We start from the raw sequence: 57,282 nt of genomic DNA on the forward strand, positions 1-57,282 counted from the left end.
AGCATTGGAACCACCTGATCCCATCCCGAACTCAGTAGTGAAACGATGTATCGCCGATGGTAGTGTGGGGTTTCCCCATGTGAGAGTAGGTCATCGTCAAGATTAAATTCCAGAACCCCTGATCGCTCACGCGTTCAGGGGTTTTGTTTTAGTAGAAGCCATAGAATTTCGCCGATGCGTTACTTCAGTAACGGATCAGCTACAGAATTTCTTGACGACCATAGAACATTGGAACCACCTGATCCCATCCCGAACTCAGCAGTGAAACGATGTATCGCCGATGGTAGTGTGGGGTTTCCCCATGTGAGAGTAGGTCATCGTCAAGATTAATTTCCGAAACCCCCGATCGCTAACGCGATCGGGGGTTTTGTCTTTTAGGCCTGCCAAAAGCAGCCTTAGCAGTCGAATAGCTTACGTACGTTCTTCATGGCGTCGTCAGCAAAGGCCTGAAGGAATGCCTCGAAGTCAGTCAAGGTTTCAGGCCCTCCACTGGCGGGCTCGCCGATGATTGTCCAGGTAGCAACGCATTGAGCGGGTCCTTTCTCTTCAACGTTCATGGCAGCCCACAAGTTGCCAATGTTGAGACTGGTATAGATCAGCGACCAGGTCATGCTCATCTCTTCGTTGTTACGAGAATTGAGCTGCTCAATGACGATGTTTCCATCCTTGAAAAGCTTCTTGCGTACTGAGCGTATGCCTGTGCCGTAAACCTCACACGCTTCCAATGCAGGGATGAAAACCGGGAAGCCCGAAAAGTTACCCACGATGCTCCAAACGCTTTGAGCATCACTGGCCACTTCAACCGAGGACACCACACGCTGTCCTTCAGGGTTTCTGATCAAGGTATCGGGTTCTAGCTGTTTAGTAAGTGTCATGTCGTTCTCCTGAGTTTTGGGGAGTCAAATGAAGGCAATTTCTTTCAGGTACAGGCAGCCCCTGCGGAGTAGTGCCGGGTCTTTGCGGGGATAGCGCTCGCCCATCTGCTCTACGCCTGCCTTGGCATTGCTGAACTCGATCATCGAGATATCGCCAATGTCTTCCTCGAAGCCGCTCAGATAAAAACCCAGCACCCCGAATAACGCGTTCTGGCTATCGACACGGCCGAGCTGGGCTTGCCACTGCGGGATGCTGACCATCTGGAAATCGCGGCCCGCCTCGCGAAACGAATCGACGTAGTCGGCCCATGTCAGTGGTTCAGGGTTATGCAGATTGAACACGGCCTGTCCGGCTTGATAACGGCTTGCGTGAAAACCCACGAAGCGCGCCAGGAAGTCCACGGGCATCAGATCGAAGTTCATGACTAACTGTGGAACCTGTCCCAACTGCAGTGACCCCTTCAACATCAGCAGCAAGCGGTTTTTTTGGGGTTGGCAGACGCCGCTGATACTGTTGAAGCCGATGTTTCCAGGGCGATAGATGTTTACCTGTACGCCCTCGTTAACCGCGTGCTGCAGAATGCGTTCCGCGACCCATTTCGAGAGGTTGTAACCGTTCTTGATGTAAATGGGCGGGGTCGCTGCGGCAGGCTGCTCCAGAACTCGCCCCTGATCGTCGACGGTGCTGCACGCCGACAGCGTGGAGATGAAATTGAAGATCTTCTTGCTGCGTCCTTCACACAAACGCAGGCATTCGAAGATAGGGGCAACATTGTCGCGAGCCAGTGTTTCGTAATCCTGCACATGGTTTACGTTGGCTGCGTTGTGTATGAGCGCCCCAAAGTCTCGATCCAGGCGCTCATAAACCGTATTACTCAGGCCAAGCTGTGGCTGGCTGACATCTGCTGGGTAGACGGTTACCCGACTCAGGTCCAGATGCTCAAGCCGATTTTCCCGCAGCGCCTCCATAAAGCGCTGCTGCGCACTTTGCCCGGTAGACTCACGCACGAGGCAGGCAACCTCGCTCGCCCCCCATGCGACCAATGCTTCAACGATGTGCACCCCAAGAAAACCATTGGCTCCGGTGACGATCACTTTACGAACATCACCTGATTGGCTGACCGGCAACACTAGCAACTCAAACGCTTTATCCGCATCGCTCAGCGCCTGCTTGCTGACAGTGCCCGCAGTTGCGTTATGACATTGGAGCAGGCCAGCCAGGGTTAGCAGTGTTGGAGCTTCGATGAAGCGATTGATCGGGACGCTATGACCAAAACGTTCGCGAATGCCTAACAACAATCGGGACAGCAGTATCGAATGCCCGCCGAGGTTGAAAAAGCTTTCATCGGTGGAAATCTCCGTGCTCTGTATACCCAGCAACTCTGCCCAAAGGTCGAGCAACTGCTCTTCCAGCTCCGTCTCCGGTAGGCGCCGTTGTTGCGGGTCAGCCTGCGGAACGGGCATCTCAAGCAGAGCTTTACGATCCACTTTGCCGTTACTGGCGTACGGCATGTTCGGCAGTAATGTGTAGGCTGTTGGCCGCATATAACTCGGCAACGCCGTTTCGACATGCTTGCGTAAACGGGTGACCAGCGTAGACGTATCGTGATCCGCCGCCGGAGTAACAAAGGCCAGGATCTGTCGCCGGTCATTAATGACCACTGCGACTTGGCGACACCAACGGCTGTCGCGCAAACAGTGTTCTATCTCTTCTGGCTCGACGCGAAAGCCTCGGATCTTCACCTGATTGTCGAGCCGACCGCAGAGCTCGATACCCTGTTCGGTCCATTTGCCGATATCACCCGTGCGGTATGCGCGCACCTGCTCGCCCGTTGGTAGTGATAGCAGCACATAGCGCTCAGCGGTCAGCGTTGGGTTAGCGATATAACCCAGGCACACACCCGGGCCAACGATGTAAAGCTCACCCTGGGTGTGGTCCGGGACCGGCTGCAATTGCTCGTCCAGGATCAGCACCTTGCTGTTGGCAATGGGGCGTCCTAAATGACGATTGCTGCTGTCGGGCCGAAACTGGCCCGCAGTAATTAGCACCGTGGCTTCAGTTGGACCGTAGAGATTGTGGAAGGAGCAGGTCGCAGCCAGGCGATTGATAACCTCTGGCTCGCAGACATCCCCACCGGTCATCACGTATTCAATGCCTGATGGCATGTCTGTTGGCAGAACGCTCAGCAATGCAGGAGGCAGAAAGGCGTGACTGATACCCCGCTGAATCAGCCCCAGCAATTGCAGTGGATCGCGTCGTTGATCTTCAGTGGCTACCACTAATTCGCCACCACAGAGCAAAGTCGGAAATATATCGATGACCGACGAATCAAAGCTCAGTGTCGAAAACTGCAACACTCGACTCTGCCGTGACAGCCTGACGTAATCGATGTACCACGCCGTGAAGTGACTGAGATTACCCTGACTCAGCAACACACCTTTGGGTTTCCCGGTAGTGCCAGACGTATAAAGCGCCATGCACGGCGCATTGATTTCTGCGGGCCCACTCACCGGAAGCTGAGTGGTGCTGCCGATCTCGATACCGCTGATGTCCAGCGCGGAAAACTCGGCAGTTGCCAGCGGGTGCGAGCCGTCGTGCAGCAGGACAATGGCGTCCGCGTTTTCCAGAATGTACTGCTGACGTGTCAGAGGCTGTTCCGGATCAAGGGGCAGATAAACGGCTCCGCAGCCCAGAATCGCCAATATCCCGGCAAACAACGCAGGTGACTTGGCCATACAAATACCAATCACCGGCGTTGTATCGAGCTGTTCGGCGAGCATCGGCAGCAGCAATTTCTGAATCGCAACGCTGTGAGCGTGCAACTCACGGTAGCTGATGTGCTGATCGCCGAAGGTTAGTGCAGTACGCTCGGCATGCTCTCGCAGGCTTTGCTCCAGACGGTCGATGAGCGACGTTTCTGCCAGTCTTGAAAGGTGCGGTTGGGCCGTCTGATTGAAACGGTGCTCGAAGAGCAGTTGATCAACCCTGAGCAGCGTGTGCTGATTTTCGCATTGGGGTGGTTCGACAGTCGCTGCCGAGTTTAAATACGTTGAGTCCCGGGACAGGCGACTGACCTGTAATGAGGCCATGTCGACCAGCAAGGTCAGCGCTGCATCCCGCAGCATTCGACCATTACCTGAGTGTTCAATACGTAGCCACTGGCGAGCGATCAGGCGCTGGGCGGCAACCGATCCACACCAGCACAGCAGCTCCAGGCGCACCAGGCCGGTTTCTGCATCCGGGCTGGTCCCGACGCGTAACGCCAAATGGTCACCCCGGAAAACCTGACCGACAGATACAGGTAACTCCAGGCTACCGTCATCTATCAGCAAAGACGCCGTATGAGCGATGCAGACGTCCAGCTCCGGCGCAGCCTTCAGGTGGTCAACGAGATGACCCTGGCTTCGCAGCTCCTGAGTCAATTCACTCAGGGTCAGGCTTTGGCCGATGAGCACAATCTCAAGACGTCTCATTGCAGTGCTCCCGGTACCGGCAGGTAATCTGTCAGCGCGGTTCTGACGCAATGTGAGTCGAGCATCGAGCTGATTTTGAAGAAGCGCAGGATATTGCCAACCAGTGGGTGATGGCTGTTGATCGGAAAGCTCAGAGCGACGACATCTTCCTTGAGGGCCTGCTTGATGGCGGGCACGACGTTCAGGTTTTCGATCAGGTTGAAATCAAAGCTCTTCTGAATGTCGTTAGTCAGGTACTGCGCAATAAACACCGGCAGGATGCGCGCGATACACTCGCGATCCTCCTGTGCTGCGCTTTGCCAATAAATACACACCAACCGCGCCCAGAACCCGGAGTGCCTGCCTTCATCCAGCAGATGGTCAGCCATCAGCCCTTTGATGGATTGTTTGACCGAATCGTCCTTGGCGAAGGCAGCCACATCATTCGTTACCGTGTTTTCCGCGATGGCTACGCAGATCAGTTCTACAGCACTCTGCAAGTGCTCCGGGGCCAGCTTGACTGCAGCAGGGATAGCGCGACTCAGTTCGATCTCTTGCGGCAAAGCGATAGGCTCGATGCCCGTCATCGCGATGGTTTGCTGCATGAAATCCATGGCCACCAGCGCGTGGTAATCCTCATCAATCACGACAGTCATCGCGTCATAGCGGCAAGCGAACGGGAAGGGGATGGCGAAGCGGTTCTTGGCGATGCTGCGGGCGGTCTTGTCGACGATTTCCGTTTCGAAAATCACCACATCGTTGATGAACTTGTAGAGGGTCTGCACCAGCACGTAATCACGCAGTTGCGCGCATTCATGGGTGAAGGTATCGCTCAGCACCAAAGGTTGACGGCTGAGTGGGTAGATCAGCTTTTCATCGTTTTCGAGCATGCGCCTTGGGCGCGTACGAATCGTAGCGCGACCTTCCCAGGCATCGACGAACGACAGATAGTCTTCGGCTTTCATGATGGGCTTCCTTGTCTGCTCAGATCAGAGAAGGGGCAGATGTGCATGCTGATTCGCAGCCTGTCCCAGAGCGCGATGCGGCTCTCGATGGCTGCAATGGCGGCCTGATACACCTCAAGCTGCCGTTGCTCATCGCCTGCTATCAGGCGCGCCAGAAATGCTTCGGCTGCCGGCCCGTGATCCTCGGAGTCGACCTCGATATGGCGTTCCAGGTAATAACGAAAGGTGGGTGCTTGCTCGACGGTGATGCCCCTGTCATCGAGGATGCTCTGAAACATCTGTGGGATGACGCTTTCGCGACCATGCAGAAAGGCCGCTGCGACGCTGTGCGCCGGTGCATGCAGCGCCACTTCAAGGGTGTGGCTGACAAACTTGCAGGCGGCTTCGCTTGCTTCCACGTGCTGCAAGGCCGTCGCGTAGTGCATGCCCTTTTTCTGTAGTTCGACAAAGCGCTCGACCTGCAGGGTGTTTGCTCCGACTTCACGCATGGCGTCCAGATACAGCTCGAAGTGGCTGTAATGTCCGTGCTCCGGTCTGTCGTCGGACTCTTCACCCAGCACGATTTCATTGATCAGTCGTGCGGCTTTTGCATCACCGGGCGGCAGCCAGGGCAATTGCGTGCAGGTCAACTCCTGTTGCAGGCGCTTGGTCAGTGACATGAAGTCCCATACGGCGAAAACATGGGTTTCCATGAAGCGCCTGAGCACTTCAATTGAGTTGATTTCGGAAAATATCGGGTGTTGACCCAGTTCCGATTTCAAGCGGGTTAGTTGCAGTTCCTGTTGGTACATGACGATCCCTCGAATTAATAACATCAGGCGGTAATGCTCTGGTGTATCAGTGTGTGGCTAACCGTATTAGTGCGTGTGGGTGAAGGCGTTAATAACGATTTATGAAGCGTGAACAGAGTTCGCTTACGTGCATCTCGCGATGGTGCGCCCGCTTGTTCCGGCGCTTGTAAGCGCTTGCGCTGGAAAAGGGCATCTGCACATCGCTCGGTTTTCAGCAGGTATGTCCGACGCTTCGTATAAAACTTAGAACATGAATAAGTTTAAGGGCAAATATTATTTTAATTATTTGTGTGGTGAATAACTTGGGCGCGAGCGGGTACTTATAAAACGTTTGAATAAGTTTTATAAGCGCGAAAGCAACCCTTTCGACTCACTAGAGCCAAAATTAATAATAATGAGCGCGTGCTCCGCTCAGCGTTGCTTGAGTTGCAATGATTCAACTTATTTAATAGTGATGGGCGTTATTGGCGTGAGCCTTCAATAATGCTGCGCCCAGCGGCAGAACTCCTTTCCCGGTGACTGTTTTCATGCCCGTCACTTCTTGGGCGATCAACCAGAATCAGGTGGTGCTGCGCTGGCCCGCCCGACCGTGGTCATGGCGAGTTTGACTCATTCGGCTGGGAGGCTGGTCCTGCAGGGATAGGACAAACAGCGATAAGGAACGCGAGGAACGGCTGAAAATGCAGTAAGCCTTCAGACAGGCAAACGCGACCAAGCATCTGCAATGCTCAATCACGCGTGAAAGAAGGGAGAGGGTCTAACTGGTGCGGTTTTTCGCTTTGCGTGCTGGCAATGGCTGAGCATTTGCCTGGCTACGTAAATACTGAGTGACAGCTTTCACACCTCGGTTGAGGTGCAGTTGCAGGGCCTGCACGGCTTCTTCGACATTTCTGTCCTGGGCAAGGTTGAGTAATTCCCAGTGGTCATCCTGTGCCAGCTTGCCCAGACCCATGGCTTCGAGATTGAAGCGCAGAAAGCGCTCTTCTTCATTCAAGCCTTGCTCGACCACTTTCATCAGCCGCTTATTGGAAGCTTTGGCGTAAAGCGCCATATGAAACATACGGTTAAGCCTGCCTATCTCGGCATAGTCGGTTACGACTTCAAGCTCTTCAATACAACGTCGCGCCAAGGCCAGGTCGTCGGCATCGAGCAGCGGGATCGATAGGCGAATAGCCTCGGACTCAAGCAGAATCCGCAGCGCATATGCGTCAACTGCGTCTTCGCCAATCAACGGGGCCACGACGCCACCTTTGTGTAGCTCAACGGTCAGCAATGACTGGGCTTCCAACTGACGAAGTGCTTCGCGCACAGGCATGCGGCTCACGCCAAACAACGTTGCAAGCTCCTGCTGACGCAGTGCGGTCCCGGCCGGTAAACGCCCGTCCAGAATAGCGCTGCGCAGTTTTTCCTCGATCACGGCCCTGGCTAAATGCGCAGGCGGATGTTCATCGCCTATGATCGCGCGCAATAGGCTTTCTCTAGCGGTGTTGGGCATCGAGGCTTATCTTCATGAGTGCTGTTATTGGATCCAATTGACCCTAGGTCCTGCTCTATAGGTTGTCAAACCGCCAGCACGTAAGTCAGCGATCCATGGTCATGACTGCCGTTCCTTTGCGGGCGCTCATGAAGCATAGCGTGCCGCCAGCCATCGTTAGTGCGGCCAGGACATAAAACATCGTCGCGGGCGGTGTGTTGATCAGCAGATAGCCGCAAATCACCGGGCTCAGTGCGCCGCCGAAGGCAGCGAGGTTCTGCGCGCCGTAATAGCTGCCGCGCAAGGCCTCGGGCGCTATTGTATCGACGAATAAATATTCGGCGGGGTATATGATCATTTCCCCGAGCGTAAAAATGAACATCGCGATGCACCACGTCAGCATGCTGTTCGAGAAACTGAAACCGATCAGGCCAAACACGAACAGTCCGATGCCGACACAAATCCACCCGGCGAGCCTTTCACGCTTTAGCCAGCGGCCGATCTGATATTGCAGAAGGATCACGGTGACGGCATTGCAGGCCAATATGGCAGACAGAATGTGCAGCGCATCTTTCTGCGCATGAGTTACCAGCAGAAACTGTGACAGGTAAAGCGTGAACCTTCCGTGAACGATGGTGCTGAGCAGGCTGCCGCAGGTGAACAGAATCAGTGTGCGGTCGCTTTTCAGAATACGGAGCGTGTTGATGAAGTTCTGGGGTTTAACGTTGTCGGCAGGCGTTACTGGCGCGATTCCCACCATCAGAAACACGCTACCCAACGCAATTGCCCCGGCAATCAGAAACGGCGCGAGGGGGAGGTATCCGGCGATGAGTACCCCCAGCATCGGCCCGGTCGCATAGCCGATATTGGTCAGGGTGTAGCGCAACGAGAACACCTTGGCGCGCAGGCCGATGGGCAGGTTTTCGCTGATGATCGCTTTGGAACCGATGAGAAACAGCGCTGACGCGGCTTCGGTGATCACCAATGTCAGGGTGGTCAGGTAAACGTTGTGGGCAAAGGTCAGCAAGGTGAAACCGATGGCGCTTGAAAGCATTGCCACGATCAGCAGCCGGCGTTTGTCCAGACGGTCGATGATGTACCCGCCATAGAGCCCAAGCAGCGTGGCGAGAAAGACCGCGATGCCCATCAGCAACCCGACATCTTGCTGGTTCAGCCCTAGTCGATTACTCAGGAACAACGTCAGCAAAGGGCTGGTGATCGCACGGCTGACAACGATGGTCAGTGAGCAGATCAGCAGGCGACGGATGACAAGGGAATACGTGGCCACGCGGTGTTTACGTCCTGAAGGAATAATGCCCGGCAAGCTTATAGTCAAAGCAGGCTGGCGTCAGTGTCGGCGACTATCATGCTCGTGGAACCGGCTTTAGCCGGGAAAACGATATTTGCTGAAGACTCATTTTCAGCGTCTGTCCCGGCCTCTTCCCGGCTACAGCCGGTGCCACGACATCGCACATGATTTGTGAGAGTTCTATGTTGGCCTGCAAGCGATGTACACCAGATCAAGGCCAATCTGTGGGAGCCGAGCTTGCTCGCGATAAGGCTAGCGCGGTAGGCAGATATACCGCGCTATCGTTTATCGCGAGCAAGCCCGGCTCCCACAGGAGGGTGACCATCTTGAGGTTCCTTAACCCTTCATCCCCGGTAATCCCCAGTTCTGCAAGGGGAAGTCAGCCAGCGACTTCAGGATCAGGTCTGCATGCTCATACTGCTCCAGCGGCATGTGCGAATCGGGTACCGCAACGGCGTACATGCCGGCAGCCTTGGCGGCAGTCACACCGAATGGCGAGTCTTCGAACACCAGGCAATCAGCAGGCGCGATGCCCAGGCGGCGAGCGGCGACCAGGAAAATGTCCGGCGCAGGTTTGGCTGCGCCGACTTCCGGATCGTCTGCCGTCACCACCGTCTCGAACAGTTCGAACCAGGCGCGGTGCATCTGGATTTTGGCTTTGAAATAGTGGACCGATGAGCTGGTGCCCACGGCGATGGGAATATTGTTAGCCGCAAGATGCCGCACCAAGGCCTCAGCCCCGTGCATTGCGGGCGCTTTCGGGAAACGCTCATCCAGCATCGGCGCGCGAATTTCAAGGAACTCATCCACTGAAAGTGGCAGTTCCAGCGCCTCGATCACATAACTCGCGAAGTCCTGCGCGCCGCGGCCAATCGTGTGCTGCTTGACGGCCCAGTCAAATGTGCGGCCATACCGGCTGGCGATCAGATGCGTGACTTCGGTGTAGACCCCTTCGGTGTCCAGCAACAAGCCGTCCATGTCGAAAATCACGGCCTTGATGGGGCCTCGCTCACTTTGCTGTTCAGTCATCGTCTCGGATCCTGTTATTTCAAACCGGGCCTCAGCCTAACGTCTGGAGCAAGACGATTGCTACCCCACAACTGAATGAAGGCAGTTTGCAACCAAACGGCCGAATCGCTGCCCAACAGCGGTAGAAAAGGATCATTCGTACACACAAAAGAGCGACAACGCTGGGCCACTAGAAGGGCACGATGATAATCTCTCGCCACTTTTCGCCCTTGCGTTGTGCTGCTTTGGTTGGCCTGGAATCAGGCTGCCGAAAAACCGGCAGAGGGTTCAGGGAAGAATTTTTCCAATTACTAGAAACGGATCTCTTCGAGTCAAAACATGAATAAATCAGTAGGCATCGCAGCTGGCGTTATCGTTGTCGTCGGGGCGCTGGCCACCGCCGGAGCATGGTACACGGGCACCCGAATCGAAGGTGTACTGCGTGATTCGATCGAGCAGGGCAACCAGGAACTGGTGAAATCCCTCAAAGGTTCCGGCAGTGCTATCACGCTGGAAATGCTGTCGATTGATCGGCACCTGTTTAGCAGCACAGCGCACTACCGTGTACGCATTCACGACGAGAGCCTCACCACTGAGGATAAAAACGCCGAGTTCCTGTTCGTCGACAACATCGAACACGGCCCACTGCCTTTTTCTCGTTTGAAGAGCTTCAAGCTGCTGCCTGTCATGGCGCAGAGCAACTTCGAAATGGAACAAAGCCCCAGTGCTGCCAAGTGGTTTGCCATGAGCAAGGGCGTGAGTCCGGTTACCGGCCACGCCAGCATCGGCTATGACCGCTCTACCAGTGGCGCGCTGCTGTTGGCGCCGCTTGAGTTGAAAGACACGGACGGTACGTTCACCTTCTCGGGTCTGCGACTGGATACTGAAGCCAGCGCTGATGCCGAAAAAATCAAAGTGCTTGGCAAGATGGATGATTTCCAGCTGAACGTCACCTCGCCAGAAGGTGAGGATGTCGCGCTGGTTGCCAAAGGGCTAACCCTGGACATGGGGGGCACCAAAGGCAAATCCGGCTTCTATCTGGGCCATAACACTTTGAAAGTCGATAGCTTCGTGGGGCAGATTGCGGGGCTGGCACCTGTCGCGGTCAAAGACTTGACCGGTACCAGTCTGATTCAGGAAGAGGGCGGTACTCTTGCTGGGCAGGCGAGCTACAACCTCGGCATGATCAGCTACGACGGCAAGGACGTGGGCGCTTTGCAGTCGGCGTTCAAGTTCAGCAACTTTGACGTCGCCGCCTCAAAAGCGTTGTACGATTTTTATCAAACTAAAATCATGCCGCAGCAACAGGCCGCTTACGCTGCCGGTGAGCTGTATTTCCTGCAACTCAGCCCGGAGGACCAGCAGTTGATGGATGCGCAACTCATCAAACTGCTAGCCGCCAAGCCACACGTCGAGCTTGAAAGGCTTGCCGTCAAAACGGCTAATGGTGAAAGTCATCTGCGTGTTGCTGTGGATTTGACCGACACCGGTACCGAACAGCCATCGCCTGAGCGTTTCCGCAACGCCATCGCTCAGATGGACGCGCGACTGGTTCTGTCCAAACCGATGATCGGCGACTTGGCGGCCCTGCAAGCAAATCTCGCCGGGCAAACCGATCCAGCTGCAATTGCTGAACAGGCCAAAGCCGCTGGCGATATGGTGGGTGCTATGGCAGTCATGATGCAAGTGGCCAAGGTCGATGGCGATAACATCGTCTCAAACATGCAGTACGCCAATAACATCGTCGATTTCAACGGCCAGAAGATGCCCCCGGCTCAATTTATGGCTCTTATCATGGGCAAGGTCATGGGGATGGATATAGCACAGCCTCTTGGCGAGTAAGCATTTTGTAGGAGTTGGCTTGCCGCTTCGCTAGCAAGTCAGCCCCTACAGGTATTAGCGCAATGTCGTGGGACCGGCTTCAGCCGGGAAAAGGCCTGTACAGTCACTGAAAATGTGTCTTCAGAGATATCGCTTTCCCGGCTAAAGCCGGTCCCACGTCTGCTTGCAGGTGAACATGGAATCTCCTGCACAGGCCACTCTTCGTGGCACCGCTACTGCGTCAGTCCCACCAATGTATCCGCCAGCTTGCGGGTACGCTGCGATGTTCCTGCGGTCATCTCGCTTGAGCCTTCCAGCTCGGCCAGTAAACCGTTCAGCGTTCCCACTTCTGAAGATTGCTGTTCGATGTGCTGCGCTACCTTGCGGATCTCGTCGGCGAGCCGATCAATGTCGGTGCCTATCTCGCTGGCATTCTGCGACGTCTTTTGCGCCAGTTGACGAACTTCGTCGGCGACTACCGCAAAGCCTCGTCCCATTTCCCCTGCTCGTGCAGCCTCGATAGCCGCGTTGAGTGCCAGCAGATTGGTTTGCCCTGCGATTTGCTGAATCACCTGCACAATCGACTGAATCTTCAGGCTCGATTTAGCCAGTTCGCGCGAGCTAAGCACCACTTCGTCAGCCTGGCTCGTGAGGTTCTTGACCGTGTGACTGGCTCTGTCCATGGCCTTTTCCTGAGTGGAAATGGTCTGGCCCAGTTCGTCCATTGATACATGCAGCTCGCCGGAGTAGTGCCGCAGCTGGGTCGAGATTTCCTCCTGGTCGTGATGCGCCTTGACCAGCACTTCACCCAGATCGCTCAAGCCGTTGAACACTGGCTGTATGTGTTCATCCAGGCCATTGGCATCAATCGCACTTTTGAAATTGCGAACCTTGAACTGGTCGATCTGCTTGACGACCACCTGGCTCAAGCCCGCAAGCTTCTTGATTTGTCGACGCAGGAAAAACGCCTTGAACTCGCCGTAGTAGGCAATGAAGTTATCAATGTAATCGTCGCGAAAGACCTGATTGTCCGCGACCCGAAAGAAGAACACGGCGGTCAGTGTCTGGTTGAGGTTCAAGCCGAGAATTTCCCCAAAGGTGGAGAAACCCACCACAGGGGTATCGCCAAACACACCATTCATGCGGCTCAACTCGTTGCCGTTATTCAAGCGTCGCAGGATGCAGTCGCTGAGCAGGCCCACCAAGGGCTTCCCTGATTTGCCCTGCAGAAAACGGTCAAAGTCCTTGCGCGTGGCATCCACCATGGAGGTACGCCGAACCATGACCAACTCTTCGCCTGGCGCAACGTCACAGAACAGGTGCACTCGCTCGTTTGTATAGTCGATTTGCGCGATTGAACGAACGAACAGCTCTTCGCCCACGCGTATGGCGAATGAGTACTGGGCAAGCTGAGCTTCCAGTTGGCCCGGTTCGCATTTCAGGATTTCGCACAGCGCCGACACCATGCTGGTGATCTGTCCGCTGGAGGTCACCACCTGGCTGATGTAACGCTCTTCCAGCGAGGCCGTCAGTACGCTCATGCTGAACGGCGTCGGCTCAAAGTTCTGGCTTTTGAATACCCCGAAACGCACGTTTCTGGCGCTTTTGAGAAACACCACCTGGGCGTGATTCACATAACTGCGCTTGCCGTCATGAATGACCGTTTTCTTGAAGTCGCCTTTACCGCCTGCGGAGCCGCCGACGAACAGACACGGAAAGCGGCCTGATTCATACAGCGCTTCCATGAAGAACGATTCAGAGGCTGATAACCCGTCAAAGGTGGCGTACGCGAGCGTGTCGCGGTGGTCGATAGGCGTATTGATCGTCGTGCGCTTGATTGAGTCCGTCAGCCGTGCAATACGCTCGCGCATCGACATGCGCTTGCCAGGCGAGCGGATGTCTTCGCTGTGCAGGGGGATGTGCACGATTTCGGCTGACTGAATAACACTTGAGTCAAACAACGCCAGCACTACGCGATCCCACTGATCACCGGTTGCGCAATACAGCGCGTCATTCTTTGACGACAACTCGCCAGAGGTGGTGCACAAGCTGATGGCTGTGTTGGGAAAGCGCGCGCTGATGCTACGGGCAATTTGATCAATATCGATGTGTGGTGAAACGAATCCCGTCAGGTAAACAGGCTCGAAACTCACGGATGCAAGTTGTTCACTCAGGCTTCTGGCCGAAGTGATCAGGTTTAGAACACCGCCGGATCTGGCAGATGTGCCCCGGAGTCGAGAAAAAAAGCTCATGGCAGAACACTCAAGATTTAAAGGACAAAGTCTGGTCACGGGACATCGGCGCTGTATCGATTCAGCGTAGGGTTGTAATCATTGTTTTTTTGCATCGACACACGTGGGTACGTCATCGGTCTGACTGCCGATTCCAGGCAGAAACAGACATGGCGTTTTGCCTTAACGTTACCGAGGAAACGATAGCTTGCTTCGGGGGTTCTGCTGATTTACCCGACGAACCTCACCTGCTGGCAGACAAGGTTCGTGATGAGGGCTCTAGACTGGTGGTTGGCGGGGAATGTCGACCGGCGTCTCGTGCACATCGATCTCCGGTCGTACATTGCGCGACGAAATTTCCGTGCGCAGTTGTGGCAGGCTTTGGGGATATTGCTTGGCGATGAACGCAATCAAGCGTTCGCGCATGTGGCAGCGCGCATCCCAACTGCGTGACGAGTCGGCTGAACTCAACAGCACCCGCAGTTGCATGGCCTTGGCGTTGGTGTCGGCGACTTGCAGCACGCAAACACGGCCGTCCCACAAGTGCGGGATGTCTTCACAGATGCGCTGCACTTCCGCACGCAACTCTTCGACCGGCAGTGAGTAGTCCACCCAGACAAATACTGAACCGATCAGGCTTGAAGTGGCGCGGGTCCAGTTCTGGAACGGCTTTTCGATGAAGTACTGCAGCGGCACCACCATGCGCCGCTCATCCCAGATTTTGATGACCACGTAAGTGCCGCTGATTTCCTCCACGCGACCCCATTCACCTTCGACAATCACCACGTCGTCGAGGCGAATCGGCTGAGAAATGGCGATTTGCAGACCTGCAATCAAATTACCCAGCACCGGCTTGGCCGCAAAACCTGCCGCCAGACCGGCCAGGCCTGCCGATGCCAGCAGGCTGGTGCCAATCTTGGCCACGGGTGGGAAGCTCATGAGAATCAGACCGGTGCCGAACAGCAACACCAGCGCATTCAAGCAACGCACCAGCACCCGAACCTGAGTCTGTATTCGCCGCGCATGAAGGTTGTCTTCGATATCCAGCGGATTACGGATCGCGACCGTGTCGCCCACGGCTTTGACGCACCGGAGCACCAACCAGGTAAAACCGGCGGTGACCAACAGCCCGTTGACGTGACGCACAGTGCCGATCAGCACCAGATCGTCAGGTGCCGAGGTCCAGACTGTTTGCAAGGCCAGTAACGGCAGCAACCATAAGGTTGGACTGGCGGCGCGGTAGACCAGTTGTTGTGGCAGCACGAATGAGTTGGCGACACGGCGCATAACACTGAGCGCAATCCAGCGGATCAGCAACGCCAGTAACACCGCAACGCACGCGGCGATCAGGGTCTTCAGCCAAGGCAGAGGCACTGCCTCCAGCCAGCTCTGGGGCAACAAGTATTCCATCGACGGTATCCCGATCAGATATGACTTTGAGCCGAGCGGACCCTCTCGGATTCGGCCCGTCGGCCTCGATGGCGATAGTTGCCTGAAAAGTGTGAACCCCGCAAAGGCGCAAATGTTCCCCTGCGGTCGAATGGCTCTAGTTCAGCTCCTGGGTTATAGCACCCGAGCTAGAGACGTCGTGGTGTGACAGACGACTTTTTGACCGGCAACAAAAAACCCGCCGAAGCGGGTTTTCTTCAAGACCATTCCAACATCCTGTCGGTAAGCCCTCCGGGCCATGGTCGATCATCCTTGATCCTGTGCGCGTCCTGCGCATCAGTCGTTGGATCCAATCTTACTCAGGAACCCGCAGGCGCAATAGGGCGAATTGCCTCCTCTTCGTGTAAGCCTTTCGCTATAGATGCTAGTCGTTCTCATTAAGCCTGGGTTGAATGACTGCAATCTGAGGCGATATCGAGAGTTTGCGTAATATTTAGCAACAAACCTCCGGCTGAGCCTTGAGTCAGGGCGTAGCCACGTGAACAATGCGATACCTAATCATTACGCTGAGATCCACTGATGTCCATGCGTTCCCGTTTTCTGGCCTGGTTGATGCTGCCGTTGTTGGCGTTATGCAGTTCCAGCCTGTTGGCCGACACCGCCGATGGCGCAGCGCAAGCCCTGCATTTGCTTGATTACATTGGCGCGGACTACCCGTCGACGGTGGCGGAAAGCAAGGTGGTTGCAGAAGACGAATACCAGAAGCAGGTAGATGCACTGGGGGTTTTGCAGGGGCTGGTCGCAGCGCTGCCTGCGCGAGCAGAACGCGCCGAACTTGAAAAGGGCGTGTCCAGTCTCTCCGAAGCTGTGGCCAAAAAGCAGGATGGTGCTCTGATCACCCGTCAGGCTCGCCAATTGGGCGCGCGGTTGGCGGTGGCGTATGAAGTGAGTCAGGCACCGGTGATCACGCCGGACCCGACGCGGGGTGCGCCGCTGTACGCCCAGCATTGCTCGGTGTGCCATGGCGACGCTGGCGCGGGGGATGGCCCGGCCGGTATTGGTCTGGAGCCGCCGCCTTCGAATCTGCGCGACGCGGCCCGTCTGGATCGACTCAGCCTTTATGACCTTTATAACGCTGTAGGTCTGGGAATTTCCGGAACTGACATGCCGGCGTTCGCCGATCAACTGGATGACCGCCAGCGTTGGGATATCGCCACTTATATCGCGAGCTTCAGTGCGCAGCCGGTGGCAATACCCTTCAAAACTTACAACCTCGCGGACCTGGCGCGGCAAACCCCGCTGGAAGTCAGCGCCGCCGAGGGTGAACAGGCTGTTGCGACGTTCCGCGCTCAACGCGCCCAGCCTCCTCAGGTCCAGCGCGGCCCTGCGCAGTTGCTCGATTACACCAGCCAGACGCTGGATAAAAGCCTGGCGGCGTATCGTGCGGGCGATCACGAGCAGGCTTACGACTTGTCCGTCGCGGCCTACCTGGAAGGCTTTGAGCTGGTTGAAAGTTCGCTGGATAACGTCGACGCCAATGTTCGCAAAGACACCGAAAAGGCGTTGATGGCTTACCGTCAGTCCTTGCAGGACGGTTTGCCGCTGGAGCAGGCCGCACAGAAACTGGATTTCGCCAAAGCCAAACTTAAAGAGTCGGCGGGCCTGCTGGGCAGTGATGGCTTAAGCACGTCGCTGAGCTACATTTCTGGTCTGCTGATTCTGCTGCGTGAAGGCCTTGAGGCCATTCTGGTACTGGCGGCGATCCTTGCGTTCCTGCGTAACACGGGGCAGGAGTCAGCGGTCCGTAGCGTGAACATCGGCTGGGCGCTGGCATTGTTGGCGGGGCTTGGGACCTGGGCGCTGGCAGCGTACGTGATCGACGTCAGCGGCGCGCAACGGGAATTGCTTGAGGGCGCGACGGCGTTGTTTGCCAGTGTGATGGTCTTGTGGCTGGGTGTCTGGATGCACGACCGTCGTCATGCGGCAGCCTGGCAGGACTACATCAAGAGCAGCCTGGTGGGCGGCGGTGGTCGTTTCGGGTTCGCGATCCTGGCGTTCTTCTCGGTTTATCGCGAGTTGTTCGAAGTCATCCTGTTTTACGAAACCCTTTGGCTACAGGCTGGCCCGGCCGGGCACAACGCTGTTTTGGCGGGTGGCGCCACGGCATTGGTGTTGCTGATCGGTTTGGCTTGGATCATCCTGCGCGGCTCGGCCAAACTACCGTTGACTTTGTTCTTCGGTATCAACGCAGCACTGTTGTGTGCATTGTCGGTGGTGTTTGCCGGGCATGGCGTAAAAGCCCTGCAAGAAGCCGGCATTTTTGGAACGCGCCCTGTGCCGTTCTTCGAGTTCGACTGGCTGGGTATTCATGCCGACGCATACTCCCTGAGTGCGCAGTTGATAGCCTTGCTGGCGATTGCAGTGCTGTATGGTCGCAGCTGGTTGGCGGAGAAGCGCAGGGCGCAGACCGTGTAAGTTGCGAATTCCCGGTAGGAGCGAACTTGTTCGCGAGTCGTTGGCACAGACGATAGATAGCGTCTACCAGCCGAGGCGCTTCGCGAACAAGTTCGCTCCTACCCAGACTGTGAGTCACTAGAAAGGACACCTCCCATGCGCGTCTGGATCGATGCCGACGCTTGCCCCAAGGCAGCAAAAGAGCAGGTCATCAAGTTCGCGCTCAAGCGTCAATTCGAGGTGGTGCTGGTTGCCGGGCAGAGTCAGATCAAGCCCACGTACACCCTGGTCAAACTGATCGTCGTGCCCAGCGGCCCTGACGCTGCGGACGACTATCTGGTTGAACATGCCGTACCCGGCGAGTTGGTGATTTGCAGCGATGTGCCGCTCGCTGATCGTCTGGTCAAGAAGGGCGTCGCTGCGCTGGATCCCCGTGGCAAAGAGTTCGACACACAAAACATGGGCGACCGGCTCGCCGTGCGCAACCTGTTCACTGACCTGCGCGACCAAGGGCAGATGGGCGGCGGTCAGCCGCCTTATGGCGATCGCGAAAAACAGGCTTTCGCCAATTCCCTGGACCGTATTCTTACGCGGCTTACTCGCTAAGCATCCCGCTAGGCGTCGCAGCCTAAAACGGTGCGTTCGCGCCTCAGAATGAATCACTCTGCACAGTCTGATCCTGCATAGTCAGCTTAAAGTGTGCAGAGTGAACATCGCTCGATATTGCCTCTGCCCACTTTTCTCCACTTCGCAACGTTGTCCGGAAACGGCCTGGTTATTGCTCTTGCACCAGCCTGCCGTTGAGTCCGAACCCCAACCTTGTCGATGTGGAGAAAAACGATATGAGTTCACCCAGCGAATTTCCCTTGAGCGAAGCCCCGCGTGAAGGACGCAAGGGGCTGCTGTCGATTTCCATGGTGTTGTTCAGTTTCACTTTCTTCACCGGCACCATGTTTGCGGGCGGCAAGCTGGGCATGGCGTTCAACTTCACCGACATGCTGTGGATCGCCGCCATCGGCAACAGCCTGTTGGCAATTTATGCCGCAGCGCTGGCCTTCATCGCCTCGCGCAGCGGTCTGAACACTGTATTGATGGGGCGCTTCTGTTTTGGCGAAGCGGGCAGCCGGCTGTCCGATGTGCTGCTCGGTTTCGCCGAGCTGGGCTGGTACGCGTGGGGCACCGCGACGGTGGCCATCGTGTTGGTGAAAATGCTCGGTCTGGCCGAAGGCTTCACCTCGCCATTGATGATCTTGTTCGGTCTGGGCTTCAGCATCACGGCAATCATCGGCTACAAAGGGCTGGACGTACTGTCGCGTGTGTCGGTGCCGCTCATGTTCGTGCTGCTGGTCATCTCCATGTACATCGCCACCCGTGATATTGGCGGCTTCCAGGGCTTGGCGGCAGTCATCCCTCACGAGACCATGACGCTTTCAGCCGCCATCACCATGGTCTTCGGGACGTTCGCCAGTGGCGCAACTCAGGCCACCAACTGGACACGTCTGTCACGCAGCGGACGCGTGGCCGTGACCGCCAGCGTCGTTGCCTTTCTGTTGGGCAACGGTTTGATGGTCGTCGCTGGCGCGTGGTGTGCGATGGTTTATCAGCAGGCCGATATCGTAGAAGTGATGATGCTTCAGGGCCTGTCGTTCGCCGCAGTGGTCATGCTTTGTCTGAACCTGTGGACCATTCAGGGGCCGACCATCTACAACGTTTCGGCGGCGGCCTGCCACCTGTTGCGCAGCGAGCGGCGCCGGACCATGACGTTGATTGCTGCGGCGCTCGGTATCGTGCTGGCCATCGGTGGCATGTACGAGATGCTGATTCCCTTTCTGGTGCTGCTGGGTTCGATCATCCCGCCGATTGGCGGCGTGATCATGGCGGACTTCTGGTACCGCCATCACGGCAAATACCCGGCGTTGGCCAGCGTTACGCTGCCACGCTACAACCTGCTCGGTCTGTCGGCTTATGCCGTTGGTGCGGCATTGGCGTACTTCTCGCCCTGGATTGCGCCGTTGGTGGGCATTGCTGCTTCGGCCATCTGCTACATCGTGCTGCTTGAGGTGACCGGCAAGCGCAGCATGGTCGCTGGCGTACAGGAGGAGCTTTGAGCCTGACCGTTGAAGAAATTCTCCAGCTCCCGGGGCTTGAGGAAATGGTCGTACGTGCAGGTTCAGCCAACCTGCATCGTAGCGTGCGCTGGTCGTACGTTGCCGAGAACGAAGGTATTGCCGACTGGATCATGGGCGGCGAGCTGGTTTTCATCACCGGCATCAATTGCCTGCGCGATGAGGCCAATCTCCTGCGCATGGTGCAGGAGGGCGATGCCAGCGGTATTGCCGGGCTGGTGATTCTGACCGGGGATGCCTACATCCAGCAGATCCCTGAGTCCGTGATCATGCTGGCGGAGCAATGCGGTTTGCCGCTGATCGAACAACCGTATCTATTGAAGATGGTCATCGTTACCCACCTGATCGGCACGGCGTTGGTGCAAATGGCGCAGACCAAGCGTTCGCGCCACGACATCCTCGGCCAGTTACTCAGCGGTGATTACCCAAGCCTGAGCATCGCCCGACAAAGGGCCGCGCATTTGCGCCTGCCGCTGGAGGTGCCCCGGCGTCTGGTTGCGCTGCGCCTGTCGGCGGTGAGCGTGTTGTTCGACAGCCATGCCCCGGAGGCTGCGGAACGGTTGCTGCAACAAACCCGGCAGGCAGTGCTCGACCATCTCGACGCCTGGAATCGAGCTTTGCCGGACGCTTTGCCGGTCATCGTCCAGGGCGACTTGTTCATTTTGCTGTTGCCCAGGCTTGAAGCGATTCGCAGTGAGCTGGAGCGGCTGTATCGCGAGCTCGCGTCGGTGCTGGGCGGCATGGCGTTGTTCATGGGGCTGGCCAATCCAGTCGACGACTGCGGGCAATACCGTCAGGCGCTGAATGAGGCTCGCCAGGCGCTGGATGTTGCCGAACACTTGCGACCCGCCAGCGGCCTTTGCGATTTCAGCGAACTGGGTGTGTTACGGCTGCTGCAGGCGGTTACTGATCGCTCGATCATCGACAGCTTCGTCAAACAGATCCTCGGTCCGCTGATCGAGACCAACCGCAAGCAGCCCCACAGCCTGATCGAAACACTGGACGCCTTGCTCCAGGAAAACGGCAACGGACTTAGGGCCGCCCAGCGCCTTGGCATCCATCGCAACACCCTCAACCAACGTATTCAGCGTATCGAGCAGCTCAGCGGGCAAGCCCTCGACGACGCTAATTTTCGAATGAACGCTTCGGTTGCGCTGCTGGTATGGCGCATGTCCGAGGCTCAGCGACAGGAATAGTCATGAACATCATCAATGCCACGTTGCGTAAAACCCAGGGGCTGCACACCATCACCTGGGAAAACGGCTGCATCACAGCCATCACCGCTCAGGCAGAAAGCGTGCTGCCTGCGTCAAATGACATCGACGCCTGCGGCCAGCTAGTCATTGCGCCATTGGTGGAGCCGCACATTCACCTGGACGCAACGCTGACCGCCGGTGAGCCTGAGTGGAACATGAGCGGGACCCTGTTCGAAGGCATAGAGCGCTGGGGTCAACGCAAGGAAACCATTACCCACGAAGACACCAAGCAACGCGCCCACACCACCATCCGCATGTTGGCCGAGCATGGCATCCAGCATGTTCGAACCCATATCGATGTCACCGACCCGACGTTGGGCGCACTCAAGGCAATGCTTGAAGTGCGTGAAGAAGCCCGCCATCTGATTGATCTGCAGATCGTTGCCTTTCCTCAGGAGGGCATCGAATCCTACGAGAGTGGGCGTGAATTGATGACCCGTGCCGTGGAAATGGGAGCCGATGTGGTGGGCGGTATCCCGCATTTCGAAAACACCCGCGAGCAGGGCGTCAGCTCTATCAGGTTCCTGATGGATCTGGCTGAGCGAACCGGTTGTCTGGTGGACGTGCATTGCGACGAAACCGATGACCCCAACTCACGCTTTCTCGAAGTGCTGGCTGAAGAAGCACGGGTACGTGGCATGGGCAGCCGAGTAACGGCCAGCCACACCACGGCGATGGGTTCTTATGACAATGCGTATTGCTCGAAGCTGTTCCGGCTACTGAAAAGGTCGGGCATCAACTTCGTTTCCTGCCCGACCGAGAGTATTCACCTGCAAGGTCGTTTCGACACGTACCCCAAGCGCCGCGGCCTGACCCGCGTCGCAGAGCTGGACCGTGCCGGGATGAACGTGTGCTTTGGTCAGGATTCGATCAAGGACCCGTGGTATCCACTGGGCAATGGCAACATCCTGCGCATACTGGATGCCGGTTTGCACATCTGCCACATGATGGGCTTCGAGGATTTGGCACGCAGTCTGGATCTGGTTACTGACAACAGCGCCAGAACTCTTAATCTGGGCGAGCGTTATGGCATTGCGGTGGGCCGTCCGGCGAACCTGGTGATCCTGGATGCCGAAAGTGATTACGAAGCGGTGCGCCGTCAGGCCAAGGCGCGAGTGTCGATCAGAGGCGGGAAAGTGCTGATGACGCGTGTGCCGGAGCGAGTGGAGTTTAGTTAGGCCCTATCGCGAACACTGTTTTGTAGGAGCTGCCGAAGGCTGCGAATAGCGGAGTGTCATCATTACTGTTTCGCAGCCTTCGGCAGCTCCTACAAAGGAGTAGTCCAAACTTATTATTCGTGCGTCAACTCCAGCACCCGGTCCACCAGCTTGTTGATCCCGGCGGCCGCCTCGCCGATGGTTTTAGCAACCATATAGGCAGGCGTACTGACCAGTTTGCGGGCTTTGTCTTCTACGATATCGGTCACTTCGCACTCTTGGTGTTCACCCTTCATCAGCGTGATGGCCTGTGCGGTTTCAGCATCGTTGCCGATGGTGCAGGTCACGCCCGGTCCGTAGATTTTGGCCGCCAGCGCAGGACTGATGCAGATCAGCCCGACCGGCTTGCCCGCTTCAGCGAATGCTTCGGCCAATGCCAGGACCTCAGCCTGTACCTTGCAGTCAGCGCCGGCGGTGGCAAAGTCAGAAAGGTTCTTGGCAGCGCCGAATCCGCCAGGGATGATCAGTGCATCGAACTCTGTGACGTCTGCTTCGCGGATGTCCTCGATGGCACCGCGGGCGATACGCGCCGACTCCACCAGCACATTGCGAGTCTCCGGCATTTCTTCGCCGGTCAGGTGGTTGACCACATGGTGCTGCGTGATGTTGGGCGCAAAGCATTGCACCGCTGCGCCGCGTTGATCAAGGCGCAGCAGCGTCAGCACGCTTTCATGAATTTCTGCGCCGTCATAGACACCACAGCCGGACAAAATCACGGCGACTTTCTTTTGCATGATCATTCTCCCTATCGAGCGCAGCGGTCCGCTCAAGACTTTTACCTGATCTTGGGACAAGCGTCTGGGGCGGGGATTCAATCCAATGCACTGCGTCCTGAAACTAAGCAGAAAACGATTTACTTGTAGGAGCTGCCGAAGGCTGCGATGGCGGTGTGTCAGGCTGAATGCTTTCGCAGCCTTCGGCAGCTACAGAAAAGCATTCCAAGTCAGGTAGCTGTATTTTTTATAGAAGGTGGGGCATGAGGAGGGGACTTGCTGACGAGCGCAATGCCGGGGCATTGCGCTCGTGGTGGACTTAGCGGTCGCCGTGTTTCTTGCTTTCGGCGGGCACTTCAACGGTGACTTCAGCCGGCACGTGGTTCACGACACCAGCGTCGGCTTCTGCGGCTGCTGCCATGGAAGCAGCTGCGGCTTCTTCTCTGGCAATACGCGCGTTCTTGAAACGACGACGCAGCCAAAGGGCCAACCCGAGCACCAGCAATGTGCCGAGTACCCACAGCTCATACTTCTTGATATTGCCCAGCATGCCTTCGAGCACTGCGCCGAAATGATAAGCCGCATACCCGAGCGCCGTGGCCCAGACAGCCGCGCCGATACCGTTAAGGATCAGGTAACGCAGTGGCGGGTAGCCCGACAGGCCGATGGCCACTGGCATGACGGTACGCAGCCCGTAAACAAAACGAAAGCTCAATACCCAGAGGTCCGGGTGCCTGCGTATATGCGCCAGCGCCTTGTCGCCCATGAGCTGCCATCGCGGTTTGCGCGCCAGGATTTTGCGGCCGTGCCTGCGCCCCATGTAGTACCAGAGCTGGTCGCCTGCATAGCTTCCGAAGAACGCCACGACCACGACCAGTTTGATGTCCATGTATTCACGGAACGCCAGAAATCCAGCGAGAACCAGAATGGTCTCGCCTTCAAAGAAGGTGCCGATGAAGAGGGCGAAGTAGCCAAATTCGTGCAAGAAATTCTGGAGCATTGTCTGGATGCTGGCGAAATGAACGCGCAGCCTAACTCGGCCAAGGCATTCAGGAAAGTGTGTAAATGTGTCTCGACGTTAATCTTTCCTACAAGGACAATGGCAAACACCTCAACTGCGGCCCCGAGTCGCATGCTGGCCCACGACTGTCACACATTAGTCATAATGGCCGCTTATAACTGTCACGCTTGCCCGTGTACGCGGGCTCAGGAGTCTCGCCGTGAGCTTTACCCCCGCCAATCGCCTCTTTCCTCTAACCCGCCTGCGTCGCAATCGTCGCGATGATTTCTCTCGTCGTCTGGTCCGTGAAAACGTTTTGACTGTCGATGACCTGATTCTTCCCGTATTTGTACTCGATGGTGAAAACCGTCGTGAAGAAGTGGCTTCGATGCCTGGCGTGGAGCGCCTGAGTATCGATCTGCTGCTGGAAGAGGCGCAGAAGTGGGTCGCACTGGGCATTCCAGCGCTGGCGTTGTTCCCTGTGACGCCGGTCGAGAAGAAAACCCTGGATGGCGCCGAAGCCTGGAATCCGGACGGTATTGCCCAGCGCGCCACCCGAGCGCTGCGTGACCGCTTCCCGGAGCTGGGCGTCATCACTGACGTGGCACTGGATCCGTTCACGACCCACGGTCAGGACGGGATTCTCGACGAAGAAGGCTACGTGCAGAACGACATCACTGTCGACGCGCTGGTCAAGCAAGCGTTGTCCCATGCCGATGCAGGTGCGCAGGTTGTAGCGCCTTCCGACATGATGGACGGTCGAATTCAGGCCATTCGCGAAGCACTGGAACTGGCCGGGCACGTCAACGTGCGGATCATGGCTTACTCTGCCAAGTATGCCAGCGCCTATTACGGGCCATTCCGCGATGCGGTCGGCTCAGCATTGAATCTGGGCAAGGCCAACAAGGCGTCTTACCAAATGGATCCGGCCAACAGCGATGAAGCGCTGCATGAAGTGGCCGCGGATCTGGCTGAAGGCGCGGACATGGTCATGGTCAAACCGGGCATGCCTTATCTGGACATCCTTCATCGGGTCAAGGATGAGTTCAAAGTGCCGACATTTGTTTATCAGGTCAGCGGCGAGTACGCGATGCACATGGCCGCCATCCAGAATGGCTGGCTGAGTGAAGGCGTTATTCTTGAATCGCTCACCGCTTTCAAACGCGCAGGGGCTGACGGCATCCTCACTTATTTCGCCGTCCGCGCTGCAGAATTGTTAAAAGGGCAATAGCCGTACAGGAACATTCATGAATACCGAAGGACTCACCGAAGCTGCTGTTGAAGTCAACGATCAGGAAGTTCTGACTGTGGTCGAGCCAAGCATTGAGGTTTTACCCGCAATCGTCGAGACGCCACCGGTTCCGGCCCTTGTCGTGCCGAATCTGGATGACAGCAGTCTGTACATCCATCGTGAACTGTCGCAGCTCAAGTTCAACATTCGCGTGTTGGAACAGGCACTGGATGAGTCCTATCCGCTGCTGGAGCGGCTCAAGTTTCTGCTGATCTTCTCCAGCAACCTCGATGAGTTCTTCGAAATTCGTGTCGCCGGTCTGAAGAAACAGATCACTTTCGCCCGCGAACAAGCTGGCGCCGATGGTCTGCAACCGCATCAGGCCCTGGCCCGCATCAGTGAGCTGGTGCACGGCCACGTTGATCGCCAATACGCGATCCTCAATGACATCCTGCTGCCTGAGCTTGAAAAGCATCAGGTACGCTTCATCCGTCGTCGTCACTGGACGGCCAAGCTCAAGGCGTGGGTTCGTCGTTATTTCCGTGACGAAATCGCGCCGATCATCACGCCCATCGGCCTGGATCCTACTCACCCGTTCCCGCTGCTGGTTAACAAGAGCCTGAACTTCATCGTCGAACTGGAAGGCATCGATGCTTTCGGTCGTGACTCCGGTCTGGCGATCATTCCAGCTCCGCGCCTGTTGCCGCGTGTGATCAAGGTGCCGGAAGACGTCGGCGGCGCTGGGGATAACTTCGTATTCCTGTCATCGATGATCCACGCTCATGCGGACGATCTGTTTCAGGGCATGAAGGTCAAGGGCTGTTACCAGTTCCGTCTGACCCGTAACGCCGACTTGGCGCTGGACTCCGAAGATGTGGAAGACCTTGCCCGTGCGCTGCGTGGCGAGTTGTTCTCCCGTCGTTATGGTGATGCGGTCCGTCTGGAAGTGGCCGATACCTGTCCAAAGCATCTGTCCGACTATCTGCTCAAACAGTTCAACCTGTCCGAGTCCGAGTTGTATCAGGTCAACGGCCCGGTCAACCTGACGCGTCTGTTCAGCATTACCGGTCTGGACAGCCATCCGGAACTGCAATACCAGCCGTTTACCCCGGCCATTCCAAAGCTGCTGCAAAACAGCGAGAACATTTTCAACGTGATCGGCAAGCAGGACATTCTGCTGCTGCATCCTTACGAATCCTTCACGCCGGTGGTCGATCTGCTGCGTCAGGCCGCCAAAGACCCGCACGTCCTGGCTGTCCGCCAGACCCTGTATCGCAGCGGTGCCAACTCGGAAATCGTTGATGCATTGGTAGACGCGGCCCGCAACGGTAAAGAGGTCACTGCGGTGATCGAGTTGCGTGCGCGATTTGACGAAGAGTCCAACCTGCAACTGGCCAGCCGTTTACAAGCTGCCGGTGCGGTAGTGATCTACGGCGTTGTCGGCTTCAAGACCCACGCCAAAATGATGCTGATCCTGCGTCGCGAGGCGGGGGAAATTGTTCGCTATGCGCATTTGGGCACCGGTAACTACCACGCGGGCAACGCCCGTCTGTACACCGACTACAGCCTGCTGACATCCGACGACGCGTTGTGCGAAGACGTTGGCAAAATGTTCAGTCAGTTGATCGGTATGGGTAAAACCCTGCGCATGAAGAAACTGCTGCATGCGCCGTTCACGCTGAAGAAGGGCATGCTCGACATGATTGCCCGGGAAACCCAGTTCGCCGTGGACGGCAAGCCGGCGCACATCATTGCCAAGTTCAACTCGCTGACCGATCCGAAGATCATCCGCGCGTTGTACAAGGCCAGTCAGTCTGGCGTGCGTATTGATCTGGTGGTGCGCGGTATGTGCTGTCTGCGGCCGGGTATTCCGGGCGTGTCTCACAACATCCATGTGCGCTCCATCATTGGTCGCTTCCTGGAGCACACCCGGGTGTTCTACTTCCTCAATGGCGGCGACGAGCAGATGTATCTGTCGAGTGCCGACTGGATGGAGCGCAACCTCGACAAGCGCGTCGAGACTTGCTTCCCGGTAGAGGGCAGGAAGCTAATCCTGCGCGTGAAGAAAGAGCTCGAGCTTTATCTGACCGACAACACCCACAGCTGGCTCCTGCAGCCGGATGGCACCTACGTGCGAAGCACCCCGACTGGCAATCAGAATGCCCGCAACGTTCAGGCGACCCTGCTGGAGCGCCTGAGCAACCCGGTCCTCAGCGTACGCTGAGGACGATACCGACCCGGGTCAGCCACTCCGCTTCCAGCGCGAAGTCGGCCTGGGTCAGTTGGTTGTTTTCCAGCCAGCCTTCCGGGAATACCACATCAAGATTGTTGCCGCTGGCGGTGAGCTCCGGCTGGGGCATTTCCTGTACGCCACGAATGTGGTGAAACAGGATCGCGAAGCGCAACAGCACGCATAGACGAATCAGTTTTTCGCCCTCTGCGCCGAAGTCGGCAAACTTGTCCTTGGGAATATTACGGCGGTGGCCGCGCACCAGCAGTGCAAGCATTTGCTGATCTTCCCGTGAGAATCCCGACAGGTCGGAATGCTCGATCAGGTAAGCGCCATGCTTGTGGTAGTGATAGTGGGCGATGTCGAGGCCGACTTCATGGACCTTGGCTGCCCAACTGAGCAGTTCCCGGTAACTGTCATCTTCCAGCCCCCAGGCATGAGCGACCTGCTCAAGGGCGTGCAGAGCCTTTCGCTCCACACGAGCGGCCTGTTCAAGGTCAACATGGTAACGCTCCATCAGCGAGCTTAGCGTGCGCTCACGGACGTCTTCATGGTGATGACGGCCCATCAGGTCGTACAGCACACCTTCACGCAGCGCGCCTTCGCAGTGATCCATGCGCTGCAGTTCCAGTGCGTCGAAGATCGCTTCGAGGATCGCCAGGCCTGCCGGGAAGATCGAGCGGCGATCCGGCTTGATGCCGTCGAAATCGATCTTCTCCACATCACCCAGTTTGAACAGCTTGCGCTTGAGCCATGCGAGGCCGTCGGCATTCACTTCACCTGAGCCCTGACCGTTGGCCTTGAGCGCCAGACCGATCGCACGAATGGTGCCCGACGAACCGATCGCCTCATCCCACTTCAGGCGATGCAGGGCGTGTTCGATGCTCATGATTTCCAGGCGCGCAGCGGTGTAGGCCTGTGCATAGCGTGCCGGGGTGATCTTGCCGTCCTTGAAATAGCGCTGGGTGAAACTCACGCAACCCATCTGCAGGCTTTCACGCAGCAGCGGTTCAAAGCGCTGACCGATGATGAATTCGGTACTGCCACCGCCGATATCCGCCACCAGGCGTTTGCCGGGGGTGTCAGCCAAGGTATGGGACACCCCGAGATAAATCAGGCGGGCTTCTTCACGGCCGGAAATCACTTCCACCGGATGGCCGAGAATTTCCTCGGCGCGAACGATGAATTCATTACGGTTACGTGCTTCGCGCAGGGCGTTGGTACCCACGATGCGGACCGCACCCAACGGCAGACCGTTGATCAGTTGAGCAAAACGCTTGAGGCAGTCGAGCCCGCGCTGCATGGATTCTTCGTTGAGTTGTCGCTCTTCGTTGATGCCAGCCGCCAGTTGAACCTTCTCTCCAAGGCGCTCCAGGATGCGGATATCCCCGGAGTTGGCTTGAGCTACCACCATGTGGAAGCTGTTCGAGCCCAGGTCAATGGCAGCGATCAGGGAAAGATTCTTGGCTTTGGATTGCGGCATGATCAGAAAATCTCGGTCGATAACCGCGCCATCGTGCCACGATCCATGGCTGCCGCCAACGCGAAGCTTTCAAGCTGGCGCTTGGCCTGCAATATCCATAACCCGGATCGATTAGTTGGTAGCGGCATTGTTGAATCAAAACCCGCCTTGTAGGAGCTGCCGAAGGCTGCGAAGCGGTGTGTCAGGGAAAATGCTTTCGCAGCCTTCGGCAGCTCCTACTAAAAGGGGCGTGCAAGTTTTAAGTGACCGGCAAGCTGGTCGTCGATTTGATCTCCGACAGGGCAACCGTCGAATTCACTTCCTGAATGCCCGGCACCAGCGAAAGTTTTTCAAAGAAGAACCGCTCGTACGCCTCAATGTCTGGCGTCACGATGCGCAGCAGGAAATCCACCGAGCCCATCAGCACATAGCACTCCAGCACTTCGGGGAAGCCGCGAATGGCTTCGGTGAACTCGGTGAAGTTCGAGCGTCCGTGAGCATTGAGCTTCACCTCGGCAAAGATCTGCGTATTGAGGCCGATCTTTTTGCGGTCCAGCAGCGATACCTGACGACGAATGACCCCTTCATCCTTGAGCCGCTGAATCCTGCGCCAGCAAGGCGATTGGGATAATCCCACCTGCTCGGCGATTTGCGCGCTGGATAGCGACGCGTCCTCCTGAAGCAGTGCAAGAATCTTGCGATCATAAGAATCCAGCTCAATGTGCATAACTATTTCTCTCTATGAAGCTATCGCGCATTAACAAGTCGTAACAAGACTAAATCATTCAATGATGGACCAGATATTTCTTTTTTGGCATGCAAGAATTTCTTCCAGTCATTAACCCTCTACAGCGCAGAGGTCAGCATGCCCACTCTCGAAGCCGTTACTTCACTGTCGCACCGCCCGGATACCTGGGCGGCGGATAACGCTCATTGCTGCGCCCGCTATCAGATTCTGATCGAAGCCGAGGCCGATTCACTGTGCCGAGTGCTGAACCTGTTTGCGATGCAGTACCTGATTCCTCATCAGGTCAACGTTCTGCAACAGGACGACGTATTGGGTATCGACGTTGAGATCGCCAATCTGACCTGGCACCGGGCGCAAGTCATTGCGGAGAAAATGCGCAGCCTGATCAATGTCTGCTCGGTGGAGTTGGAACAACTGGCCCAGCCGCACGTCTCAAACTCAACGGTTTCCCTCGCCGTCGGTTAGGCCTGGCAGAAAAAAAACGTAACTCATGTATACGCATATGCCGAAATAACTGACACGCTGGGGGCTACGCTTGGTTCGTTCGAGCCGAATTGTCCAAAGGAATCCGCATGTCAGTTCACGCCTCATCACAGGATCGTTGGCTGGATCTGAATGATCTGCTGCGCGATCTGGTCGCCGAAGGGTTTATCGATCAGAACAGTGCCGAAAACGCGCTGACCCACCGGCGCAGTGCCGCGAACCTGCAACTGCATCCGCTTGAGTTCATCGCCACGCAACAGCTCGACGATCTCAAACGACCAGGGCGCAAGCTGGATCTCGAAACCCTTACCGCCTGGCTTGCCGCGCAAAGCGGGCAGCCCTATTTGCGCATCGACCCGCTGAAGATCAAGGTCGCCTCGGTCACGCCATTGATGTCTTATGCCTTTGCCCAACGCCACAAGATTCTGGCGGTGGAGGTAGATCGCGACTCAGTGACCATCGCCAGCGCGCAGCCCTATGTGCATGGCTGGGAAGCTGACCTGACCCACGTGCTGAAACTGCCAATACGGCGTGTGGTGGCCAACCCGGTCGATATTCAGCGGCTGGCAGTTGAGTTTTATCGGCTGGCCAAGTCCGTCAGCGGTGCTGCCGCGACGGATCAGAAAATCAGCGGTATGGGCAACTTCGAACAGTTGCTCAAGCTGGGTGCCAGTGACCAGGAACCCGATGCGAACGACGCGCACATCGTCAATATTGTCGACTGGTTGTTCCAGTATGCGTTTCAGCAGCGGGCCAGTGATATTCATATCGAGCCGCGTCGGGAGCAGGGCACGGTGCGTTTTCGCATCGACGGCGTGCTGCACAACGTCTATCAATTTCCGGCGCAAGTGACCATGGCCATCGTCAGCCGCCTGAAAAGCCTTGGGCGCATGAACGTTGCCGAAAAGCGCAAGCCGCAGGACGGCCGGGTCAAGACCAGTACCCCTGATGGTGGCGAGGTTGAGCTGCGGCTTTCAACACTGCCGACAGCTTTCGGGGAAAAAATGGTCATGCGGATCTTCGATCCGGATGTACTGCTGAAAAACTTCGACCAGCTCGGTTTTTCCAGCGACGACCTGCGCCGCTGGGAAGGCATGACCCGTCAGCCCAACGGCATCATCCTGGTCACCGGGCCTACGGGTTCCGGCAAGACCACGACGCTTTACACCACGCTCAAGATGCTCGCGACGTCCGAAGTCAACCTGTGCACCATCGAAGACCCTATCGAGATGGTCGAGCCCGCGTTCAACCAGATGCAGGTCCAGCACAACATCGACCTGTCGTTCGCCAGCGGTGTGCGTGCACTGATGCGGCAAGACCCGGACATCATCATGATCGGCGAGATTCGTGACCTCGAGACTGCGGAAATGGCGATCCAGGCCGCGCTTACCGGTCACCTTGTGCTCTCGACATTGCATACCAACGACGCGCCAAGTGCTATCAGCCGGATGCTCGAACTTGGCGTGCCGCATTACCTGCTCAAAGCGACCATTCTCGGGGTCATGGCGCAGCGACTTGTGCGAACGTTGTGTCCGCACTGCAAAGCGCCCGTGCAACTGGATGAGGGCGACTGGCAGAGCCTGACCCGACCGTGGCAAGCGCCTGTGCCAGCCGGAGCGCATCGTGCGGTCGGTTGTGTCGAGTGTCGCGATACCGGCTACCGCGGCCGCGCCGGGGTATACGAGATCATGCTGATGTCCGAGGGCGTGCAAGGTTTGATCAGCGCCGACCTTGACCTCAGCGCGATGCGTCGCCAGGCATTCAAGGAGGGCATGCGCAGCTTGCGCTTGTCCGGCGCACAGAAAGTGTCGGCGGGGCTGACTACACTTGAGGAAGTGCTACGCGTGACGCCGCAGAGCGAGCAACGCTGAGGTTGGCTGGAATGCGCTTCCATTGGGCGGATCTCCGACGTGGGACCGGCTTTAGCCGGGAATAGGCCGATACTGCCGCTGCATCTATGTCGCCTGGCAGATAGCTTTCCCGGCTAAAGCCGGTCCCACGTCAGCGATTCGCATGCAGGCAAACATAAATCCCGCTCAGAAGATCACTCACATCCTGAACCAATATTTCGTTGAATCATTGGCTTTATGTGGCCGAAGTCTGACTAAATAGCGCCCTGATAAACGTTCGTAACCAACAGGGAAATGTTATGCAACTGGGCAGTGTGGTTTTACTCTTCGTTGCGCTGGCGATCGCCATCGTATTCATGGGCTTCAAGGTTGTGCCGCAGGGCTACCAGTGGACGGTTGAGCGCTTTGGCCGTTACACCACCACCCTCAAGCCGGGCCTGAACATCATTGTGCCGGTGATGGATCGCATCGGGCGCAAGATCAATGTCATGGAAAGCGTCCTCGACATCCCGCCTCAGGAAGTCATCACGGCTGACAACGCCACAGTACAAATCGATGCGGTGTGTTTCTTTCAGGTCGTGAACACTGCGCAGGCAGCTTACGAGGTAAACAACCTCGAACATGCCATTCGCAATCTCCTGCAAACCAACATCCGCACCGTGCTGGGCTCCATGGAGCTGGACGCGATGCTCAGCCAGCGTGACAACATCAACGAGCGGCTGCTGCGTACCGTGGATGAAGCGACTGCGCCATGGGGAATCAAGATCACCCGTATCGAAATCAAGGACATCAGCCCGCCTGACGACCTGATGGCTGCGATGTCCGGTCAGATGAAAGCCGAGCGGATCAAGCGCGCGCAAATTCTTGAGGCCGAGGGCCTGCGAGCGGCCGCGATTCTCACTGCTGAAGGCAAGAAACAGGCGCAGATTCTTGAGGCTGAAGGTGGCCGCCAGGCGGCGTTCCTGGAGTCTGAAGCTCGTGAGCGTCAGGCCGAAGCAGAAGCGCGGGCTACTCAGGTGGTGTCCGAGGCCATTGCCAGCGGTAACGTCCAGGCGGTCAATTACTTCGTGGCGCAAAAATATATCGATGCGCTGGGCAAACTGGCTTCAGCCAACAACAGCAAAGTCATCCTCATGCCTCTTGAGGCCAGTCAGGTCATCGGCGCTGTCGGCGGCATCGGCGAAATCGTCAAAGCCACCTTCGACAGCAAGAAGTCCTGAGGCGAGCCCCATGGAATACCTGCAAAACCTGTCGTTCTGGGACTGGCTGGGGTTAGGCACCGTGTTGCTGATTCTTGAGGTGTTCGGCGCGGGCGGCTATCTGCTGTGGATGGGCGTTGCGGCGGCAGCGGTCGGCGTGCTGACGTTCATCATCCCGGGCATGCTCTGGACCCTGCAGTTCTTGCTGTTTGCCGTCATGTCGGTGCTGACGGCCGTGTATTGGTGGCGCCGCCAGCGAACCGTTAACCGGCCTTCGGATCAGCCCGGTCTGAATATGCGCGGTCAGGAATTGATCGGTCGTGTGTTTGTTGTCCAGAACGCGATTGTCGATGGTCGGGGCAAGATCAAGGTTGGCGACAGCGTCTGGCTGGTGAATGGGCCTGATACCCCGGTCGGTAGCCAGGTCCGAGTAATCGGCCAGGATGGGGCCATATTGCGGGTTGAGGCGCTTTAAGTAACACCTGCCCCCTGTAGGAGCGCGCTTGCCCGCGATAGCGTTGAGTCAGGCACCGGTGTGCTATCTGGAAGACTGCTATCGCGGGCAAGCGCGCTCCTACAGGTGTCGTCGCCTCCACCACGGAACTACCACATCACTCCCGCTATCCAACAGTTTCAGAACAATCATTGTTGGAGTACCCCATCATGCGTCTCAAGCTCGCTGTCGCCACGTTTGCTCTGCTTTCTCTCCCGGTTGGTTCAGCAATGGCTGACGCTGGGTTCTGGCGTGATGTTATTTCCTCTGGCGCCACTACCGGCTCCACTTACCTGACCTTCAAGGATCACAAACTGATCGTTGCTGCTCAAGACGATGCAGGCAGCTTTGTTGCCAGCGACGGTGGTATCCGTGGTCCGTTCCTGGAAGCAGCTATCCAGCAGGTTCGCAGTGAGAACCCTGGCCTGAATGCTTCGGACATGGATCTGGCCAACGCCATCCTGGCCAAGAATCTGGTTGCTGAAAACCAGTAATTCCGGGATAAAAAAATGCCGCTCAATGAGCGGCATTTTTTATGGCTGGCTGTTCGGCTTACTCGCCGATAGCAGCCTTGTAGCCTGCAGCGTCCAGCAGTTTCGCCAGATCAGCATCGGCAGCACTGGGTTTGATCTTGAAGATCCACGCGCCGTAAGAATCGTTGTTCAGTGATTCCGGAGCGTCGCCCAGCGCTTCATTGACTTCAACCACTTCGCCAGCAATCGGCGAATAGATATCGGAAGCGGCTTTCACCGATTCAACGACACCCGCAGCATCACCAGCGGCGAAGACCTTGCCAATTTCCGGCAGCTCGACGAACACCACGTCGCCCAGTGCTTCCTGAGCGTGGTCAGAAATACCCACGACAATCAGGTCACCTTCTTTCTTTGCCCATTCGTGGCTTTCAGCAAAACGCAGTTCGGCGGGGATATTGCTCATTTAGTCATCCTCAACATCGGGTCAGCGGTAAACCCGCCAGGAAAATTCAGATCAGGGCTTTGCCATGACGTACAAACGCGGGCTTTACCACGCGAACCGGGTACCATTTGCCGCGAATTTCGACTTCGGCACGGTCAGCAGTGGCCATTGGCACGCGTGCCAAGGCAATCGACTTGCTTAGCGTAGGAGAGAAACTACCACTGGTGATCTCTCCTTCGCCAATTTCTGCGATGCGCACCACTTGATGAGCGCGCAAAACGCCGCGCTCTTCCAGCACCAGACCAACCAGTTTGGAGCCGATACCCCGCGCGCGTTCGGCTTCCAGAGCGGCACGGCCAATGAACTTGCGGGAGGCAGGCTCCCAGGCGATGGTCCAGGCCATGTTGGCTACCAGCGGCGTGACTTGCTCGTCAATGTCCTGGCCGTAGAGGTTCATGCCCGCTTCAAGGCGCAGGGTATCTCGTGCGCCCAGACCGATTGGCGAAATACCAGCGCCCACCAGATCGTTGAAGAAGCCGGGCGCCTGTTCAGACGGCAGAATAATTTCCAGACCGTCTTCGCCGGTATAGCCGGTCCGTGCGATAAACCAGTTGGCGTCTGTGCGCCCTTCAAAGGGCTTGAGCTGGCGGATCAGTTCGGCTCGGGATGCCGTGACCAGTTCGGCAATTCTGACACGGGCTTGTGGGCCCTGAATGGCCAGCATCGACAGATCATTACGTTTGTTCAGTTGCACATCGAAGTCATTCAGATGCACAAACATCCAGGCGAGGTCTTTGTCGCCGGTGGCCGCGTTGACCACCAGACGGTAACCGTTGTCAGTGAGGTAGACGATCATGTCGTCGATGACCCCGCCGTCGTTGTCGAGCATCGCGCTGTACAACGCGTGCCCCACATCCTTTAACCGGTCGACATCATTGGCGAGCAAATACTGCAGCCAGGTTTTTGCCTGACTGCCGGTTACATCAATCACATGCATGTGTGAGACGTCGAACACACCGCAATCCCGGCGCACCTGATGGTGCTCCTCGACCTGCGATCCATAATGCAACGGCATGTCCCACCCACCAAAATCGACCATCTTCGCGCCCAGGGCGAGATGCAGGTCAAAAAGCGGCGTGCGCTGTCCCATGGGTTTCTCCTTCCGGGCGTGGCGGAGGTGCGGACAGGCAAAAACGCTGACATGCCCCTGTGTATTGGGTTAGGAGCAGATAGCAACATGTCGAACAGTCTGACAGACCACACCGATTGCGGCGCATTGTAGCCGTACGGAGGTAGACCCGCATCTAACTAAGTTGACGTGCGGAACGTCTGATCAAACCGATGACTGGCAACAGGCCAACCAGGACCAGCGTAAGGGCGGGCAGGGCGGCGCGGGCCCATTCGCCTTCGCTGGTCATCTCGAAGATGCGTACGGCCAGGGTGTCCCAGCCGAACGGGCGCATCAGGAGGGTGGCGGGCATTTCCTTGAGCACATCGACGAAGACCAGCAAAGCTGCGCTCAAAGCGCCAGGGACCAGCAGAGGTAGATACACCTTGAAAAACAATCGTGGCCCACTGACCCCCAGACTGCGTGCTGCTTCCGGGAGGGAGGGGCGGATGCGTGACAGGCTGTTTTCCAGCGGCCCGTAGGCGACGGCAATGAAACGCACCAGATAGGCCAACAGCAGCGCTGCCAGACTGCCCAGCAGCAAAGGCCTGCCTGCGCCGCCCAGCCAGCTGGAAACCGGTATCACCAACACGCGATCCAGATAACTGAACGCCAGCATGATCGAAACGGCCAACACTGAACCTGGCAGTGCATAGCCCAGATTAGCCAGCCCAACCCCGGAGTTGATCGCTGGAGTAGGGGCCAGACGACGGGCGAACGCCAACACCAATGCCACGCTCACAGTAATCAGCGCGGCTATGCCGCCCAGATACAAAGTGTGCAGGATCAGCCCGGTATAACGCTCATCCAGATCAAAGCGCCCGCGTTGCCAGACCCAGACAATAAGTTGCAACAGCGGGACTGCGAAGGCGCAGATGAATACCAGCCCACACCAACAAGTGGCCGCCGCCGCTTTGACGCCTCGCAGATGGTAAAGCGCCTTGACCCGAGGCCTTTCGTTGGTCGCCCGGCTCGCACCTCTGGCTCGGCGCTCGCCGTAGAGCACGATCATCACTGCCAACAGCAGCAGGCTGGCCAGTTGTGCTGCGCTGGAAAGGCTGAAGAAGCCGTACCAGGTTTTATAAATGGCAGTGGTAAAGGTATCGAAGTTGAACACCGAAACTGCGCCGAAGTCGGCGAGGGTTTCCATCAGCGCCAATGCCACACCCGCTCCAATGGCCGGACGTGCCATTGGCAATGCGACGCGCCAGAACGCTTGCCAGGGTGTTTGGCCAAGCACTCTGGCGGCTTCCATCAAGCCTTTACCCTGGGCAAGAAACGCTGTGCGCGCGAGCAGATAGACGTAAGGGTAAAACACCAACACCAGCACGATGATCACGCCGCCGGTGGAGCGTACGCGTGGCAGTCGCAGCCCGGTACCGAACCACTCGCGAAGTAACGTCTGCACGGGACCCGCAAAATCCAGCAGCCCTACGAATACAAACGCCAGCACATAGGCGGGAATCGCAAACGGCAGCATCAACGCCCAATCCAGCCAGCGTCGACCGGGGAATTCACACAGGCTGGTGAGCCAGGCCAGACTGACGCCCAGCAGCGTGACTCCAACGCCCACGCCCAGAACCAGTGTCAGCGTATTGCCCAGCAGGCGTGGCATCTGGGTTTCCCAGAGGTGGGACCAGATCTGCATGTCGATGGTCTGCCAGGACAGCAGCAAAACACTGAGCGGCAGCAGCACCAGTGCAGCGATGGCGAAGACCAGCGGGTACCAGCGGCGTTGGGCGGGATGGGCCAAGGTGGCTCTCTACAGGTGCTGGATTACTGTGGGAGCGGTGCTTGCCCGCGATAAGGCTGAACGCTTTAGATCGCATCCAGCCTTATCGCGGGCAAGCACCGCTCCCACAGGAAGCCCATTTCAATTCAAATAATGTGCTTGAGTGACAGAGTCAGTTCCAGCCAACCCGATCCATCATACGGATCGCTTCGGCCTGGCGCTTGCCTGCAACTTCGACCGGGATGGTATCAGCCTTGAACTGACCCCAGCTTGCGACCTCCTGGGAGGGGGCGACTTTCGGGTTGGCCGGGAACTCCTGATTCGTGCCCGCGAATATTGCTTGTGCTTCCGGACCTGTCATCCACTCGACCATGGCCTTGGCGGCTTCCGGGTGGGGAGCGTACTTGGTCAGGCCAATTCCGGACAAATTGACGTGTACGCCGCGGTCCGACTGGTTCGGCCAGAACAGCTTCACTGCCAGATCAGGATTGTCCTTGTGCAGACGGCCATAGTAGTAAGTGTTGACGATGCCGACATCGCACTGCCCGGCATTGATCGCTTCCAGGACGGCTATGTCGTCGGAGAACACGTCGGTGGACAGGTTGTTCACCCAGCCCTTGAGGATCTTCTCGGAGGCCTCGGCACCATGGGTTTCAATCAACGTGGCAGTCAGCGACTGGTTGTAAACCTTTTTTGCCGTGCGCAGGCACAGGCGACCTTCCCAGTCCTTGCCTGCCAATGCTTCGTAGGTTGTTAGCTCTTCGGGCTTAACACGATCAGTCGAATAGGCGATGGTCCGGGCCCGCAGGCTCAGGCCGGTCCAGCTGTGGGTCGACGAGCGATACTGCGCAGGAATATTGGCGTCGATCACCGGCGAAGTGAACGGCTGCAGAATACCCATCTGCTCGGCCTGCCAGAGGTTACCCGCATCGACGGTGAGCAGCAGATCGGCAGTGGCGTTCTCGCCTTCGGCCTTGATGCGCTGCATCAGCGGCGCTTCCTTGTCAGTGATGAATTTGACCTTCACGCCGGTCTTGGCCGTATACGCATCGAACACCGGCTTGATCAGTTCATCAATTCGGGAGGAATAAACCACTACCTCGTCGGCAGCCTGGGCGGTGCTGCCAAGCACTGCCAGTGTCAAAGCAGCCAGAAGACGCTTGCTTGTCTGCATGGAGAGGTCTCGCGTTCGCAAAATGAGGCGAAATGGTAGTGAATCCCATTTGCCGCGTCTGGATAGACGAGTAACAGAATGTTGCGGCTGGCGAGCAATGTGCACTACTTGTGGGAGAGTTATGTTGGCCTGCAAGCCCAATCTCTGTGGGAGCGGTGCTTGCCCGCGATAAGGGCAATGCGGTCTAAAGTGAATCGCATCCAGCCTTATCGCGGGCAAGCACCGCTCCCACAGGAATCAGTGCTAGCTTTACAACCGCGCCAACTCTGGCAAGTCCCCACTCAATCCCAGCGCTTGCCGCACGAAGGTGGCCTTGGCTTCCGGTATCTGGTTAACCATTTTCAGCCCGGTATTACGCAGCCAGCGAATCGGCAACTGGTCGGCCTGGAACAACCGCTCAAAACCTTCCATCGCCGCCATCAGCGCCAGATTGTGGGGCATACGGCGGCGTTCGAAACGGCTGAGCACGCGGACATCGGCCAGTCGTTCGCCACGCTCATTACCGTGCAAGAGCACTTCAGCAAGCACTGCCGCGTCGAGAAATCCGAGATTCACCCCTTGCCCGGCCAGCGGGTGGATGGTGTGGGCGGCGTCGCCGATCAAGGCCAGACCTTCAGCGACATAGCGTTTGGCGTGGCGCTGACGCAACGGCACGCACACCCGAGGGTCAACGGCCAGTACAGGGCCCAAACGGCCTTCGAAGGCCTGTTCAAGCTCGCGACAGAACGCATCATCTTCCAGAGCCGTCAGCCGCTCGGCTTCTTTTGGGGTGACCGACCAGACGATGGAGCACCAATGCTCCCCCTCACGCTGCAGCGGCAAGAACGCCAGCGGGCCATTGTCGGTAAAACGCTGCCAGGCAGTCTTGCGGTGCGGGTTGCTGGTACGCACGCTGGTCACGATAGCGTGATGCTGGTAATCCCATTCACGGGTTTGAGTCCCGGTCAGGCGCCGAACCGCAGAGTTGGCACCGTCAGCGGCAATGACCAGAGGCGCACGCAGCAGACGACCGTCAGCCAGTGTCAGCAGCCAGTCATCCCCGGAGCGCCGCATTTGCTCCAGTCGCGCGTTGGCCAGCAGACCGATATCGCAATCATGCAGACGGTCCAGCAGAGCGTCCTGCACGACCCGGTTTTCCACGATATGTCCGAGCACGTCGGCATGCACGCTGGCCGCCGAGAAGTGAATCTGCCCCGTGCCGCTGCCATCCCAAACCTGCATTTCGCCGTACGGGCTGGTGCGCCGATTGGCAATGCCTTCCCACGCGCCCAGGCGCTGCAGAATCCGTTGGCTGGCGGCAGACAACGCGCTGACCCGGGGTTCGAACATCGCCTGGGCGTCGAACGGCTTGACACTCAGCGGGCCACCATCGACCACGATAACGTTCAAGCCGCTGCCCTGTAGGGCCAGCGCCAAGGCGCTGCCGACCATTCCGGCTCCGACAATCAGCAGATCTGCGCGGATTTCCATGCTTTAAATCGTTCCCGCTGAAGGCGTGAGCCGGTGAGTAATAAGACGTAAATCAAACATTGGGACGAGTCCCCAGGCCCATGGCCTGACGGGCGAACCAGCGCTTGGCCGGAGGCAGTAGATCAAGCCCCAGCAGACCGATGTTGCGACCGGCGGCGATAAGAGGCTCGTTACTGCCAAACAGGCGCGTGACCTGATCGGAAAAGCCGACCGTAAGTTGTTGATCCAGTCGCTGTTGCTCGCGATACAGCTGCAACGTCGGCAGATCGCCCGGCAGCTTATCGCTGGCCAGCAGCGTTTGCGCCAATGCGTTTGCATCCCGCAGCGACAGATTGAAACCCTGACCGGCAATCGGGTGCAGGCTGTGCGCTGCGTTACCCAGTACGACCAGATGTGAGCGGACTTGTTCTTCGGCTTCGATAAGGTACAGCGGATACACATGCCGCACGCCGACCTGCTGCAGCGTGCCGAGGCGATAACCGAACACGGTTTGCAGTTCGCTGAGGAAGCTGCGGTCGTCCAGTTCCAGCAAGCGCTGAGTGTCCGACCCCGTGCGCGTCCAGACCAGTGCACAACGGTTTTCCGGCAGCGGCAACAGGGCCATTGGCCCTTCATCGGTGAAGCGTTCAAACGCCTGACCGCAATGGGCTTCACTCGGAGTGATGTTGGCGATCAGTGCGCTCTGGTTGTAAGGGCGCTGACGAACACTGATGCCCAGTTGTTCGCGCAGGCTCGAACGGCCACCGTCGGCCAATATCGCCAAATCGCATTCCAGCTCGGTTTCGTCGTCAAGCAACAGGCGATAGCCATCCGGCAGCGCTTGCATACGTTTGACTTCGGCCGGGACGCGCCAACTGACTACGTCTTTGTCCAGCCCCTGCCAAAGGCATTGGCCCAGCCAGGCGTTCTCCACTACATAACCTAGCGCGGGCACGCCTTCTTCCATGGCCGACAGGCGCGCAGACCCGAACCGGCCGCGGTCCGACACGTGAATCTGCAGAATCGGCTCGGCGCGGCGGGCGATGGCTTGCCAGAGGCCAAGGCGCTCATAAATTTGTCGTGCACCGAACGACAGCGCCGAAGAGCGGGCATCGTAGCTCGGCTGATAAGTGTCACCAGGGGCGAACTGTTCGATCAGCACGATCTTCCAGCCGCGCTCCTTCGCGCCAGCCTGTAAAGCCATTGCGAGGCTGGCGCCGACCAGTCCGCCGCCAACGATTGCCAGATTGAAACGGCTCATGCAGCAAATTCCGGTTGATTACGGGCTGCGGCCATCAATGCCTCGATTTCCGTGACGGTTTTGGGTACGTCACCGGTAAGAATTTCACAGCCTTTTTTGGTCACCACGACGTCATCCTCGATTCGTACACCGATACCGCGCCATTTCTTCGCGACCTGCTGATTGTCCGGCGCAACATAGATACCCGGCTCGACCGTCAGAGTCATGCCGACTTCCAGTACCCGCCATTCGCCGCCGACCTTGTAGTCGCCGACGTCATGTACATCCATCCCCAGCCAATGCCCGGCGCGGTGCATGTAAAACGCCTTATAAGCTTCGTTGGCGATCAGCTCATCCACATCGCCCTGGAGCAAACCCAGCTCCACGAGGCCTGCGGTAATCACCTGAACAGTCGCTTCGTGGGCCTGATTCCAGTGTTTGTCAGGGCCAATCGCCGCAAACGCAGCTTCCTGAGATTTGAGCACCAGCTCATAAATCGCTTTCTGCTCAGGGGAAAATCTGCCGCTGACCGGAAAGGTCCGAGAGATATCACTGGCGTAACAGTCAATCTCGCAACCTGCATCGATCATTACCAGGTCGCCGTCCTTGAGCAGCGCATCGTTTTCCTGATAGTGCAGGATGCAAGCGTTGCGGCCCGACGCGACGATGGATCCATACGCGGGCATCTTCGCGCCGCCCTTACGGAATTCATAGTCCAGCTCGGCTTCGAGGCTGAACTCATGCAGCCCTGGGCGACAGGCCTGCATCGCTCGGACATGGGCGCGGGCGGAAATCCTTGCGGCTTCGCGCATCACTTTGATTTCCGCCGCCGATTTATACAGGCGCATGTCGTGGAGCAGGTGATCCAGGGCAACGAATTCGTTCGGCGGCTGCGCCCCCAGATGAGCCTTGGAGCGGATCACATTGATCCACTCCATCAAGTGCCGATCAAACTCCGCGTTGCTGCCCATCGCCGAGTAAACCCGGTCACGGCCTTCAATCAGGCCGGGCAGAATGTCGTCGATATCGTTGATCGGGAACGCGTCGTCAGCGCCGAAGTCGCGGATAGCGCCTTCCTGCCCCGCGCGCAGCCCGTCCCACAGTTCACGCTGAGGATTGCGCTCACGACAGAACAGCACGTACTCGCCATGTTCACGGCCGGGTATCAGTACCACCACCGCTTCAGGTTCCGGGAAGCCGCTCAGGTACTGGAAGTCGCTGTCCTGACGATACACATGTTCGACGTCGCGATTACGTATCGCCACGGCGGCAGCGGGCAGAATGGCGATGCTGTTGGGTTCCATCTGCGCCATCAAGGCCTTGCGTCGACGAGCGTATTCCGACTTCGGGATATGGATCATGGGCAGGCAGGTTCCCTTTTTAAGCGCCGCGACCAGCGTCCAGATGGGCGATGGTCGCGAAAGCGGCGATGAAGGATCAATGCAACGAAGGTTTTGGCTCGGCAGCAGCCTTGGTAGCTTTGTTTAACTCGGTAAACAGCAGCAGCGGCGCGACGCGCAGGTATTCCATGACTTCCATGTAATCGCTTTCGCCGTCGTCTGACTCTTCCAGCGCGTCCTGCACCTGAGCGATGGCCGCCAGATCCTGCAACACTTCCATGGCTTCTGCGCTCAGCGCAGTGTCGCCGGCAGTCAGACCAAAACCGGTCAGGAAGCCCTGACACCACTGGCCCAGCGCAATGGCGCGCTCGGCAAGCGGCTCGTCGTCACTCGGGAGCAGCAAAACAACGGTCATGTCGTCGCTGGTGAGTTCGCCTTTGACCATTTCCTGCAAGCCGATCAGGGCCTGGCGGACATTGTCTTCAGGCACGGACTCAAGCAGTTCTGCCGCGTCGTTCAACCAGTCACCGGAATCGAAGCCGGAACCGGCGCAACTGCGGCCCAGCAACAAACCGTGCAGTTCAGCGGGAGAGACAGGATGACCGCTGCTGCTGAGCAGGGTGGCGAATGCTTTATACGGGGAATTCTGAATGGGCATGGGTAGCTAGTCGCCAATCGGCTCAGTGTCTAGAATGAAGGCTTGTATCCTAGACTATCCGGGCCACAAGATCATCTACACGGCCGTAGGCGGCGCTTCAGAGGCCGTGGCTTAAAGCCAGCTCCTGTGCCACTCATCAGAAAGTATTCAGTGGGAACCAATGGAAGACACCGACCTGCAAGCGCTGATGGCCCGACTGGAATTACTGATCACTCGAGTCGAGCAACTAAAACGCCAAAACGGACTCCTATTAGCTCAGGAAAAGTCGTGGCGCGAAGAACGCGCTCATTTGATTGAAAAAAACGAAATCGCCCGGCAGAAGGTCGAGACAATGATTTCGCGCCTCAAGGCCCTGGAGCAAGACTCATGAGCAATGGCAACAGCGTCACCGTACAGATTCTCGACAAAGAATATTCGATCATCTGCCCTCAGGAAGAGCGCACCAACCTGGTCAGCGCCGCGCGCTATCTGGATGGCAAGATGCGTGAAATCCGCAGCAGCGGCAAAGTAATCGGTGCCGACCGGATCGCTGTAATGGCCGCGTTGAACATTACTCACGATTTGCTGCATAAGCAGGATCTGCCCGACCTGCAGGCCAGTGGCTCAACTCGTGAACAGGTCCGCGACTTGCTGGATCGGGTTGATCTGGTGCTTGCCACAGACTCTGATTTGCCTCCGGATGCGCCTCGGGGCTGAAATTTCCCACAAGTTTCGATATACTTGCGCCGCTCCCTGGAGTGCTTGCCAGTCGGTCATGTCCCTGAGCCGATACGCACAACCACGGGGGTTGCACGTTGGGGTTGGTGTGCATGTCCGCTCGACGGAAAGCCTTAAAACCTCCTGCAATCTCCACCTTGAACTTTCGGGTTCAAGGGCTACACCGACAGCGGTTCGTCGGGGAGTACCCATTCTGAGTGTTGCCGGTTTTACTCGACAACACTGTCCAAGAGGTCGTCGCTCCGGCGTCCTCGCTTCTGGTTCAACCGTGATGGATCAGTCTGCATGTCCCGCCGCTCATGACCAGTGACGCACCGCTCACACGCCAGCAATTGCGCCGAAAACTACGGCAGGCTCGCCGCGCCCTGAGCGCAAGCGAACAGCGCGAAGCGGCCCGCGGCATTTATCGCCAGCTCGCTCAACATCCGCTATTCCGTCGCGCCCGGCATATCTCGCTTTACCTCCCCATGGATGGCGAGATTGATCCGCGACTGCTTCTGCGTGCCGCGCAGAAACGCGGCAAAGCCACTTACCTTCCAGTGCTCAGCGCCTGGCCACGAACCAAGATGGTGTTTCAGCGGGTCAAGCCTGGGGAGAAATTCAAACCCAATCGCTTCCGCATTCCTGAGCCGCACATCAATCCGGCGAAGCAGCGCAAGATCTGGACGCTGGATTTGATCCTGATGCCATTGGTGGGTTTCGACGATGAAGGCGGGCGTTTGGGTATGGGCGGCGGCTTCTACGACCGCAGCCTGGCGTATCGCTCACGCAGAAAAGTCTGGCAAAAGCCTGTATTGCTCGGGCTAGCCCATGAATGTCAGAAGGTTAAGCGTCTGGCGCAAGCCAGCTGGGACGTGCCTTTGGATGGCACGGTGTCGGATCGCCGGTGGTATCAGGCCCCATGTGGGAGCGGTGCTTGCCCGCGATAAGGCCGAATGTAATAGACCTGCAATCTGCGGTGCCTATATCGCGGGCAAGCAACGCTCCCACTGAGATAGCATTTCAATTCAAGTTGCGTGTATTGATAAGAGGGCTGGCCCGGGAATCAATGCCGCGAAGGATACTTCTGCTGCTGTTGAGTGATTTCAACCGGTGCATCAGTCTTGCTGGTCCACAAACTTTGCGCGTAACCCGTAGTGACTACACCCAAGCCGAACAAAATAACCAAAATCCAAAGTAAATCCGGCTTGCGTTTCATTGACTGCCCTCCTTAGGCAAATCAATACGATGTCAGCATCGGTTTTTGTATAGGCCGTGCAGCAGCGTGGAGCTTAAAATCCCGGCATTTTGCGACAACGCGTGCCGACACGCAAACGTTGGCGTCAGCCGACTGTCGGTTTGTCATGAAACTGTCTGACAACTTGCCCGCAGCACCTATCAGGAGCAACAAACATGGCCTACTGGCTGATGAAATCAGAGCCCGACGAACTCTCCATCACTGACCTGCAACGCCTCGGCGAGGCGCGTTGGGATGGTGTTCGCAACTATCAGGCGCGTAATTTTCTGCGCGCCATGGCAGTTGGTGATGAGTTCTTCTTTTACCACTCCAGTTGCCCGGAGCCCGGTATAGCAGGCGTTGCCCGCATTACGCAGGCTGCTTATCCGGACCCGACCGCACTGGATTCGCAGAGTCACTATTTCGATGCCAAGGCCAGCGCTGATAAAAATCAGTGGAGCGCTGTCGATGTGGCCTTCGTCGAGGCTTTCCCGAAAGTGCTCGGTCTGGGTTATCTGAAGCAGCAAAGCGCGCTGGAAGAGTTGCCGCTGGTGCAGAAGGGCACACGCCTGTCCGTCATGCCCGTGACCGCCGAACAGTGGGCGGCGATCCTGGCCTTGCGTTAACCGTTACTGAACGATGAAGTTGTTGAACAGCAGATCTTCAACGATCGGCTTGCCTTCTTCGTCATTCATGACTTGCTGAACCTGCTTGAGCGCTTCCTGACGCAGCTTCTCTTTCGCTTCAGCACTGCTCATGGTGTCGACGGTTTGCTGAGTGAACAGCGCCACCAACTGGTTGCGGATCAGCGGATCGTTACGTTTTACAGCTGCCTGTGCTTCCGGACCGGTCACGCGCAACGCGATATCGGCCTTGAAGACGCGCAGCTTCGGGCCGCCATCCAGCGCGTAATTGCCCACGAACGGTGGCGTCAGGGATACATAGGCAACCTTGGGCGCCTCACCTTCTTTGGCCGCTTCTTCAGCCAGCGCCATGGTTGGCAATGACAAGGCCAACAACATCAAGATCCACGCTTTCACAGTTCACTCCTTTATCCGGTTTGCCGCCTAGCTTACTTGAGCTTATGCATGAGTATCAGGGCGGATCATGCTCATTGACCCGAAAATCTACATACCTGAACGTATCGGCCACGAATCCAAAAGGAATAGTCCGATGAAAGCCTTGCTGTGCAAAGCGTTCGGCCCCGCCGAAACCCTCGTCCTGGAAGACATCGCCAGCCCGCAAATCAAGAAGAACGAAATCCTGCTGGAGGTGCATGCTGCCGGGGTCAACTTTCCCGATACGTTGATCATCGAAGGCAAGTACCAATTCAAACCACCATTTCCCTTTTCCCCGGGTGGAGAAGCGGCAGGCGTAGTGGCTGCGGTCGGCGAAAAGGTAGCCCATCTGAAAGTCGGCGACCGGGTGATGGCCCTTACCGGCTGGGGCAGTTTCGCTGAACAAGTTGCCGTACCTGCCTACAACGTATTGCCTATGCCGCCCGCCATGGACTTCAACACCGCCGCTGCTTTCAGCATGACCTACGGCACCTCCATGCACGCCCTTAAACAACGTGGCCACCTGCAACCCGGCGAAACCCTGCTGGTGCTCGGTGCATCGGGTGGCGTCGGCCTCGCCGCTGTGGAAATCGGTAAAGCCATGGGTGCCCGTGTCATCGCCGCCGCCAGCTCTGCCGAGAAGTTGGGCGTCGCCAAAACCGCAGGTGCCGACGAACTCATCAACTACAGCGAAGCCAACCTCAAAGAAGAAATCAAGCGCCTCACTAACGGCAACGGCGCTGACGTCATCTACGACCCCGTCGGCGGCGACCTCTTCGACCAGGCCATACGCTCCATCGCCTGGAACGGCCGCCTCTTGGTCGTCGGCTTCGCCAGCGGCCGCATTCCCGAATTGCCCGTCAACCTCGCACTGTTGAAAGGTGCTGCCGTGATCGGCGTGTTCTGGGGCTCGTTTGCGCAACGTCAGCCGGAAGATAACGTCGCGAACTTCCAGCAATTGTTTGGTTGGTATGCGCAGGGCAAGTTGAAGCCGTTGGTATCGAAGGTTTATCCATTGGAAGAGGCTGGATTGGCGATTGATTCGTTGGGGGAGAGGCGGGCGGTTGGGAAGGTGGTTATTACCTTGGATCAAACATTAGTTATATGATTTCGGGGCTGTAATAAATTGACTACGTTGAGGTATATGTTTATATCAATATAGGAGTTTGGATTTAATACATTTCACTCATACAGACAAAAAGGAGTTTTGTATGAGTGAAAATGAAGGGAAGTCCGGTCCCCCTGAAAAAATATACTTGTAACTACAGGTAATGATCGTGACCCATATGGTAAAGGTGGCGGTCAGAGTGGGTCAGGGAATGGTAGTGGCTGGAACATTGGTTTTGGCTCTGGCGAAGGCAGCGGTTTCTTCAGCGGCGGCTTCGGCGGGTCCAGCCGAAAGAAAGCCAAGAAGCGTGCAAAAGCGAGAAAACGAGCTCGTGCCCAACAACGCGCTGAAGCCGAGGCCAAGGCGCGTGCACAAGCAGAGGCACAAGCTCAAGCACAACGTGAAGCAATTCACAGGCAACTAATCGAATCACTAAGTCAAACTTATACCTTAAAGAAAGATGAGCTGGATCGAAAGTACGCCTTAAAATCGTCAGCGCTCAATCAGTTAATTGAATCGGAAAAGCAGGGCGCTAAACGAGCGCCTAAATCATCAGGTAGCGAGCCTTGGACTCTCTATTTGATTTCGAAGGAGAGGGCTGAAATAAATGGTTTGATCGCTAAGAAGAAATCTGAGTTTCAAGAAAAGACAGTCTTGGCCCATGCATTCAACGGGCGCGATCCTCTTACGCAAAGCGCTCAGGACTATCAAAATGATCTGAGTCACAGCACCGCCAATGATCCAGCCTCGGCACACAATACCCATAAAAATTGGGAAAGCGCTTATACAGCTGCGCATGACGCCAGGATTCTTTCAGAATCAATTCGAGTTCTGTCTGAAGCCTCTCAAGCTTTATCTGTTCGTTACACCGAGCAAGAAATAAGGTGGCGTGAAATTGAGCGCGTACGTGAAGGCCAGCGGCGTTACGAAGTGCAGCGCGAGGAGCAAATTAAATTCAAGAGGCGTGTGGATGAGGAGTCGCGTCGCGATTTAATCAAGGCTGCAAATACTACCCGCCTCTCGAGTCCAGCTATTGCTGGCGGGGCGATGGTTTGGGGTAGAAGCGGTCTAGCAGTCGCCGAAGGCGCGGCTGTTGCTCTGGAGGGGGCCATTACGTCAGCGGCAAAAGAGCTCGCACGTATTGCCGCTATACGTCTGGGGCAGACCGTTAGCGTGGGTGTTTCAGCGCTGTTTTACTCGCCTGGGCTAGGCAATGGAGAGCTCACTTCCGAACAACGGCGTCGCTTGTTTCAGGGTGTAGCTGTAAGGCCTCAGGCGCTAGGCGTGTCGGCAAATACTGACCTGAGCACCATTGCTGATGTTGGCGGTTCGGTAGAGCTGTCCAGCAGAATCAAAGCAATACCTACCGAGAGGGGCACTGAGCTGCACCTTGTCAGTACGGGTGGTTCAGTACCGTCTGGCGTCCCGGTATTCCACGCATCGTTCGACCCTCTGAGCAATACCTATCAAGCACAAACCTCTGGTCCGCAGCCAAAGTATCTCGAGTTTAGTTCATCAAGCGCAGCGCCAGACGCCACAGGCGTGAGTACCCCTGAGCTGTTAACCGCTGAGCCGCAGGCCATTGATGTCCCTTTAGGTGTTGATACTCGTATTAATGATTGCGTGATTTGTTTCCCTGCTGATTCGGGCTTGCCGCCTCAGTACGTTTCGTTTGCCAACGATATGCCGGGAGTAGGTGTCGTGAATGGCAGCGGCCAGGCTGCATCGGCAGATTGGTGGAAGTCCGCTACACAGGGAACTGGTGCCTTCATACCTGCGCAGTTTGGCGAGCTGTATCAGCATAAAGAATTCGCGTCGATTGGGGCGTTCGATAGAGCACTCTGGCGCACTATTGCCGAAGACTCGGTACTTGGCAGGTCGTTGGACGAATTTAACCGAAAGCGTATGGCCCGTGGCTTCGCTCCATATGCACCCAAAGCAACATGGAGCGGTGATCGACGAGAGTTCGAAATCCGCGTCAGCAATGCGGCAAATGACGGGAATGCTTTCTTCAAGCTGGATCAGCTCAGCATCACACTACCTAACAGCGCCAATGGCCTGCTTCGCGTTACGCCAACCTTTTTGCCGTGGCCAGTTTCCGGCGCAAACCAAGCCTGGACTCCGCTGGTACCGCCGGGCAGCGAATCACTGGGCCCGACGGAATTGCCGGCAGCGCCAGAGCAACCCGCGATCTACCCTGGTGAAACGATTGATCCTGTTGACTCACAAAGCGAATCACTTCCTTCTGTGGATCCGGACGATGTTAATGCCAGTATTCCAGGGTATGGCGAAGATGATGATTTGCCATCGCCGGATTTAGTTTTCAATAATCCGAATAAAGATCATCGATACTTCCCGAAACCAGATACTTTGCCAGCTTTCGCAGGCGCGAAATGGGCCCGGCCCAAGACACAAGTGCAAGGTGGAGGAAAGCAACGCCCAAGATGGGTCGATGGTGACGGAAATATATATGAGTGGGATTTTCAGCACGGTACTGTTGAAAAATATAATAAACGAGGCTGGCATTTAGGTGAGTTTGACCATCTGACCGGCGTGGAATTAAAGCCAGCGGATAGCAAGCGGAGAATTGAACCATGAAGCACCTTATTATGGGCGTTCCAAAAAACGAAAATTTTCCAGTTTTTGAAGTGGGTGTCGCTATGCCTACTAATAAACTCGCCGCTCTTATGAATTGGCAGGATGAAAGCGATTGGATTTTTGATTATCAGCTGGATGCTGAGCAAATATCTGCCATCGAAGAAGTAGAGAAATATGAGCTTCCCAAGGAGCTTGATTTATTTCTTACTTACAGGTCATCATCTAAATAGGACGATGCGAATGAGTGCGTCTAAGATCAAAAGTTGGATCAACAGCCTTGGTCAAACCCATGAATATCTAATGTCAGAGTCACTTGTCTCCGATGATGAGTTTTTAGAGTTGTTTCCAGGTGATGATGAACTGTATCTAGAGCCCCAGGTTGGGATCTCGATGAGTTTCCGGGCTGGCTTTCAAGGGCTTTGCATCACCCTTCGGAAGTCGACTCCTTCGACAGTCGAGTACACTGGAGAGCTGCCAAGGCCTTACTCTCTGCGAATGAACCAGTCGGACGTTCATGCACTTTTAGGTAAGCCTATGGATTCTTCTGGCCCGGTTCGCATGCCTCAACCAATGGGGCAGACCGGTGGTTGGGAGTCCTATCAATCGCATTCGGAAATAAACCCTAATATTAGGATCTGTTTTGAATATCTTGAGTCAATGGAAGTAAGTGCCATTGTTTTCATCCCGATGAACAAAGATCACGACTAGAACACCCCATCCCGCTCGCCTTACGTGGGCGGGATGCGGCCAGCTAAACACATTGCAGGAAAATAAAGATGGAACTTAAACAAAAGTTGCAGGATTACACGCGTGCGGAATTTGAGTATCTGGTTCAAAAAATTACAGATGTAAAAGGTGCGCTGAGCGAACATAACCAGCTAGTTAACCATTTCGATAAGCTGGTAAAACACCCCAAGGGTGCAGATTTGCTGTTCTACCCCGATGTACAATTTTTGACGACTGGGGTATATGGCGTGGGCGATATCGTTTACACCATCAAGAAATGGCATAACGATAATGGTCAGTTGGCTTTCGCTGATGACACATTTCCTCCTATTAGACCAAAACCGACCGGCGCAACGCCAAGCGCTGAAGAGTGGGCTCGCACTGCTTCCTCTGAAAAGCTTGCGAAAACCGGTAATATTATCAGTCAGATAAAAGATGCCCGGCAGAAAGTGGAAAGCGTTTGTTCCCATCTGGATGGCTTGCTCAACCCCGTTAATGAGCATCCAGGCAGCGGTCGTGATCTTTACATTGCGCACGAGAGGCAACTGGCTAATATCGAAGCGGCCCTTCATGAGGTTGTGCTCGGTGTACAGCGCTTCAATTTTTTGGACATGACGGTGAGGTTTACCAAGGATGATGCAATAAGATCCATCTCCAATTCTCATCTTGATCGCGGTATCCAGTCTTCCATTCTTCAACAGATTTCGGCGGCGAGTGGTCAATATCTCGCTCAGAAAACCTTATTTGCGGCGCGTCATTTGGCGTTGCATGTACGGGCGCAAGCCGTAATACAAGATCTGGAAGAGAAACTGATTCGCCTGGCGTCGGCGACGGGCGTTGGCCCTTTGAACGATGCAGGTGTACTCGTTGCAATGATCGACGACATTGACGCACTCCCTCGGATTATCACTGCCCACCCAGACAACTCCAGCAGTTCCGATAGAGCCCGTACCGAACTCAAGCAGGCAATACGTTCGGCCGTTAGCGGCCTTACTTGGGAAGCAACCTTGTCGGGGGAGGGACAAACTGTCAGGCACGCAAGTGTCATGTCCTTTCGATTTGATACCCCGGGGTGCGGAGAGCGGCTTGCAATCAGCTTACCGCTATCGGATTTTATGCCCAGCGAGGGCCAGAGTTGGCAAGAGCTTGCTCAGGCTAATGCCGAGGTCGATTTGCCTTTTCGTATGAGCTCGGGCGTGGCCAAGAAACTCAACGGCAAGCTGAGTCATGGGCTGAGGGAAATTACCGAGCTGGCTCATGTGTACATCGTGCCTACAAACGGCACGACCATCGCATCAAAAGTCAAAGTCCGCTCAGCGGTATTAGATGTTGCTACCGGCGCGTATCGTTTTGTGCGTCCGGGGCGCCCTGTGAACCAGGTCCTGTGGATGCCGCAGTCCTTTTCGAATTTGGATAACACCTCAGACAGACGCTCCACACGCGCTAACAACACGGCACCGGTCAGAGTGCCTTTAGTAGAGGCAATTCCCTTCATTGAAGACTTGGGTTTTGATGACTGTATCGTTGTCTTCCCGTACGAGTCTGAACTCGAGCCTGTCTACATTATGTTCAAACGCGCCTGGGAGTATCCAGGGGTAGCGAGTGGTGCCGGTCAGGTCGTGAGCGATCATTGGCTGCAAGCTGCCGCAACCGAGCCGGGGGCAGTCATTCCCTCTTCGATTGCTGACCAGCTTCGCAACAAGGTATTCAAAAGATTCAGCTTCTTCAGAGAGGCGTTCTGGAAAGCAGTTGCAAGCAACTCTAAGCTTGCTGCGCAATTTTCGGCTCAGGACCTCGCTGCAATGACTGAAGGGCGGGCACCCTCGGCGCAGCTGCAATCAGGCAAGCTGGAAATACGTTACGTGTTATCCCCTGAGGACGGAGGGGACGTCTACGACATGGACAACATGCGCATTTTTGCTCCCTTGGTGGTGTGATGTACTGATGTCTGCATAGAAGCATCCGCCACCCTCATTGGTTGGCGGATGTCAGATCCAGGATCATCCTCGACGAGCTACAACATCTCCCTCAGCTGTATCGGCAACAGGTCAGCATAAAACGCTCGTGGATTTTCCCTGCACCCTCCAATAATCGCGGGTTTTGCCATGTGGAAATCGTCGATTAATGCCTGCCTTTCCTCTTCAGCTACGAACGCGCTGATCACGGCTCCGTTAAGCAGGTAATTTCGGGTGTCACGAAATGTTTTTGCTTCCTCGACAGGGAGGCTGTGTCGAGTCCAGATCAACTCGTTATTAAGCTGACTGCAACGCAGTTTCTTCAGTTCGACATTCGCGCTGAGGCTAGAAATATTGGGTGTCTGAGCATCGAAGTCGTAACTCAAAAGAATACTTTCACCGTGAGGTTTGTCTGCAGGCGGCGTCCAGGCAGTGAAGCGCCAGGTTGGTGCCACTTGCTTCACTGCTTCGGCGAGCCGCGGGTCTGAAGCCTTGACGATGTCTTTGAATAACACTGTGCCGTTGGCGTTGATGAATAGTCGAACCTTGACCTTCCCACTCTCTTTGTTCCTGAGCATTTCCTCGGGATATTCGGCATGAGGCAGATATAGGGGTTTGGGGTAGGAAGTGCCTGCCTGTGTGGTGAGCGACAATGAGAGGCTCACGAGAATCAGGAAAATGCGCATGTTGAAGTCCTTTAGACCGACGATCACAATAGCGTCCGAATCTGCTGAGGTAAGTAATCCGCATATCGAGCATCCGGATTTCGCCTGCATTCCTTGATGATTCCTGGAATGGCGCCCTCAAGCTCTGCGAATAACGCCGCGCGCTTCTCTGGTTGCGCCACCTGATAAGCCACGTAGCTTCCGGCAAGGTACTGGCGGGTGTGCCAGAACACATCAATCTTGTTCAGGGGATCCTTTGGGTAATCGAGCTTGCTGGTCTTGGCCTCGTAGTTGAGGTAAGCGCAGAGCGTATTTTCCAGGCCGACGGTTATTTCCTTCGAAAACGGCTCAATGCCGCGAGCGCCGAACAGTATCGGAACGATGATGCTGACGTTCCCCGGTTTGCCATCAGCTATCTCCCATGGCTGATAACGCCATTTGACGATGGCGCGCAGCGCTGCCTCGGACAGCTGGGGGTGGCTGCTCTCGATGATTCTTGTACCCTGCACCGTACCGAAAGCGCTGACGGTCAGGTTGATCAGCACCTTACCGGTGTAATGCGATTTCACCAGTTCCTGAGGATATTCAGGGTTCGGTCTGGAAATGGGGATGAGCAGGGCGTCGCTTGCCAAGGCGCCCGTGGAAAACCAGCCAATCAAAATAAACACGAATAACTTCACTACGTACCTCTAGCGGTCACGGGCGCGGGGTAGCCCTGCAGGCTGCGATGGTAGGTGCCTGCTGCGTAGGAGTAGAACCCCGCGACTTCCGATACGGCTGTAGGAGTGATCCTAAAAATTCGTATTCAGTTACACATTGGTGGCATGTTCATAAAACAACACGACCTACTCCTCATCTCCTACAAATTCTCAGACGAGAAGCAGTGCTTTTTTCTGTAATGAAAATGTAATATTCGCTTCCGCGCAGAAAAACAAAAAATGGAGTGTCTCGATGTTTGGTTTCTTCCGCCCCGCCGCACATCAGGCGCCCCTGCCTGAAGAAAAAGTCGACAGTACCTACCGACGTCTGCGCTGGCAGATTTTCGCGGGTATCTTTATCGGTTACGCGGGTTACTACCTGCTTCGTAAAAACTTCTCGTTGGCGATGCCTTATCTGATCGACGAGGGTTACACCCGTGGACAGTTGGGTGTAGCCATGTCGGCGATTGCAATTGCCTACGGTTTGTCCAAGTTCCTGATGGGCATTGTTTCCGACCGTTCCAATCCACGGTACTTCCTGCCATTCGGTTTGCTGGTATCGGCGGGCGTGATGTTCATATTCGGCTTCGCGCCCTGGGCGACGTCCAGCGTGACGATCATGTTCATTCTGTTGTTCATCAACGGCTGGGCGCAGGGCATGGGCTGGCCGCCAAGCGGACGGACCATGGTTCACTGGTGGTCGCAGAAAGAGCGCGGCGGCATCGTGTCTGTGTGGAACGTGGCGCACAACGTGGGTGGCGGTCTGATTGGTCCGCTGTTCCTGTTGGGGCTGGGCTGGACCAACGACTGGCACGCAGCGTTCTATGTGCCTGCCGCTGTGGCATTGCTGGTGGCGGTGTTTGCTTTCGCGACCATGCGTGACACTCCGCAATCGGTAGGTCTGCCTCCCATCGAGCACTACAAGAACGACTATCCGGAAGGCTACGATGCCAGCCACGAAGAAGAGTTTTCCGCCAAGGAAATCTTTGTCAAATACGTGCTGCGCAACAAAATGCTCTGGTACATCGCCCTGGCTAACGTGTTCGTTTACCTGCTGCGCTATGGCGTGCTGGACTGGGCGCCGACCTACTTGAAAGAAGCCAAGCACTTCACGGTCGACAAGACGTCGTGGGCTTACTTCCTCTATGAGTGGGCGGGTATTCCGGGCACGCTGCTGTGCGGCTGGATGTCGGACAAGATCTTTAAGGGCAACCGTGGTTTGACGGGTGTGGTGTTCATGGTCCTGGTGACCATCGCGACACTGGTCTACTGGCTGAATCCACCGGGCAATCCAACTGTCGATATGATCGCTCTGGTATCCATTGGCTTCCTGATCTACGGCCCGGTCATGTTGATCGGCTTGCAGGCGCTGGAGTTGGTACCGAAAAAAGCAGCGGGTACAGCGGCAGGTTTCACCGGCCTGTTCGGCTACCTGGGTGGCTCGGTCGCCGCCAGTGCAGCGATGGGCTACACCGTTGACCACTTCGGTTGGGATGGCGGGTTTGTCCTGCTGCTGATCGCGTGTGTGCTGTCTATCGTCTTCCTGCTGCCGACGTTGTGGCACAAGCAGATTGAGAGCACGTCGCGTTAATTTGTCCCGTTCGGTAGGAGCCAACTTGTTGGCGAGGCGTCGGTTCTGCGTAATCAGGAATATCGCCTCGCGAACAAGTTCGCTCCTACCGGTTTACACCACCTGGCAATCCGACCCGCAGCGCTTCAACCTCGCCTCCAGATTCAGATCCGGCATGGCGTGGATGCGCAGTGCGTTGGCGGTTTGTTCGACGTAGTCGCGGGTAGTGCCGTAACGGCCGCTGGCGCTGGCCAGCACCTGGCTGAGTACGCTGTCCGGCAAGTTGCCCGCGTAGCTGGGAAGATGTCGCTCCAGTACAAATCCGAGTGCCTGAACCCGTCGGCCGTCAGCAAGGCGGCAACTGAGCCAATGTGGGCGATAGGAAGGGAAGGGCATTTCTCGTTGCCACAAAGCAAGCAGCGATTCTTCGAGATTGTCTTCCGGCAAGCGGTAAGCAAAGCCGCTGCATGAGCCGCCGCGATCCAGGCCAAATACCAGACCGGGCATTTCCGGCGTTCCCCGATGCTCGTGCGACCACAGGTACAAACCGCGATGGTAACCATGGATGCGGCCGCGTTGACGCTCCACCGCGGTGCACTCGGGCCGCCAGATTAATGACCCATAGGCAAACAGCCAGACGGGTCCACCTTCGTGGCGCTGCATGGTCTGTTCCATCGAGAGCATCAATTGCTCGCGGGTCAGTTGCGGACCCAGATCGATAACGGGTGGATACGCCAGTCCCAGACCGTCGTGAACGGCCGCTGACAAGCTATTGATTTGATTCTCCATTCGGGCTCCCCTGGCCTGTACGCTGCCAGTTGTAGCGGATCTTGTATGTGTGACGCGCTGCAACGCGAGCTTGGGTGGATCAGTGAGCGTCGGTCTGATGAGTTGAGGGTCCGGCGATCACGTTTCACGGGTGAAACATTTGAATCTATTTAATGAAAAAAACAATGCAATTAGCAATCCACGCAAGTTGCCCGCAGGCGGATTGCAGAATTTTCCCGATAAACGTCGCGTAACGTTCGTGTTTAATTTGCGGACGCATCCTACGTAACATTGGGAGAGTTCTGCTTACAGAGTCAACTGCGCGAGTCGTATAACGCCCGGCCTTAAAGTCATAAGCGAAAAGGTCTGGGTATGAAAGTGGGTGTAGCGATCACCGCAATATCGCTTATAGCGCTGAGCGCGGGTGCGATGCAGGCTAAGGCCGACGTGTCTGTAGAAGAGGGCGGGGACAGCTTTTGGGTTGTGCAAACCAGCGTGTATACCCGGCATTTTTCGCCCTCGCCTGAGCATAATAACCGCCAAAACCTTATCGGACTTGAGCGCAACGAAGCGTCAGGACTGGTCTATGGTGGCGCGACTTTCCGTAACTCATTCGCGCAACGTTCCGTGTATGGCTATGTGGGCAAGCGCTTCAACAGCAGTCGGTATCCCGCTGTTTACCTGAAAGTCACAGGCGGGCTGCTGCATGGGTATCGGGGCGAGTACCGTGACAAGATTCCGTTGAATCG

The 57,282-nt window shown here is 56.6% G+C and carries 51 protein-coding genes, 2 rRNA genes and 1 other RNA gene (1 of these 54 only partly in view); 27 read left to right on the forward strand and 27 right to left on the reverse strand.

Annotated elements, in window-relative coordinates; all coding sequences use genetic code 11:
• Both rrf (CKW31_RS27320) and rrf (CKW31_RS27325) read left to right on the forward strand, forming a co-directional pair.
• Nucleotides 1-102 (forward strand): 5S ribosomal RNA (rrf, locus tag CKW31_RS27320); the annotation flags it as partial.
• A 108-nt stretch (nt 103-210) separates the two neighbouring features.
• Nucleotides 211-326: ribosomal RNA gene (gene rrf, locus CKW31_RS27325) — 5S ribosomal RNA — on the forward strand.
• 69 nt (nt 327-395) lie between these two features.
• Here rrf (CKW31_RS27325) and CKW31_RS27330 read toward each other — a convergent pair.
• The 7 genes from CKW31_RS27330 to CKW31_RS27360 form a co-directional block, all read right to left on the reverse strand.
• Nucleotides 396-875 carry an SRPBCC family protein gene (locus tag CKW31_RS27330; RefSeq protein WP_095101930.1) on the reverse strand — a complete coding sequence of 160 codons (480 nt, stop codon included), beginning with the start codon at nt 873-875 and terminating at the stop codon, nt 396-398.
• 24 nt (nt 876-899) lie between these two features.
• Nucleotides 900-4,349 carry a non-ribosomal peptide synthetase gene (locus CKW31_RS27335; RefSeq protein ID WP_095101932.1) on the reverse strand — a complete coding sequence of 1,150 codons (3,450 nt, stop codon included), beginning with the start codon at nt 4,347-4,349 and terminating at the stop codon, nt 900-902.
• Nucleotides 4,346-5,293 carry a diiron oxygenase gene (locus CKW31_RS27340; RefSeq protein ID WP_095101934.1) on the reverse strand — a complete coding sequence of 316 codons (948 nt, stop codon included), beginning with the start codon at nt 5,291-5,293 and terminating at the stop codon, nt 4,346-4,348. The genes CKW31_RS27335 and CKW31_RS27340 overlap by 4 nt, the downstream gene beginning before the upstream one ends.
• Nucleotides 5,290-6,084 carry a DUF3050 domain-containing protein gene (locus CKW31_RS27345; RefSeq protein ID WP_095101936.1) on the reverse strand — a complete coding sequence of 265 codons (795 nt, stop codon included), beginning with the start codon at nt 6,082-6,084 and terminating at the stop codon, nt 5,290-5,292. The genes CKW31_RS27340 and CKW31_RS27345 overlap by 4 nt, the downstream gene beginning before the upstream one ends.
• Before the next feature lie 757 nt (nt 6,085-6,841).
• Nucleotides 6,842-7,579 (reverse strand): GntR family transcriptional regulator, encoded by a 738-nt coding sequence (locus tag CKW31_RS27350; RefSeq protein ID WP_095101938.1) that lies wholly within the window; start codon nt 7,577-7,579, stop codon nt 6,842-6,844.
• Nucleotides 7,580-7,664: 85 nt separating this feature from the next.
• Nucleotides 7,665-8,846, reverse strand: a complete 1,182-nt coding sequence (locus CKW31_RS27355; RefSeq protein WP_095101940.1) for an MFS transporter — start codon at nt 8,844-8,846, stop codon at nt 7,665-7,667.
• 357 nt (nt 8,847-9,203) lie between these two features.
• Nucleotides 9,204-9,896 (reverse strand): HAD-IA family hydrolase, encoded by a 693-nt coding sequence (locus CKW31_RS27360; protein WP_095101942.1) that lies wholly within the window; start codon nt 9,894-9,896, stop codon nt 9,204-9,206.
• 318 nt (nt 9,897-10,214) lie between these two features.
• On the opposite strand from CKW31_RS27360, the gene CKW31_RS27365 reads away from it, so the two are divergent.
• Nucleotides 10,215-11,717 (forward strand): YdgA family protein, encoded by a 1,503-nt coding sequence (locus CKW31_RS27365; protein ID WP_095101944.1) that lies wholly within the window; start codon nt 10,215-10,217, stop codon nt 11,715-11,717.
• Between the two features lie 212 nt (nt 11,718-11,929).
• Here the strand turns inward: CKW31_RS27365 and CKW31_RS27370 are convergent, their stop codons facing one another.
• Together CKW31_RS27370 and CKW31_RS27375 are read right to left on the reverse strand one after the other, a co-directional pair.
• On the reverse strand, nt 11,930-13,948 hold the full coding sequence (locus CKW31_RS27370) for a methyl-accepting chemotaxis protein (protein WP_095101946.1): 2,019 nt from the start codon (nt 13,946-13,948) through the stop codon (nt 11,930-11,932).
• A gap of 258 nt (nt 13,949-14,206) precedes the next feature.
• Nucleotides 14,207-15,337: a mechanosensitive ion channel family protein gene (locus tag CKW31_RS27375; protein WP_095101948.1), complete on the reverse strand. Its 1,131-nt coding sequence runs from the start codon at nt 15,335-15,337 to the stop codon at nt 14,207-14,209.
• 558 nt (nt 15,338-15,895) lie between these two features.
• Here CKW31_RS27375 and CKW31_RS27380 point away from each other — a divergent pair.
• From CKW31_RS27380 to codA, 5 genes are all read left to right on the forward strand, one after another.
• Nucleotides 15,896-17,791 carry a cytochrome c/FTR1 family iron permease gene (locus CKW31_RS27380; RefSeq protein WP_095101950.1) on the forward strand — a complete coding sequence of 632 codons (1,896 nt, stop codon included), beginning with the start codon at nt 15,896-15,898 and terminating at the stop codon, nt 17,789-17,791.
• A 135-nt stretch (nt 17,792-17,926) separates the two neighbouring features.
• Nucleotides 17,927-18,376 carry a YaiI/YqxD family protein gene (locus CKW31_RS27385; protein WP_027902767.1) on the forward strand — a complete coding sequence of 150 codons (450 nt, stop codon included), beginning with the start codon at nt 17,927-17,929 and terminating at the stop codon, nt 18,374-18,376.
• A gap of 236 nt (nt 18,377-18,612) precedes the next feature.
• Entirely contained in the window at nt 18,613-19,878 is a 1,266-nt protein-coding gene (gene codB, locus CKW31_RS27390; RefSeq protein WP_095101952.1) for a cytosine permease, read from the forward strand.
• The gene (locus CKW31_RS27395; RefSeq protein WP_095101954.1) at nt 19,875-21,092 is read left to right on the forward strand and encodes a PucR family transcriptional regulator; all 1,218 of its coding nucleotides are present in this window, start codon (nt 19,875-19,877) and stop codon (nt 21,090-21,092) included. The genes codB and CKW31_RS27395 overlap by 4 nt, the downstream gene beginning before the upstream one ends.
• A gap of 2 nt (nt 21,093-21,094) precedes the next feature.
• Complete coding sequence (codA, locus tag CKW31_RS27400; RefSeq protein ID WP_095101956.1) at nt 21,095-22,330, forward strand: cytosine deaminase; 1,236 nt, start codon at nt 21,095-21,097, stop codon at nt 22,328-22,330.
• Nucleotides 22,331-22,443: 113 nt separating this feature from the next.
• Here codA and elbB read toward each other — a convergent pair whose 3' ends face one another.
• Both elbB and CKW31_RS27410 read right to left on the reverse strand, forming a co-directional pair.
• Nucleotides 22,444-23,103 (reverse strand): isoprenoid biosynthesis glyoxalase ElbB, encoded by a 660-nt coding sequence (gene elbB / locus CKW31_RS27405; RefSeq protein WP_095101958.1) that lies wholly within the window; start codon nt 23,101-23,103, stop codon nt 22,444-22,446.
• 298 nt (nt 23,104-23,401) lie between these two features.
• The gene (locus CKW31_RS27410; RefSeq protein WP_095101960.1) at nt 23,402-24,082 is read right to left on the reverse strand and encodes a DedA family protein; all 681 of its coding nucleotides are present in this window, start codon (nt 24,080-24,082) and stop codon (nt 23,402-23,404) included.
• 220 nt (nt 24,083-24,302) lie between these two features.
• On the opposite strand from CKW31_RS27410, the gene hemB reads away from it, so the two are divergent.
• Entirely contained in the window at nt 24,303-25,313 is a 1,011-nt protein-coding gene (gene hemB / locus CKW31_RS27415) for a porphobilinogen synthase (RefSeq protein WP_095101962.1), read from the forward strand.
• A 16-nt stretch (nt 25,314-25,329) separates the two neighbouring features.
• The gene (gene ppk1 / locus CKW31_RS27420; RefSeq protein WP_095101964.1) at nt 25,330-27,537 is read left to right on the forward strand and encodes a polyphosphate kinase 1; all 2,208 of its coding nucleotides are present in this window, start codon (nt 25,330-25,332) and stop codon (nt 27,535-27,537) included.
• Here ppk1 and ppx read toward each other — a convergent pair.
• The 3 genes from ppx to CKW31_RS27430 all read right to left on the reverse strand — a co-directional run bounded on the left by ppx (nt 27,524) and on the right by CKW31_RS27430 (nt 29,732).
• Nucleotides 27,524-29,026 carry an exopolyphosphatase gene (gene ppx, locus CKW31_RS27425; protein ID WP_095101966.1) on the reverse strand — a complete coding sequence of 501 codons (1,503 nt, stop codon included), beginning with the start codon at nt 29,024-29,026 and terminating at the stop codon, nt 27,524-27,526. The genes ppk1 and ppx overlap by 14 nt on opposite strands.
• A gap of 2 nt (nt 29,027-29,028) precedes the next feature.
• Nucleotides 29,029-29,154, reverse strand: a complete 126-nt coding sequence (locus tag CKW31_RS30185; protein ID WP_256582747.1) for a hypothetical protein — start codon at nt 29,152-29,154, stop codon at nt 29,029-29,031.
• Between the two features lie 110 nt (nt 29,155-29,264).
• Nucleotides 29,265-29,732 carry an Lrp/AsnC family transcriptional regulator gene (locus tag CKW31_RS27430; RefSeq protein WP_095101967.1) on the reverse strand — a complete coding sequence of 156 codons (468 nt, stop codon included), beginning with the start codon at nt 29,730-29,732 and terminating at the stop codon, nt 29,265-29,267.
• A 138-nt stretch (nt 29,733-29,870) separates the two neighbouring features.
• Between CKW31_RS27430 and CKW31_RS27435 the strand changes: the two genes are divergently transcribed.
• The 5 genes from CKW31_RS27435 (at nt 29,871) to CKW31_RS27455 (ending at nt 34,272) form a co-directional block, all read left to right on the forward strand.
• Entirely contained in the window at nt 29,871-30,218 is a 348-nt protein-coding gene (locus CKW31_RS27435; RefSeq protein ID WP_095101969.1) for a hypothetical protein, read from the forward strand.
• A 107-nt stretch (nt 30,219-30,325) separates the two neighbouring features.
• Nucleotides 30,326-32,107, forward strand: a complete 1,782-nt coding sequence (locus tag CKW31_RS27440) for a GspE/PulE family protein (protein ID WP_095101971.1) — start codon at nt 30,326-30,328, stop codon at nt 32,105-32,107.
• Nucleotides 32,108-32,385: 278 nt separating this feature from the next.
• Nucleotides 32,386-33,306 carry an SPFH domain-containing protein gene (locus tag CKW31_RS27445; RefSeq protein WP_027901293.1) on the forward strand — a complete coding sequence of 307 codons (921 nt, stop codon included), beginning with the start codon at nt 32,386-32,388 and terminating at the stop codon, nt 33,304-33,306.
• 10 nt (nt 33,307-33,316) lie between these two features.
• Nucleotides 33,317-33,760 carry an NfeD family protein gene (locus CKW31_RS27450; protein ID WP_095101973.1) on the forward strand — a complete coding sequence of 148 codons (444 nt, stop codon included), beginning with the start codon at nt 33,317-33,319 and terminating at the stop codon, nt 33,758-33,760.
• Between the two features lie 188 nt (nt 33,761-33,948).
• On the forward strand, nt 33,949-34,272 hold the full coding sequence (locus CKW31_RS27455) for a DUF2388 domain-containing protein (RefSeq protein WP_027901291.1): 324 nt from the start codon (nt 33,949-33,951) through the stop codon (nt 34,270-34,272).
• A 58-nt stretch (nt 34,273-34,330) separates the two neighbouring features.
• Here CKW31_RS27455 and gcvH read toward each other — a convergent pair whose 3' ends face one another.
• From gcvH to CKW31_RS27495, 8 genes are all read right to left on the reverse strand, one after another.
• Complete coding sequence (gene gcvH / locus CKW31_RS27460) at nt 34,331-34,714, reverse strand: glycine cleavage system protein GcvH (protein ID WP_027901290.1); 384 nt, start codon at nt 34,712-34,714, stop codon at nt 34,331-34,333.
• Between the two features lie 46 nt (nt 34,715-34,760).
• Nucleotides 34,761-35,843 (reverse strand): glycine cleavage system aminomethyltransferase GcvT, encoded by a 1,083-nt coding sequence (gcvT, locus tag CKW31_RS27465; RefSeq protein WP_095101975.1) that lies wholly within the window; start codon nt 35,841-35,843, stop codon nt 34,761-34,763.
• A gap of 154 nt (nt 35,844-35,997) precedes the next feature.
• Nucleotides 35,998-37,614: an iron ABC transporter permease gene (locus CKW31_RS27470; RefSeq protein ID WP_095101977.1), complete on the reverse strand. Its 1,617-nt coding sequence runs from the start codon at nt 37,612-37,614 to the stop codon at nt 35,998-36,000.
• Between the two features lie 151 nt (nt 37,615-37,765).
• Nucleotides 37,766-38,767: an extracellular solute-binding protein gene (locus CKW31_RS27475; RefSeq protein WP_095101979.1), complete on the reverse strand. Its 1,002-nt coding sequence runs from the start codon at nt 38,765-38,767 to the stop codon at nt 37,766-37,768.
• A gap of 249 nt (nt 38,768-39,016) precedes the next feature.
• Nucleotides 39,017-40,231, reverse strand: a complete 1,215-nt coding sequence (locus tag CKW31_RS27480) for a 2-octaprenyl-3-methyl-6-methoxy-1,4-benzoquinol hydroxylase (RefSeq protein ID WP_176470001.1) — start codon at nt 40,229-40,231, stop codon at nt 39,017-39,019.
• A 58-nt stretch (nt 40,232-40,289) separates the two neighbouring features.
• Nucleotides 40,290-41,477 carry a 2-octaprenyl-6-methoxyphenyl hydroxylase gene (gene ubiH / locus CKW31_RS27485; RefSeq protein ID WP_095101983.1) on the reverse strand — a complete coding sequence of 396 codons (1,188 nt, stop codon included), beginning with the start codon at nt 41,475-41,477 and terminating at the stop codon, nt 40,290-40,292.
• Complete coding sequence (gene pepP, locus CKW31_RS27490; protein ID WP_095101985.1) at nt 41,474-42,817, reverse strand: Xaa-Pro aminopeptidase; 1,344 nt, start codon at nt 42,815-42,817, stop codon at nt 41,474-41,476. Before pepP ends, ubiH begins: the two co-directional genes overlap by 4 nt.
• A 76-nt stretch (nt 42,818-42,893) precedes the next feature.
• Nucleotides 42,894-43,454 (reverse strand): YecA family protein, encoded by a 561-nt coding sequence (locus CKW31_RS27495; RefSeq protein WP_095101987.1) that lies wholly within the window; start codon nt 43,452-43,454, stop codon nt 42,894-42,896.
• A 160-nt stretch (nt 43,455-43,614) separates the two neighbouring features.
• Between CKW31_RS27495 and CKW31_RS27500 the strand changes: the two genes are divergently transcribed.
• From CKW31_RS27500 to CKW31_RS27515, 4 genes are all read left to right on the forward strand, one after another.
• The gene (locus CKW31_RS27500; RefSeq protein ID WP_027902404.1) at nt 43,615-43,824 is read left to right on the forward strand and encodes a TIGR02449 family protein; all 210 of its coding nucleotides are present in this window, start codon (nt 43,615-43,617) and stop codon (nt 43,822-43,824) included.
• The gene (locus CKW31_RS27505; RefSeq protein WP_027902405.1) at nt 43,821-44,150 is read left to right on the forward strand and encodes a cell division protein ZapA; all 330 of its coding nucleotides are present in this window, start codon (nt 43,821-43,823) and stop codon (nt 44,148-44,150) included. The genes CKW31_RS27500 and CKW31_RS27505 overlap by 4 nt, the downstream gene beginning before the upstream one ends.
• A 30-nt stretch (nt 44,151-44,180) precedes the next feature.
• Nucleotides 44,181-44,359: non-coding RNA, 6S RNA (gene ssrS / locus CKW31_RS27510), on the forward strand.
• 111 nt (nt 44,360-44,470) lie between these two features.
• On the forward strand, nt 44,471-45,100 hold the full coding sequence (locus CKW31_RS27515) for a 5-formyltetrahydrofolate cyclo-ligase (RefSeq protein ID WP_095101989.1): 630 nt from the start codon (nt 44,471-44,473) through the stop codon (nt 45,098-45,100).
• 116 nt (nt 45,101-45,216) lie between these two features.
• On the opposite strand, the gene CKW31_RS27520 is transcribed toward CKW31_RS27515, so the two are convergent.
• Nucleotides 45,217-45,369, reverse strand: a complete 153-nt coding sequence (locus CKW31_RS27520) for a hypothetical protein (protein ID WP_095101991.1) — start codon at nt 45,367-45,369, stop codon at nt 45,217-45,219.
• 194 nt (nt 45,370-45,563) lie between these two features.
• Here CKW31_RS27520 and CKW31_RS27525 point away from each other — a divergent pair, with 194 nt between their 5' ends.
• Complete coding sequence (locus CKW31_RS27525) at nt 45,564-46,013, forward strand: EVE domain-containing protein (RefSeq protein WP_095101993.1); 450 nt, start codon at nt 45,564-45,566, stop codon at nt 46,011-46,013.
• A 3-nt stretch (nt 46,014-46,016) separates the two neighbouring features.
• Here the strand turns inward: CKW31_RS27525 and CKW31_RS27530 are convergent, their stop codons facing one another.
• Nucleotides 46,017-46,427, reverse strand: coding sequence for a flagellar basal body-associated protein FliL (locus CKW31_RS27530; RefSeq protein ID WP_095101995.1), 411 nt, complete (start codon nt 46,425-46,427; stop codon nt 46,017-46,019).
• A gap of 133 nt (nt 46,428-46,560) precedes the next feature.
• Here CKW31_RS27530 and CKW31_RS27535 point away from each other — a divergent pair, with 133 nt between their 5' ends.
• The 5 genes from CKW31_RS27535 to CKW31_RS27560 all read left to right on the forward strand — a co-directional run bounded on the left by CKW31_RS27535 (nt 46,561) and on the right by CKW31_RS27560 (nt 52,814).
• On the forward strand, nt 46,561-47,553 hold the full coding sequence (locus CKW31_RS27535; protein ID WP_095101997.1) for an NADPH:quinone oxidoreductase family protein: 993 nt from the start codon (nt 46,561-46,563) through the stop codon (nt 47,551-47,553).
• A 579-nt stretch (nt 47,554-48,132) separates the two neighbouring features.
• A complete protein-coding gene (locus CKW31_RS27545; RefSeq protein WP_141230200.1) occupies nt 48,133-50,151 on the forward strand; it encodes a colicin E3/pyocin S6 family cytotoxin in 2,019 nt (672 codons plus the stop codon).
• Complete coding sequence (locus tag CKW31_RS27550) at nt 50,148-50,381, forward strand: hypothetical protein (protein WP_095102006.1); 234 nt, start codon at nt 50,148-50,150, stop codon at nt 50,379-50,381. The genes CKW31_RS27545 and CKW31_RS27550 overlap by 4 nt, the downstream gene beginning before the upstream one ends.
• A gap of 10 nt (nt 50,382-50,391) precedes the next feature.
• Nucleotides 50,392-50,859, forward strand: coding sequence for a DUF6392 family protein (locus CKW31_RS27555; RefSeq protein WP_095102014.1), 468 nt, complete (start codon nt 50,392-50,394; stop codon nt 50,857-50,859).
• 68 nt (nt 50,860-50,927) lie between these two features.
• Nucleotides 50,928-52,814 (forward strand): S-type pyocin domain-containing protein, encoded by a 1,887-nt coding sequence (locus CKW31_RS27560; protein ID WP_095102016.1) that lies wholly within the window; start codon nt 50,928-50,930, stop codon nt 52,812-52,814.
• Nucleotides 52,815-52,891: 77 nt separating this feature from the next.
• On the opposite strand, the gene CKW31_RS27565 is transcribed toward CKW31_RS27560, so the two are convergent.
• Entirely contained in the window at nt 52,892-53,518 is a 627-nt protein-coding gene (locus CKW31_RS27565; RefSeq protein WP_176469999.1) for a TonB family protein, read from the reverse strand.
• A 23-nt stretch (nt 53,519-53,541) separates the two neighbouring features.
• On the reverse strand, nt 53,542-54,165 hold the full coding sequence (locus CKW31_RS27570) for an energy transducer TonB (protein WP_176470000.1): 624 nt from the start codon (nt 54,163-54,165) through the stop codon (nt 53,542-53,544).
• A gap of 283 nt (nt 54,166-54,448) precedes the next feature.
• On the opposite strand from CKW31_RS27570, the gene glpT reads away from it, so the two are divergent.
• Nucleotides 54,449-55,786, forward strand: a complete 1,338-nt coding sequence (gene glpT / locus CKW31_RS27575; protein ID WP_095102021.1) for a glycerol-3-phosphate transporter — start codon at nt 54,449-54,451, stop codon at nt 55,784-55,786.
• Between the two features lie 93 nt (nt 55,787-55,879).
• Here glpT and CKW31_RS27580 read toward each other — a convergent pair whose 3' ends face one another.
• Complete coding sequence (locus CKW31_RS27580; protein WP_095102023.1) at nt 55,880-56,554, reverse strand: gamma-glutamylcyclotransferase; 675 nt, start codon at nt 56,552-56,554, stop codon at nt 55,880-55,882.
• Nucleotides 56,555-56,962: 408 nt separating this feature from the next.
• On the opposite strand from CKW31_RS27580, the gene CKW31_RS27585 reads away from it, so the two are divergent.
• On the forward strand, nt 56,963-57,282 hold the 5' portion of the coding sequence (locus CKW31_RS27585) for a sn-glycerol-3-phosphate transporter (protein WP_256582749.1). It continues 118 nt past the right edge of the window; only the first 320 of its 438 coding nucleotides appear in the window; the start codon lies at nt 56,963-56,965; the stop codon falls past the right edge of the window.

The sequence above is a fragment of the Pseudomonas sp. Irchel 3A5 genome, assembly GCF_900187575.1.
Taxonomy (GTDB): domain Bacteria; phylum Pseudomonadota; class Gammaproteobacteria; order Pseudomonadales; family Pseudomonadaceae; genus Aquipseudomonas; species Aquipseudomonas folii.

Coding starts and splice junctions, on each gene's coding strand:
- CKW31_RS27330 (WP_095101930.1), bottom strand. CDS start 875: ATGACACTTACTAAACAGCTAGAACCCGATACCTTGATCAGAAACCCT.
- CKW31_RS27525 (WP_095101993.1), top strand. CDS start 45,564: ATGGCCTACTGGCTGATGAAATCAGAGCCCGACGAACTCTCCATCACT.
- CKW31_RS27450 (WP_095101973.1), top strand. CDS start 33,317: ATGGAATACCTGCAAAACCTGTCGTTCTGGGACTGGCTGGGGTTAGGC.
- CKW31_RS27505 (WP_027902405.1), top strand. CDS start 43,821: ATGAGCAATGGCAACAGCGTCACCGTACAGATTCTCGACAAAGAATAT.
- CKW31_RS27345 (WP_095101936.1), bottom strand. CDS start 6,084: ATGTACCAACAGGAACTGCAACTAACCCGCTTGAAATCGGAACTGGGT.
- elbB (WP_095101958.1), bottom strand. CDS start 23,103: ATGCAAAAGAAAGTCGCCGTGATTTTGTCCGGCTGTGGTGTCTATGAC.
- CKW31_RS27580 (WP_095102023.1), bottom strand. CDS start 56,554: ATGGAGAATCAAATCAATAGCTTGTCAGCGGCCGTTCACGACGGTCTG.
- gcvH (WP_027901290.1), bottom strand. CDS start 34,714: ATGAGCAATATCCCCGCCGAACTGCGTTTTGCTGAAAGCCACGAATGG.
- CKW31_RS27475 (WP_095101979.1), bottom strand. CDS start 38,767: ATGCAGACAAGCAAGCGTCTTCTGGCTGCTTTGACACTGGCAGTGCTT.
- ppk1 (WP_095101964.1), top strand. CDS start 25,330: ATGAATACCGAAGGACTCACCGAAGCTGCTGTTGAAGTCAACGATCAG.
- CKW31_RS27455 (WP_027901291.1), top strand. CDS start 33,949: ATGCGTCTCAAGCTCGCTGTCGCCACGTTTGCTCTGCTTTCTCTCCCG.
- CKW31_RS27335 (WP_095101932.1), bottom strand. CDS start 4,349: ATGAGACGTCTTGAGATTGTGCTCATCGGCCAAAGCCTGACCCTGAGT.
- CKW31_RS27430 (WP_095101967.1), bottom strand. CDS start 29,732: ATGCACATTGAGCTGGATTCTTATGATCGCAAGATTCTTGCACTGCTT.
- CKW31_RS27550 (WP_095102006.1), top strand. CDS start 50,148: ATGAAGCACCTTATTATGGGCGTTCCAAAAAACGAAAATTTTCCAGTT.
- CKW31_RS27365 (WP_095101944.1), top strand. CDS start 10,215: ATGAATAAATCAGTAGGCATCGCAGCTGGCGTTATCGTTGTCGTCGGG.
- CKW31_RS27370 (WP_095101946.1), bottom strand. CDS start 13,948: ATGAGCTTTTTTTCTCGACTCCGGGGCACATCTGCCAGATCCGGCGGT.
- CKW31_RS27385 (WP_027902767.1), top strand. CDS start 17,927: ATGCGCGTCTGGATCGATGCCGACGCTTGCCCCAAGGCAGCAAAAGAG.
- CKW31_RS27555 (WP_095102014.1), top strand. CDS start 50,392: ATGAGTGCGTCTAAGATCAAAAGTTGGATCAACAGCCTTGGTCAAACC.
- gcvT (WP_095101975.1), bottom strand. CDS start 35,843: ATGGGACAGCGCACGCCGCTTTTTGACCTGCATCTCGCCCTGGGCGCG.
- codA (WP_095101956.1), top strand. CDS start 21,095: ATGAACATCATCAATGCCACGTTGCGTAAAACCCAGGGGCTGCACACC.
- ubiH (WP_095101983.1), bottom strand. CDS start 41,477: ATGAGCCGTTTCAATCTGGCAATCGTTGGCGGCGGACTGGTCGGCGCC.
- CKW31_RS27500 (WP_027902404.1), top strand. CDS start 43,615: ATGGAAGACACCGACCTGCAAGCGCTGATGGCCCGACTGGAATTACTG.
- CKW31_RS27440 (WP_095101971.1), top strand. CDS start 30,326: ATGTCAGTTCACGCCTCATCACAGGATCGTTGGCTGGATCTGAATGAT.
- CKW31_RS27520 (WP_095101991.1), bottom strand. CDS start 45,369: ATGAAACGCAAGCCGGATTTACTTTGGATTTTGGTTATTTTGTTCGGC.
- CKW31_RS27375 (WP_095101948.1), bottom strand. CDS start 15,337: ATGGAATACTTGTTGCCCCAGAGCTGGCTGGAGGCAGTGCCTCTGCCT.
- CKW31_RS27380 (WP_095101950.1), top strand. CDS start 15,896: ATGTCCATGCGTTCCCGTTTTCTGGCCTGGTTGATGCTGCCGTTGTTG.
- CKW31_RS27495 (WP_095101987.1), bottom strand. CDS start 43,454: ATGCCCATTCAGAATTCCCCGTATAAAGCATTCGCCACCCTGCTCAGC.
- CKW31_RS27565 (WP_176469999.1), bottom strand. CDS start 53,518: ATGCGCATTTTCCTGATTCTCGTGAGCCTCTCATTGTCGCTCACCACA.
- CKW31_RS27435 (WP_095101969.1), top strand. CDS start 29,871: ATGCCCACTCTCGAAGCCGTTACTTCACTGTCGCACCGCCCGGATACC.
- glpT (WP_095102021.1), top strand. CDS start 54,449: ATGTTTGGTTTCTTCCGCCCCGCCGCACATCAGGCGCCCCTGCCTGAA.
- CKW31_RS27445 (WP_027901293.1), top strand. CDS start 32,386: ATGCAACTGGGCAGTGTGGTTTTACTCTTCGTTGCGCTGGCGATCGCC.
- codB (WP_095101952.1), top strand. CDS start 18,613: ATGAGTTCACCCAGCGAATTTCCCTTGAGCGAAGCCCCGCGTGAAGGA.
- CKW31_RS27535 (WP_095101997.1), top strand. CDS start 46,561: ATGAAAGCCTTGCTGTGCAAAGCGTTCGGCCCCGCCGAAACCCTCGTC.
- ppx (WP_095101966.1), bottom strand. CDS start 29,026: ATGCCGCAATCCAAAGCCAAGAATCTTTCCCTGATCGCTGCCATTGAC.
- CKW31_RS27410 (WP_095101960.1), bottom strand. CDS start 24,082: ATGCTCCAGAATTTCTTGCACGAATTTGGCTACTTCGCCCTCTTCATC.
- CKW31_RS27360 (WP_095101942.1), bottom strand. CDS start 9,896: ATGACTGAACAGCAAAGTGAGCGAGGCCCCATCAAGGCCGTGATTTTC.
- CKW31_RS27340 (WP_095101934.1), bottom strand. CDS start 5,293: ATGAAAGCCGAAGACTATCTGTCGTTCGTCGATGCCTGGGAAGGTCGC.
- pepP (WP_095101985.1), bottom strand. CDS start 42,817: ATGATCCATATCCCGAAGTCGGAATACGCTCGTCGACGCAAGGCCTTG.
- CKW31_RS27515 (WP_095101989.1), top strand. CDS start 44,471: ATGACCAGTGACGCACCGCTCACACGCCAGCAATTGCGCCGAAAACTA.
- CKW31_RS27560 (WP_095102016.1), top strand. CDS start 50,928: ATGGAACTTAAACAAAAGTTGCAGGATTACACGCGTGCGGAATTTGAG.
- CKW31_RS27350 (WP_095101938.1), bottom strand. CDS start 7,579: ATGCCCAACACCGCTAGAGAAAGCCTATTGCGCGCGATCATAGGCGAT.
- CKW31_RS30185 (WP_256582747.1), bottom strand. CDS start 29,154: ATGCCGCTACCAACTAATCGATCCGGGTTATGGATATTGCAGGCCAAG.